The organism is Opitutaceae bacterium TAV5 (assembly GCA_000242935.3).
Lineage (GTDB): Bacteria > Verrucomicrobiota > Verrucomicrobiia > Opitutales > Opitutaceae > Geminisphaera.
In genome coordinates this window covers 1,719,455-1,777,125 of record CP007053.1, presented here as the reverse complement: position 1 = coordinate 1,777,125, position 57,671 = coordinate 1,719,455, and the positions used below count along the sequence as shown (strand labels likewise).

General features: G+C 65.3%; 46 protein-coding genes (2 of these 46 running past the window's edge). 25 read left to right on the top strand and 21 right to left on the bottom strand.

All coding sequences use genetic code 11. The features are described from left to right. Positions 1-741: the 5' portion of a hypothetical protein gene (locus OPIT5_08005; protein AHF90178.1), read on the bottom strand. It extends 993 nt beyond the left edge of the window; 741 of the gene's 1,734 nt are visible here — the first part of the coding sequence; it begins with the start codon at positions 739-741; its stop codon lies off the left edge, out of view. A 219-nt stretch (positions 742-960) separates the two neighbouring features. Continuing rightward, complete coding sequence (locus tag OPIT5_08000; protein ID AHF90177.1) at positions 961-2,589, bottom strand: fucose isomerase; 1,629 nt, start codon at positions 2,587-2,589, stop codon at positions 961-963. 134 nt (positions 2,590-2,723) lie between these two features. Here OPIT5_08000 and OPIT5_07995 point away from each other — a divergent pair, with 134 nt between their 5' ends. After that, positions 2,724-3,677 (top strand): AraC family transcriptional regulator, encoded by a 954-nt coding sequence (locus OPIT5_07995; protein AHF90176.1) that lies wholly within the window; start codon positions 2,724-2,726, stop codon positions 3,675-3,677. Between the two features lie 342 nt (positions 3,678-4,019). Continuing rightward, the gene (locus OPIT5_07990; GenBank protein ID AHF90175.1) at positions 4,020-5,597 is read left to right on the top strand and encodes a ribonuclease Y; all 1,578 of its coding nucleotides are present in this window, start codon (positions 4,020-4,022) and stop codon (positions 5,595-5,597) included. Positions 5,598-5,769: 172 nt separating this feature from the next. Here OPIT5_07990 and OPIT5_07985 read toward each other — a convergent pair whose 3' ends face one another. Further along, positions 5,770-6,903: a DNA polymerase III subunit delta gene (locus tag OPIT5_07985; GenBank protein ID AHF90174.1), complete on the bottom strand. Its 1,134-nt coding sequence runs from the start codon at positions 6,901-6,903 to the stop codon at positions 5,770-5,772. Between the two features lie 471 nt (positions 6,904-7,374). Then, positions 7,375-7,947 carry an NUDIX hydrolase gene (locus OPIT5_07980; protein ID AHF90173.1) on the bottom strand — a complete coding sequence of 191 codons (573 nt, stop codon included), beginning with the start codon at positions 7,945-7,947 and terminating at the stop codon, positions 7,375-7,377. A gap of 62 nt (positions 7,948-8,009) precedes the next feature. Between OPIT5_07980 and OPIT5_07975 the strand changes: the two genes are divergently transcribed. Beyond that, positions 8,010-8,483, top strand: a complete 474-nt coding sequence (locus OPIT5_07975; protein AHF90172.1) for a hypothetical protein — start codon at positions 8,010-8,012, stop codon at positions 8,481-8,483. Positions 8,484-8,519: 36 nt separating this feature from the next. Here OPIT5_07975 and OPIT5_07970 read toward each other — a convergent pair whose 3' ends face one another. Further along, positions 8,520-9,554, bottom strand: a complete 1,035-nt coding sequence (locus tag OPIT5_07970; protein ID AHF90171.1) for a LacI family transcriptional regulator — start codon at positions 9,552-9,554, stop codon at positions 8,520-8,522. Between the two features lie 103 nt (positions 9,555-9,657). On the opposite strand from OPIT5_07970, the gene OPIT5_07965 reads away from it, so the two are divergent. The 3 genes from OPIT5_07965 (at position 9,658) to OPIT5_07955 (ending at position 15,812) form a co-directional block, all read left to right on the top strand. Continuing rightward, a complete protein-coding gene (locus OPIT5_07965) occupies positions 9,658-10,545 on the top strand; it encodes a hypothetical protein (protein AHF90170.1) in 888 nt (295 codons plus the stop codon). 86 nt (positions 10,546-10,631) lie between these two features. Next, complete coding sequence (locus OPIT5_07960) at positions 10,632-11,432, top strand: hypothetical protein (GenBank protein AHF90169.1); 801 nt, start codon at positions 10,632-10,634, stop codon at positions 11,430-11,432. Between the two features lie 51 nt (positions 11,433-11,483). After that, the gene (locus OPIT5_07955) at positions 11,484-15,812 is read left to right on the top strand and encodes a hypothetical protein (GenBank protein AHF94182.1); all 4,329 of its coding nucleotides are present in this window, start codon (positions 11,484-11,486) and stop codon (positions 15,810-15,812) included. Positions 15,813-15,836: 24 nt separating this feature from the next. Here the strand turns inward: OPIT5_07955 and OPIT5_07950 are convergent, their stop codons facing one another. The 9 genes from OPIT5_07950 to OPIT5_07910 form a co-directional block, all read right to left on the bottom strand. After that, on the bottom strand, positions 15,837-17,627 hold the full coding sequence (locus tag OPIT5_07950; protein ID AHF90168.1) for a hypothetical protein: 1,791 nt from the start codon (positions 17,625-17,627) through the stop codon (positions 15,837-15,839). Between the two features lie 89 nt (positions 17,628-17,716). Then, a complete protein-coding gene (locus OPIT5_07945; GenBank protein ID AHF90167.1) occupies positions 17,717-20,320 on the bottom strand; it encodes a 3'-5' exoribonuclease in 2,604 nt (867 codons plus the stop codon). A 12-nt stretch (positions 20,321-20,332) separates the two neighbouring features. Beyond that, entirely contained in the window at positions 20,333-20,452 is a 120-nt protein-coding gene (locus tag OPIT5_07940) for a hypothetical protein (protein AHF94181.1), read from the bottom strand. A 93-nt stretch (positions 20,453-20,545) separates the two neighbouring features. Further along, entirely contained in the window at positions 20,546-22,024 is a 1,479-nt protein-coding gene (locus tag OPIT5_07935; protein AHF90166.1) for a hypothetical protein, read from the bottom strand. Between the two features lie 73 nt (positions 22,025-22,097). Further along, positions 22,098-22,541: a biopolymer transporter ExbD gene (locus tag OPIT5_07930; protein AHF90165.1), complete on the bottom strand. Its 444-nt coding sequence runs from the start codon at positions 22,539-22,541 to the stop codon at positions 22,098-22,100. A gap of 204 nt (positions 22,542-22,745) precedes the next feature. After that, positions 22,746-23,171, bottom strand: a complete 426-nt coding sequence (locus OPIT5_07925; protein ID AHF90164.1) for a biopolymer transporter ExbD — start codon at positions 23,169-23,171, stop codon at positions 22,746-22,748. Between the two features lie 79 nt (positions 23,172-23,250). Then, a complete protein-coding gene (locus tag OPIT5_07920; GenBank protein AHF90163.1) occupies positions 23,251-24,105 on the bottom strand; it encodes a biopolymer transporter in 855 nt (284 codons plus the stop codon). A 124-nt stretch (positions 24,106-24,229) separates the two neighbouring features. Continuing rightward, positions 24,230-25,144 carry a hypothetical protein gene (locus OPIT5_07915; GenBank protein AHF90162.1) on the bottom strand — a complete coding sequence of 305 codons (915 nt, stop codon included), beginning with the start codon at positions 25,142-25,144 and terminating at the stop codon, positions 24,230-24,232. Next, positions 25,141-28,071: a hypothetical protein gene (locus OPIT5_07910; protein ID AHF90161.1), complete on the bottom strand. Its 2,931-nt coding sequence runs from the start codon at positions 28,069-28,071 to the stop codon at positions 25,141-25,143. Before OPIT5_07910 ends, OPIT5_07915 begins: the two co-directional genes overlap by 4 nt. Positions 28,072-28,291: 220 nt before the next feature. Here OPIT5_07910 and OPIT5_07905 point away from each other — a divergent pair, with 220 nt between their 5' ends. The 3 genes from OPIT5_07905 to OPIT5_07895 all read left to right on the top strand — a co-directional run bounded on the left by OPIT5_07905 (position 28,292) and on the right by OPIT5_07895 (position 30,719). Further along, positions 28,292-29,296: a hypothetical protein gene (locus OPIT5_07905; GenBank protein AHF94180.1), complete on the top strand. Its 1,005-nt coding sequence runs from the start codon at positions 28,292-28,294 to the stop codon at positions 29,294-29,296. After that, entirely contained in the window at positions 29,277-30,272 is a 996-nt protein-coding gene (locus OPIT5_07900) for a hypothetical protein (GenBank protein ID AHF94179.1), read from the top strand. Before OPIT5_07905 ends, OPIT5_07900 begins: the two co-directional genes overlap by 20 nt. A gap of 165 nt (positions 30,273-30,437) precedes the next feature. Continuing rightward, positions 30,438-30,719, top strand: a complete 282-nt coding sequence (locus OPIT5_07895; GenBank protein AHF90160.1) for a hypothetical protein — start codon at positions 30,438-30,440, stop codon at positions 30,717-30,719. A gap of 34 nt (positions 30,720-30,753) precedes the next feature. Here OPIT5_07895 and OPIT5_07890 read toward each other — a convergent pair whose 3' ends face one another. Beyond that, positions 30,754-31,128: an NTP pyrophosphohydrolase gene (locus OPIT5_07890; GenBank protein AHF90159.1), complete on the bottom strand. Its 375-nt coding sequence runs from the start codon at positions 31,126-31,128 to the stop codon at positions 30,754-30,756. Positions 31,129-31,622: 494 nt separating this feature from the next. Between OPIT5_07890 and OPIT5_07885 the strand changes: the two genes are divergently transcribed. Continuing rightward, on the top strand, positions 31,623-32,027 hold the full coding sequence (locus OPIT5_07885) for a heat shock protein Hsp20 (protein ID AHF90158.1): 405 nt from the start codon (positions 31,623-31,625) through the stop codon (positions 32,025-32,027). Between the two features lie 120 nt (positions 32,028-32,147). Here OPIT5_07885 and OPIT5_07880 read toward each other — a convergent pair whose 3' ends face one another. Beyond that, complete coding sequence (locus OPIT5_07880) at positions 32,148-33,335, bottom strand: MFS transporter (protein AHF90157.1); 1,188 nt, start codon at positions 33,333-33,335, stop codon at positions 32,148-32,150. A gap of 122 nt (positions 33,336-33,457) precedes the next feature. Between OPIT5_07880 and OPIT5_07875 the strand changes: the two genes are divergently transcribed. From OPIT5_07875 to OPIT5_07850, 4 genes are all read left to right on the top strand, one after another. Beyond that, entirely contained in the window at positions 33,458-35,656 is a 2,199-nt protein-coding gene (locus OPIT5_07875) for a hypothetical protein (GenBank protein ID AHF90156.1), read from the top strand. 1,699 nt (positions 35,657-37,355) lie between these two features. Further along, positions 37,356-38,114 (top strand): hemolysin, encoded by a 759-nt coding sequence (locus tag OPIT5_07860; GenBank protein ID AHF90155.1) that lies wholly within the window; start codon positions 37,356-37,358, stop codon positions 38,112-38,114. 82 nt (positions 38,115-38,196) lie between these two features. Next, positions 38,197-39,189: a hypothetical protein gene (locus OPIT5_07855; GenBank protein AHF90154.1), complete on the top strand. Its 993-nt coding sequence runs from the start codon at positions 38,197-38,199 to the stop codon at positions 39,187-39,189. 363 nt (positions 39,190-39,552) lie between these two features. After that, a complete protein-coding gene (locus tag OPIT5_07850) occupies positions 39,553-40,458 on the top strand; it encodes a malonyl CoA-ACP transacylase (protein AHF90153.1) in 906 nt (301 codons plus the stop codon). Positions 40,459-40,756: 298 nt separating this feature from the next. Here OPIT5_07850 and OPIT5_07845 read toward each other — a convergent pair whose 3' ends face one another. The 3 genes from OPIT5_07845 to OPIT5_07835 form a co-directional block, all read right to left on the bottom strand. Continuing rightward, a complete protein-coding gene (locus tag OPIT5_07845) occupies positions 40,757-41,905 on the bottom strand; it encodes an RpoD family RNA polymerase sigma factor (protein AHF90152.1) in 1,149 nt (382 codons plus the stop codon). Positions 41,906-42,191: 286 nt separating this feature from the next. Next, positions 42,192-43,088: a membrane protein gene (locus tag OPIT5_07840; protein AHF90151.1), complete on the bottom strand. Its 897-nt coding sequence runs from the start codon at positions 43,086-43,088 to the stop codon at positions 42,192-42,194. Positions 43,089-43,199: 111 nt separating this feature from the next. Next, complete coding sequence (locus tag OPIT5_07835; protein ID AHF90150.1) at positions 43,200-44,306, bottom strand: phosphoribosylformylglycinamidine cyclo-ligase; 1,107 nt, start codon at positions 44,304-44,306, stop codon at positions 43,200-43,202. A 217-nt stretch (positions 44,307-44,523) separates the two neighbouring features. Here OPIT5_07835 and OPIT5_07830 point away from each other — a divergent pair, with 217 nt between their 5' ends. The 4 genes from OPIT5_07830 (at position 44,524) to OPIT5_07815 (ending at position 49,040) form a co-directional block, all read left to right on the top strand. Beyond that, positions 44,524-45,249: a hypothetical protein gene (locus tag OPIT5_07830; protein AHF94178.1), complete on the top strand. Its 726-nt coding sequence runs from the start codon at positions 44,524-44,526 to the stop codon at positions 45,247-45,249. Between the two features lie 8 nt (positions 45,250-45,257). After that, positions 45,258-46,685 carry a polysaccharide deacetylase gene (locus OPIT5_07825; protein ID AHF90149.1) on the top strand — a complete coding sequence of 476 codons (1,428 nt, stop codon included), beginning with the start codon at positions 45,258-45,260 and terminating at the stop codon, positions 46,683-46,685. Positions 46,686-46,729: 44 nt separating this feature from the next. Next, entirely contained in the window at positions 46,730-47,776 is a 1,047-nt protein-coding gene (locus OPIT5_07820) for an autotransporter (GenBank protein AHF90148.1), read from the top strand. A gap of 124 nt (positions 47,777-47,900) precedes the next feature. Then, complete coding sequence (locus OPIT5_07815) at positions 47,901-49,040, top strand: LacI family transcriptional regulator (protein AHF90147.1); 1,140 nt, start codon at positions 47,901-47,903, stop codon at positions 49,038-49,040. A 20-nt stretch (positions 49,041-49,060) separates the two neighbouring features. Here the strand turns inward: OPIT5_07815 and OPIT5_07810 are convergent, their stop codons facing one another. Beyond that, positions 49,061-49,768 (bottom strand): type II secretory pathway, pseudopilin PulG, encoded by a 708-nt coding sequence (locus OPIT5_07810; protein AHF90146.1) that lies wholly within the window; start codon positions 49,766-49,768, stop codon positions 49,061-49,063. A 106-nt stretch (positions 49,769-49,874) separates the two neighbouring features. Here OPIT5_07810 and OPIT5_07805 point away from each other — a divergent pair, with 106 nt between their 5' ends. The 5 genes from OPIT5_07805 to OPIT5_07785 all read left to right on the top strand — a co-directional run bounded on the left by OPIT5_07805 (position 49,875) and on the right by OPIT5_07785 (position 54,187). After that, positions 49,875-51,302 carry a polysaccharide deacetylase gene (locus OPIT5_07805; GenBank protein AHF90145.1) on the top strand — a complete coding sequence of 476 codons (1,428 nt, stop codon included), beginning with the start codon at positions 49,875-49,877 and terminating at the stop codon, positions 51,300-51,302. A gap of 88 nt (positions 51,303-51,390) precedes the next feature. Next, positions 51,391-52,461 (top strand): autotransporter, encoded by a 1,071-nt coding sequence (locus OPIT5_07800; protein AHF90144.1) that lies wholly within the window; start codon positions 51,391-51,393, stop codon positions 52,459-52,461. Positions 52,462-52,574: 113 nt separating this feature from the next. Beyond that, positions 52,575-53,597 (top strand): LacI family transcriptional regulator, encoded by a 1,023-nt coding sequence (locus OPIT5_07795; protein ID AHF90143.1) that lies wholly within the window; start codon positions 52,575-52,577, stop codon positions 53,595-53,597. A gap of 57 nt (positions 53,598-53,654) precedes the next feature. Then, complete coding sequence (locus OPIT5_07790; protein AHF90142.1) at positions 53,655-53,873, top strand: addiction module antitoxin RelB; 219 nt, start codon at positions 53,655-53,657, stop codon at positions 53,871-53,873. After that, positions 53,870-54,187: a hypothetical protein gene (locus OPIT5_07785; protein AHF90141.1), complete on the top strand. Its 318-nt coding sequence runs from the start codon at positions 53,870-53,872 to the stop codon at positions 54,185-54,187. The genes OPIT5_07790 and OPIT5_07785 overlap by 4 nt, the downstream gene beginning before the upstream one ends. 32 nt (positions 54,188-54,219) lie before the next feature. Here the strand turns inward: OPIT5_07785 and OPIT5_07780 are convergent, their stop codons facing one another. Further along, on the bottom strand, positions 54,220-55,872 hold the full coding sequence (locus OPIT5_07780; GenBank protein ID AHF90140.1) for a hypothetical protein: 1,653 nt from the start codon (positions 55,870-55,872) through the stop codon (positions 54,220-54,222). A gap of 351 nt (positions 55,873-56,223) precedes the next feature. On the opposite strand from OPIT5_07780, the gene OPIT5_07775 reads away from it, so the two are divergent. Together OPIT5_07775 and OPIT5_07770 are read left to right on the top strand one after the other, a co-directional pair. Further along, the gene (locus tag OPIT5_07775; protein ID AHF90139.1) at positions 56,224-57,459 is read left to right on the top strand and encodes a tetraacyldisaccharide 4'-kinase; all 1,236 of its coding nucleotides are present in this window, start codon (positions 56,224-56,226) and stop codon (positions 57,457-57,459) included. Between the two features lie 91 nt (positions 57,460-57,550). Next, on the top strand, positions 57,551-57,671 hold the start of the coding sequence (locus OPIT5_07770; GenBank protein ID AHF90138.1) for an O-succinylbenzoic acid synthetase. It continues 1,070 nt past the right edge of the window; the window shows 121 of its 1,191 coding nt (coding positions 1-121); it begins with the start codon at positions 57,551-57,553; its stop codon lies beyond the right edge, outside the window.

Below are 57,671 nucleotides of genomic sequence, written 5' to 3'. Positions count from 1 at the left end.
CCCGGTGCCGTTGTGGCCAAGGCGGCCGGTGTTGCCGTTATTGAGCCAGAGGCCTCCGCCGGCGCGGAAGCGACCGCGCCGGTGATAGTCGATGCCGGAGATTTCGAGGTTGTCGATGAACACATCGCGGCAGCCTTCAATGCGCAGGTGGAAGGACTGGACGGAGCCGGCGAGCTGGACATTGCGGACAATGACGCGGTCGGCTCCTTCGACGAGGATCGTGTGGTAGCCGCGATAGTCGGGATCGGCCTGGATGATGGTGAGGTTTTCGATGACGACTTCCCCGGCATCGGCGATATGGAAGAGGGTGGTGTGGTCCTTGTGGCTTGGCGTGGGATCCCAGGTGACGGCGAGGCGGAGATCGGAGAGGCGGACTTTTTCCTGATGAAGCCACTGGCGGCGGATGGCCTCGCCTTTGACGATCCGGAGAGCGGAGTCGGGGACGGCGTTGCCGGTGTCGCCGGTCGTGTCCACGGACGCGGGAAGAGCAGGGAGAGGGGGACGGGGAAGTTTGTCGGCAGTGGGAAGGGTGGACCAGTCGCCCATGTAGGCGGCGCTGTATTTGCCGTGTTCGGGGATAATACCGGAAGTGGATGGGGAAGGGGCGCCGGTTGCGCCGAGGGCACGGGGGCCAATGGCCGGGAATGCGACCGGCAAAAGGAATATCGCCAGCAATGGGCCGATGGCGCGGGGAGCCAGAGGGGTGAACCGGAAGAGGGGAATCGGGATAGCGCGTATCATGGGGTTTACGCATCAATCAAAACTCTATTTTGATTACTAAATCAAGAACAAATCATGGTTATTTGATTGTTTATCGTATAATATATTGTTTATAAGTATTTTATAAATCAGAAAAACAAAGGGGCAATATGCGGGCACAGAAAAAAGCGCGCAACCCGGGAGGATTGCGCGCCGTGAGGCCAGGGATGCGGCACTACCGGGAATCCCGGCTGTGCCGGCTCAGAACGGTTTTCCGTCGGCTTTGGTGCCGCAGAGGCTGACCTCGAGGCCCAGTTCGGCGGCGAGCTGGGCCTTGGTGTACATGGCCAGGTCGGCTTCCTTCGCGCTGTTGGCGTAGACGACCTGGATGTGGTTGGCCTGGTGGCGGGCCATCATCTGGTCGCGCGTCACACCGTAGGTCACGGCGTGCATGATCGGCCACTGCGGGCTGGTGGCGTCCCAGCGGCGCTGCGTTTCTTCGGCAGGGAGTTCGACGACCTTGGCGCGGCCGAGGTCCATCTTGAGTTTGCCGTCCGCGATGAAGACGCGGCTCCACACGATCTCGCCGGGTTTGGCGATGCCGCGCAGCGTCGAGCCGCCGAGGCGGAAATACATCGACGACTGGCGGAAGCCTTCGCTGCCGGCCCAGCCGCCGATGTGATGTTCGGCAGGAGCAGCGCCGGAAATGAGGAACACCCAGACGTACTCGTCGGTCGAGCCGCTCTGGTCGTAGTCGCCCCAGCGGAGGTCGTGCAGGGTGTTTTCGCGGGGCTGGCCGAGGGCCTTGTGCACGCGGTCGGTGAGCAGGCCGTCGAGGCCGGCGCACTCGTCCACCTCGTTGAAGTGCGGGATGGGCTCGCCTTCGCGGATGACCTTGCCGTCGGCGCCCTTGACCGGCGGGCGGTCGGAGCTGTTGAGCGTGCCCTCGACGAGATCGGAGGCGGGGATGAGGTCCTTCAGGCCTTGCTGGTACTGGATGCCGATGGCCTCGCAGCCGAATTCCTGTGCGATGCGCACGGCGGCGATGTACAGCTTGCACTGCCAGATCACCTGGGACTCGGTCAGCTCGGTGGCCTCGTCCTTGCCGAAGTGGAATTTGAAGCCTTTCTTCCTGTACCACTGGAACACGGCTTTGGCCTCGGCATCGCTGACCTGGGTGGCGCCGTAATAAAGAGCGGACTGCGAGAGGCGCTCCTTGTAAACGCCGGTCTGGAAGAGCAGCTCGTCGGGGATGATGGCGTTGTACATGCCCATGCAGCCTTCGTCGAAAATGCCCATGATGGATTTTTTCGTGCGCAGTTCGTCGGCGAGTTTTTTGGCGAGCGCCTTTGCTTTGGGAGGAACGGCCGCGCGGGCGAGGCTCTTGACGTGGGTGGTCTTGTGCGAGGTGACGCCGGTCTTGAGCCACTCTTCGAGTTTTTTGAGGAAGTAGCTGTCGTCGAAGTTTTCGCTCCACAGGGTGGAGTACTTCACGCCGGCCTTGGTGAGGCCGCCGTTGAGGTTGAGCATGCCGACGAGGCCGGGCCAGGTGCCGGACCAGTTGGCCACCGTGAGGATCGGTCCCTTGCGGCCGACGAGCCCGTGGAGGACGTGGTGCGAGTACTGCCAGACGGACTCGGCCACGATGACGGGCGCAGTCGGGTCCATCCGGGCGAACACCTCCATGCCTTCCTTCTGCGAGGCGATAAACCCGTGTTTGAGCGCGGGCTTGTAGGGATGGGCGCGGACGAGCTTGTAGCCGAACGAGGCCACGACCTTCGTGAGCTGTTTTTCCATCTCGGCCTGGGCGGCCCAGCAGGTTTCGTTGGCGGATTGGCGCAGGTCGCCGCTGGCGACGAGATAGATCGACTTTTTCGGGAGTTTTTTCATGGGTATCAGGAACGGAATGAGTACAGTCTGGAATCAGGCGGACGACCGGCATCACGACACGATACCTGAAGAAAATCGACCGCTTTGATTTTGTTCATTCTGGCACTTATCCCTCTCGACACGATGCGAGAGGCATGGATAAAGGTGGGGACTTGATGGATAAAATAAACCCGGATATCCAGGTCAACCAGGCCCGCCACGCCGATCTGCTTTCACCGCAGGTGACGGAGTCGCGGTATTTTTTCCCCAACCTCGCCCCCTCGCCGGGTGGACGCGGCGTGGCGGTGACGCTCGGCGGGCGCGAGCGGTGCCGCTCCGACTATGACATCTCGCGGCGCTCCTATGCGTACCATGGCATCGAATACGTGGCCGAGGGAGCCGGCTGGGTCGAACTGGCCGGGCTGCGGCAGGCGTTGCGGCCCGGCAGTGTTTACGCCTATGCGCCCGACACGCGCTGCGCGATCCGCACGGACCCGAAACAGCCGATGCTGAAGTACTTTGTCTGCGCCTCCGGCTCGGGGCTGCGTCCGCGCATCGCCCGGGCCGGGCTCGGCAACGGCCGCGCCCGCGTGCTCGCCGCCCACGCCGAGATCCGGAGCGTCATGGAGGATCTGATACGCGAGGGCCAGCGTTCGGGGCCGCTCGCGCCGGCGATCTGCGCGCAGTTGTTCGAATTGCTGCTGCTGAAAATCGAGGACGGCGCGCGCTGGGAGCCGGCGGGCGACCACGCGTGGGCGACATTCCAGAAATGCAAGGCGCTGATCGACGCCGAGGCCGAGCACTGGCACACGCTGACCGAAGTGGCGCGCGCGGCGGGCATCGAGGAATCAAGCGTGTGCCGGCTGTTTCGCCGGTTCCAGGGGACGAGCCCGTACCAGTACCTGCTGCGGCGCAAGATGAACATCGCCGCCGAGTTCCTGGTCGAGACAGGCGGCCTGGTGAAGGAGGCGGCGCAGCGCGTGGGTTTCGACGATCCGTATCACTTCAGCCGCTGCTTCAAGGCGGTGCACGGGATCGCTCCGCGGGAATTGTTGCGGCAGGGCAGGGCGGAACCGGCGGAGGCAAGCGCCTCACCCGCCCGGGTGTAATTGAAAGGGGGGGTCGGCTTGGCCCAAAAAGTGGCACGGGCATCTTGCCCGTGAGCGTTGCCTCTCCGCGTGGCACGGGCTTTTTTGCCAGGCACCTGTGGACGACGCGCAGCATCGCCGGTTTGCAGAAGGGGAGAGGCGGGGGGGAAGGGGACGTTTGCGGCGCGGAGCGCCGTCCACGGGCAAGATGCCCGTGCCACCTCGATCCGGCGGCTTCGCCGTCAGCAGGCGAGACCCCCGCGCCATTTCAAGGCCGCCTGCGTAACATCCGTTACACCCGACCAGAACCGGCGTGGCGAAGAAAGTTGAAATCCTGTCCAAACATCCGCATTCCGGAAGCTAATGCTCAACAGTGCATCCGCTTCCCTGATCCTGTTCGCCCAGGCCACTCCCCCTTACTGGACCTGGGCGATCGTGCTTCTGATGGGTGCGGCGGCGGGTTTTATCGTGGTGTGGGCATTTCTCCGGCAGACGCGCCGGATGGCCGAGGAACAGGCGCAGGAACTCCTCGACGTCGCCCGCCGGGAGGGTTCCGTCGCCGCCAACGAACTCCGCCAGAAAGCCGAGGAGGAGATCGCCGCCAGGCGTGCCGAGCTCAATCGCGAGTTCGATCGGCGCGACATCGAGGCCGACCTCAAGCTCCGCGAAATCCGTTCGCACGAGGAATCGCTCGCCCTCCTCGACCACCAGCTCGAACAGCGCGCCGAACGCCTTTCCCGCGAAAATGCCGCCATGCAGCAGGCGCGCGACGCCATCCGCGGCCTCTCCAAATCCGTCCGCAAGCGTCTCGAGGGGATGGCGCAGATGGACGCCGAGGAGATCCGCCAGGCCCTGCGCGACGAGGTGATGCTGGAGTGTCAGGATGAACTGCGCGCCATGCGCCGCGAGTTCATGGAACGCTCCGAGCGCGACCTCGAAAACGAGGCCCGCCGCATCCTCGTCACCGCGATGCAGCGGCTCACCTCCCACCCCAACACCGATCTCACCGCCACCATCGTCCAGCTCCCCTCCGAAGACATGAAGGGGCGCATCATCGGCCGCGAGGGGCGCAACATCAAGGCCTTCGAGGCCGCCACCGGCGTCACGCTCCTCATCGACGAGACGCCGCAGATGGTGCTCATCTCGTCCTTCGATCCCGTACGGCGCGAGATCGCCCGCCTCGCGCTCGACGGCCTGATCAAGGACGGCCGTATCCACCCGGCCAGTATCGAGGAGTTTTGCCAGCGCGCCCGCGAGGAGGTGGATATCAACGTGCAACAGGCCGGCGAGGACGCCGTGCAGCGCCTCGGCGTCAACGGCCTGCGCCCCGAAATCATCACGCTGCTCGGCAAGCTCAAATACCGGTTTTCCTACACGCAGAACGTCCTCGATCACTCCGTCGAGGTCGGCTTCCTCTGCTCGATGCTGGCGAGCGAGATCGGGCTCGATCCCAACGTCGCCAAGCGCGCCGGTCTCCTGCATGACGTCGGGAAAGCCATCGACGGCGATTACGAAGGCAGCCACGCGACGATCGGCGCCGATTTTATCAAGCGCCACGGCGAGACCGCCATCGTCGTCAATGCTGTGGCCGCCCATCACGAGGAAGTCCGGCCCGAGACGGTTTACGCCGGCCTCGTGATCCTGGCCGACACCGTTTCCGCCGCCCGTCCCGGCGCGCGCGCCGAGGCGATGGCCAGTTACCTGCAACGCCTCGAACGCCTCGAAAAACTCGCCATGTCGATCGAGGGCGTCCAGCAGGCCTACGCCATCCAGGCCGGCCGCGAGGTCCGCGTGGTGGTCAACCCCGCGCACGTGACCGACGAGCAGGCGCATGATATCGCCAAGCAGCTCCGCCGCCGCGTCGAGGACGAGCTGCAATACCCGAGCACCATCCGGATCACCGTCATCCGCGAAAGCCGCTACACCGAGACGGCGACCTGAAAAAAACCCGGATTTTTTACACAAAGGTCGCAAAGGACGCGAAGAAGGCGGAATGCGGGGAAGTCGATTCTTTGCCTTGGTCGATTCTTCGCGGTCTTCGCGACCTTTGTGTAAAATCAAAAACACCGGAGACGCCGGAGGCGTGTTGCCCGCTACTGCGGCCTTCGTCCGTTCACGCCCCCGACAGGCAGCGCACCGCCATCTCGCGCAGCACGTCTTCCTGTTCGTTGGGGCGCTGCACCACTTCCTCGAAGGCGCGGATGAATTCCTGCTGGTTGTCGATCAGCCGTCGCAGCGGCGGCAGCGCTTTCCCGCCGCCGGCGAGCTTGCCCACGTACCACGGGTTTTGCGTGAAGACGTTGTAGGAACTTTTCTCCGTGGCGCCGGCGAAGTGATGTTCGTAAACGCCCTTCGCACGCGGCAGGCCGTCGAGGCCACGCCCGCCGATGCGCGCGTCGCCCGCGTCGATGAGCGCGCGCACCTGGATGAGGATGCGGTTGCGGTTGAGCAGCGCCGAGAGGATCGGCCGCGAATGCTCGCCCGCGTAGAAATGCCGGTGCAGCGCGTCGAGCGTCCACTTGAGGTTGCCCGAAAAAAACGCCTCCGCCGCCTCGAAAAAATCTCCCTCCGCCACGTTGGGGGTGATCTCTTCCACATGCGCCTCCTCGATCACCGCGGGCCGGCCTGCGCCGTCGCCGGCGTCGCCCGCGTAGGCGGCGAGCTTGCGCACCTCCTCGATCAGCAGCCGGGTGTTGGCGCCGGTGCGGGCGAGCAGCATCTGCATCGCGCCTTCGCCAAACGTCACCCCCTGTTCGCGGGCTTCGGCCAGGACCACGCCGGCCAGCGCCTCCCCGGCGTTGTCGGCGTCGCCGCCCACGAGGGTGAAGTCGGCGGTTTTTTCGCACCATTTGGGAAAAGCCCGCCGCCGGTCGACGGGCGCGGCCGTGACCACGACCGACACCTCCGCCGGGTTGACCGAGCCGAGGATTTGCTGGAGGTCCTCGACCAGCCGCAGCGTGCTTTCGGCGCGGCCGGTGACGGTGTCGGCAAGGAAGTTCACGTCTTTCAGCCAGACCACGCGCCGCCCGCCGAACATCGAAATCGTCTGCACGCTCTCGCGAAACCGGTTCACCGCTTCGGCCACCTCGCCGACATTGTTGGCGAAGCCGCTGACGACCTCGCGCGAGAACTCGTCCGTCACGTCTTGCGCCAGCTCCTCGTAACGCGCCTTGCCGAGCCGGTTGACGAGAAAGTCATCGGCTCCGCAGACAAAAACAAACGGTTTTTCGGCTTGGGCGGCGGACATGGCACCGAGGGAAAGACCGAAGGCCGGAAGCTGAAAGCTGAAAATCAGGGAGCCGGGTTTTAACCGCGAATGAGCCTGGGGCGGCTCAGCCGCAACCGAAGAATCCAGACCGTAACCGCGTACCGAGCGCAGCGACAGTCTGACATGGACGCGAATGAAGAGTGGGAAAGAATGGCCACGAAAAACACGAGAAAACACACCGCGGATGAAATCCTCCATTGCGCTTATAAGCGCGCGGGAGATTCCCGTCGGGCAGACGGGAATTTTGTGTTTTTTGTGGCCATCCCGGATTGAATCCGGAACGCATCCGCACCGAGCGAAATCATGCGCTTCCGTGCACGATTTTTCAGGGCAGCTTTACGAATGTAAAAATATTTATTTCCAATTGTTAATCAATTGATTGCATTTTATTAGCGGCCATTCGCGATAATTCGCGGTTGGTCTTGATGAACGGTCGGGTTTCAGCGGCCTTCAGCGTTCTTTAGCGGTTTCCCCTTCCTTCTCCCGCTCCCCCAGCAACCCCCACAGGTACAGGAACGAGCGGGCAAACGCCTTCGGGTTTTCGGCGACTTCGCGGGCGAGGTCTGCCGGCGTGATCCAGCGGCCGTCGTCGATTTCGGCCGGGTGCAGCGCGAACGGACCCTCGTGCTCCAGCCGGTAGACCCACACGAATTCCCAGCCCGTTTCCCGGCACGGGCCGGCGCGCAGCCAGCGCGGCGGCGCCTCCGCGACCCGCACACCGATCTCCTCGGCCAGTTCGCGCACGGCGGCGGTGTCGTAATCCTCGCCTGCATCGACGTGGCCCGAGCACGACGACGCCCAGCGCCCCGGCTCCGAATCCTTGGCCATCGAGCGCTTTTGCAGAAAAATCCGCCCCGCCCGGTCAAACACCAGCACGTGAATCGCGCGGTGCAGCAGGCGTTGCCGGTGAACCTCGCCGCGCGTTTCCTGGCGCACGACACAGTCCTGATCGTCAACGACATCGAACAGTTCATCGGCCCGCTGGGCCACGCCGGGGAAGGTGGTAGATGGGGAATCGCTCATGTTTTGATTGCCGCCTGACAGCGACCTGTCTGCCTTGGTGCCCTTAAATCCGTCCGAACGCCATGCCGAAAATCGAAGTCAACAAGGTTGCCGAAGTCCTCCAGAAGAACCAGGTCGATCCCGCCCTCCTGCGTCAGATACTCGAGGACATCAACCAGATTGCGCAGCCGGAGGTCGACGAGGACAAGCCGCCTCCGGTCAAGAAGCAGTGGTGCATCCTGATCAGCGATCCCGAGGGCACGCTCCCGGAAAACGACCTCACCGGCTGGGTGCTCCAGATCCCGGAAAACGAGAGCGTGCTCACGACGCAGGAGCGCATTCACAAGGCTGCCTACGAATTCAACACCACGAAGAAAGGCCGGATGCTCCCGGCCGAGACGATGGGCGATGCCATCGAGAATATCCCGGCCAAGCATTTCAAGGAGCAGCAGGTCTGGGTGAAATCGAAGACGCCCGTCCTCATGCTGCGCACGGATAACGAAATCCCGATGGAGAAATCCGACAAGGACACCCGCCGCCGCAAGGGCGACGTGTGACCGCGGTCCGGCTCCCGGACGTGTTGCCGTCATCGTCTATTCCGCCGGCCGCAGCGTCGCCCCCTCGACCCACGTTCCCCGGATGAGGATGCTCCGCGGATGCGCGGGCAGGCCGTGCTCGTTGTGGATGATCTGGTTGGCCACCAGTTCCGCCGCCATGCCGCCGATCACCTCGAAATTTTCCTCCACGCCGGAAAACCGGCTCGCCAGCGGACGGTTCACGCACACCAGGCCGACATCCTCCGGCACACGCACGCCCATCGCGTCGAGCCACTCCGTCTCCACGCCCGTCTGGCAAACCAGCGCATCCGGACGCACCCGCCGGAACCATCGCCGGAACTCTTCCGGCGGCGTCTCTCCCGGCCGCCCCAGAAACACCGGCACCGGCTGTCTCTCCCGGCCCTCCTCCAGCCCCTCCCTCAATTTGTATTGCCAATAAAATACCGGGCTGCGCCCGTACAGCGACAATCGCGGCAGCACCACCCCGATCCGCCGATAGCCGCGTTGCAGCAGTTGTCTGAACACGACATCGATCTGGTCCCGGTAATCGGTCGATACCCGGTGCGTTTCCACACAATGCCTCCAGGTGTAGGCCACCGTGGCCAGCGCATACCGCTCCCAGGACAGCCGCACCGGCGCCGTTCCGACCCTGGGCGCCGCCAGCACGATCCCCGCAAGACCGCGCGCGTCGAAAATGCGGTCCAGCTTGCGATCGCTCATCCCGGGAGCGCGCAGGTAAAAACACTCGGTGGCAAATCCCAGCTCCGCCGCCCGCGCCAGCATGCCGGCGTGCTGCCTCCGGTAGATCTCGCTCGTCGCCGCCAGCGACTCCGCCGCCGAGCGCGCGTCCATGAGGATGGCGATGCACCCCTTGGCCGCCGTCGGCCGCCCGGCGCGGATACGCGCCATCAGCGACGACACATAGGCGTTGGGCCGGTAACCGAGCCGCCGCGCCACCGCCTCCACCCGCCGCCGCGTCCGCTCCGGGATCGACGGATGCCCGCGCAACGCCAGCGACACGGTGGCCTGGTTGAGCCCGAGTTCGGCGGCGATGGCGCGCTGGTTCGACATGCTGGCTCATCGTGATGAGTTACGCCCGCGTTGCAAGCCGCCGGCCGGCCGCGCCCCAATCTCCCTCGCCCGGTTTTCCCGAACCTCGACAACCCGCATCATCATGAAAAACCTGTTCTCCGCTCTCCGTCTCCCCGCGCTCGTCACCCTGCTGGCCTGCCTGCTCGCTCCGCTCGCCTCCGCCGCGACCATCGTCGCCGATTTCACCGGCGGCCTCGGCACCACCGACGCCTCGCACCAGTTCACCGGCGCCGTCGGCGAGGGCTGGAAAACCGCCTGGAGCACCTCGCAGACCAACGCCACCGTCACCCCGGTCATCGGCGCCAACGACTGGCTCACCATCTCCGTCACCGCCGGCCCCGCTTCCGCCCGCCGCAGTTCGCTCAATCGCGCCTACTACAGCGGCGCCTCCGCCGTCATCGACGTCACCCGGGCCTACACGGTCAGCTTTTCCCTGACCTTCGACGACCTCACCGGCTTCACCTCCTCCGCCGACTATATCGGCATCTTCGACTCGCCCTCGCAGCAAACCGGCGTGGCGGTTGGCGGGACCACCAATTCATGGGCCTTCCAGATCACCGGCAACAGCAAGACCATCCAGTGGAACAACGGCAACCGGGACGGCGGCTCCGCCGCCTTTGTCTCCTCGGGCATCACGGTCGAGACCGGCAAGGTCTACACCTTCACCGTGGACGTCGATCCCGCCACGCTCAGCTACACCGCCTCCATCACGACCGATGGCAACCCGGTCTCCACGGTCACGTCCACGAGCCTCGGCTTTCGCTCCGCCGCCACCTCTCTTGGCGATACCGGGCGCTATTTTCACCTCAACACGCTCATGGACGGCCCGACCGATTCCTGGTCGTATTCCCTCGGCGGCGTGACCCTCTCGCAGATTCCCGAGCCGCGCGCGGCTGCGTTCCTCGGCGGACTTGGCACGCTCCTCGTTGCCGGTATCGTTCTCCGTCGCCGTCGCGTCATCCGTACCTGAATACATCCGTCTCCCGCCTCCCCGCCGTCCGCATGTCGCCCGGTCGGGGAAGCAAAACCGCCCGTCCCCGCCCCCGCCATCACGCCATGCCCCCGCTCCCCGCCAACCTGCCTCACAACCGTATCGCCGCCGCCGGTCGCTTCCATGGCCGGTGCGCCTTCACGCTCGTCGAATTGCTCACCGTCATCGCCATCATCGGTATCCTCGCCGCCATCACCATTCCCGTGACCGGCCGTGTCCGCGAATCCGTCCGCACCGCCAGCTGCGCCAGCAATCTCCGCCAGATCGCCGCCGCCGGCATTCTGTACGGACACGACAACCGCGACCTCCTCCCCGGCTATTACTGGTTCCGTCCCGACCCCGGCAAACCCGGCGGCCAGTCCGGCGGCATTGCCAGCTACCTGGGACTCGACGCCTACGACCCGACCAAAGACCAGCACGACACCATCATGACCTGCCCCACGGCCCAGAAAGTATGGCCTACCCATGACAAACTCTGGACCTATAACCGCACCTATTCGATCAACGGCTGGCTCCGCAGCGGCAACGACAACCAGGCCACACCCGAACCCTATCCGCCTCCGCACCGTTTTTCCGAACTCTCCCATCCCTCGCGCACCGCCTTCTTCATGGACTCCGTGCAGCACAACGCCTTCATCGCCGGACGCGGCCATTTCCACTACGTGGCCGCCCCTTCCTCCAAAACCGACGCCTCCCGGACCACCGCCGTCAACAAACTCCGCCTCGCCCCGTCCGCGCCCGATTTTCCCTACCTCCACGGCGGCAGCCGCATCAACATCGCCTTCGCCGACGGCCACGTCGAGGCCTTCACCCAAGCCCGACTCGACCCTCTTCTCGACGAAACCCTTTTCTGGCGCGGCCACTGACGCGCCACCACGGCAACCACGTCCGCGCATCCGGACGCTCCTCTCACTTTCATGACCAGAACCGACCGCCTCCCTCGCCACTGCATTGCCGCGTCCCTCGCGCTCGGCGCTCTCCTCCTTGCGACCGCGCTCCCCGGCGCGCCCGCACCGACAACCCGCGGCCAGGGCGTCACCGTCACTGCCACACCCGATGCCGGCGGCCAGATCCTCGCCTTCACCCCCGAAGCCTCCTCGCACGAGAAAGGTCTGCGGGGCGCCGCCGCCTTCCCGCTCCGGCCACTCGTGCCCACCACCGGCCCCACGGGTCCCTGGACGCTGACCTTCACCCTGCGCCTCGACGAGGATGCCGGTTTCGCCGCCGACGCCGGCAAGGACGTGCTCCACGTCTTCGACGCGCCCGCCTTCAACTACACGACCCACGCCCGCCAGACCTGGGGTTTTTCCATCCGCGAAAAACACCAGCTCGTCCTCTGGAACGGCGACGGCAAGGGCGGCGTGGCCGCCACCCGCACGCGCGTCGTTCTCCGTCCCGGCGCAACCACGACCTTTATCGTATCCGTCGATCCGGCACAGCGCCGGTGGGCGCTCTCGGTGCAAGCGCAGGGCGATGCGCAACCGGCGACTTTTTCCGGCCTCGGTTTCCGCTCCGGCGAATCCGCTCCCGGCGGCCTTCTCATGATCACCACGCTCCACGATCCCGAACCCTCCACCGGCGCGCCGCGTCCGCTGCGCCTCCACCTCGGCACGCCCGCCGTCACTCCCGGTGCCTCCGTGCCGGTCGCCGCCTCCGCCGCGAGCGGCAACTTCATCCGCAACGCCGGCTTTGCCAACGCCGGCCTGCTCGCCGACGCGCTCCTCTGGCACCGCATGCGCGACATCGGCTATCTCGCGCCCGCCGGCGACGCCTCCGTTCCGGTCCTCGATCCCGCGCCCGGCGAATCCCCCGCCATCCGCATTCCCGGCGGCTCCACCCTGAGCATTCCCGCCGAAGTCTGGGAAACCCTGCCCAAACCGCCGTGGACTTTCTCCGTGCGGATCAGGGCCGACCGTGACAACGCGCCGGCCCGCCTCGCCGTCGAGACCTACCGCCTCCACGACCGCGAGACCCACACCCGCGACATCCGCGCCGGGCGCGACTGGCAGCGTGTCGAAATCACCGTAAAGGACTCCCACCGCCACGTGCGCCGCCAGGGCCGCATCCAGGGGCCGCTCAATTTCCGGATCACCTCCCTCGATCCCACCACCACGCTCCGGATCGACAACCCTCAATGGGAACCGGGCGAGCGCGCCACCGCCTTCCGTCCTTCCGTGCGCGACGCACGCCGCCCCGCCGGCAGCTTCGTGCTGCTCACCGCGCCGCCCGGTTCCGGTTTCGCGCCGGTGCCGGTGCGCATGACCCGAAGCGGAGCCGGCCACGCTCCGCTTTTTGCTATCCTGCCCGGAGAAAACCCGCGTCGCCATGTGCCGCTTTCCCTCGGCGTGCCCTTCCCCGCCGGCGAATGGGACGGCACAGGGCCGGTCACGCTCGTCCGCGAAGGCGCGCCTGCCGACGCGCCCGCCATCCCGGTGCAGACCGAAATCCTCGCCCGCTGGCCCGGCGACGGCAGCGTGCAGTCGCTCGGCGTGATTTTCGAGGCCGACATGACCCCCGGCGAAAACCGCTGGCTGCTCGGTTACGGGCGCGGTCCGGAGAACCGGTCCGCCCCGGCTACTCCGTCCGGGCCGACCGCCGGTTCTTTCCAGGGCCGCATCACCTTCGCCGGCCTCGAAGCGCACATCGGCTCGCAGAGCGGAGCGCTCTGGGAGAGCATCCGCGACACCGCCACCGGCGTCACCGTTTTCGGGCAGGCGGTCATCGAAGCCACCGGAGCCGACGGCGCGTATTACAGTTCCCGTTACAGCCCGGAAATCGTCACCGGAATCGAGCAGGACGGCCCCGTGCGCATCACCGTCGCCAAACGCGGCCTCCTCGCCACGCAGGACGGAGAACATGCGCTTCTCCAGTTCATCTGCCGCCTGCATTTCTGGAAACACCAGCCCGGCCCCGACATCGAACTGACGCTCGTGAACAGCACCACGGCCAACGACACCGTCGCCCTGCGCGATGTCGCCTTCGTCACCCACGCATCCGGAATCAGCGCACGCACCCCCGTCACGCTTCCCTGGAGCGACGCTCCTCTCGGAGACACCGGCCTCGCCGCTCTCCAGTCCTTCAACCATGCTGCCGGCGAATGGTCCCGCGGCATCGTCCGCGACCGCCGCCTTGCCGACATCCGCGCCGGCGAACGTGGTCCGCTCTGGCTCAGCCTTCCGACCGCCGCCTCCTCCACGCTTTTCCTCGACGTCCGCAACGCCTGGCAACAGCACCCCGCCATGCTCGCCGCCGCCCCCGACGGCCGCCTCGCGGGCTACGTCTGGCCCGCAGCTCCCGTCATCGGCCTCGAATGGTCGCCCGGCCTCTCCGTCACCCGCGAATTCCGGCTCCGCGCGGTCTCCGGCCAATCCGGAATTTCTACCGAGGCGGCAGGCCGACAGCTTGACAATCTGAAATCTGAAACCGGCGGCGAAACCGTCCTCGCCCGTGTCGATCCCGGCTGGCTGGCGAAAACCGATATCCTCACGCCTCTCGCCCCCGCCGACGAAACCCGCCTCCCCTTCATCGAAAAGCGCCTTTCCTCGCCGGACGGCCTCGCCGGGCAATCTCCCGCCGTCATCGAAGAGAAACACTACTACGGACTCTTCGATTATGGCGACGCCGGCGGAGACGGAGGCTGGGCCAACCTGGAATCCTACCGCGACTACGCCGCCCTCCTCCGCGGCAGCCGCATGCGCACCGACGCGATCTTCCGTCAGGGCCTTGCCAGCGCCACGCACTACCGCGACGTGGATATCCAGCAGGTCACCGGCCGCACCATCACGCACAGCGTCAACCACACCATCGGCGGCCACGATTTCGGTCATGCCTGGCCCGAGGGCATCATGGCCCACTACCTGCTCACCGGCTCGCGCCGCACCCGCGAGGTCATCCACCAAAACCTCGCCACCCTGCTCGCGCTCCCGCCGGATGACAACGACATCTCGTATGGCCGCAACCTCGGCTTCTTCCTCATGACCCTTTCCCGTGCGTATCAGCTCACGGGTGACGTCCGTTATCGCGACCGGTTTGTCCGCCAGCTCGACCACGCCGAATCCGTCCTCGCCGACGCCGCCCGCAAGCGCCCCGAACTCATGCAGCTTACCCCGCAACCGCGCGACGGGTCGCTCTTTTACTGGCCCGCCAGCGGCATCGTCCCCTTCGCGCTCTGGTACGGGCTCGAAGGGCTCCTTCACATGCACGACCTCGCGGACGACGCTCCCGCGCTCAAGGCCCGCCTGCGCGCGCACATCGACCGTGAATTCCACATCGCTCTCGACCTCGACCGCACGTATCGATTCCACCTCGAACAACTCTGGCCCGGCCTGCCCGCCGAAGAGTCGTTCCCGCTCATGGTCACCGAATACGCCCACGGCCGCGGCGCGTTCCTGTTTCCCGTCGCCGCCGCTTACGCCCGGCTTTCCGGAGAGCGCCGCTGGGCCGGTTTCGCCCTCCGCGCCCTTTACGCCAACGCCATGATCAATGCCGAGCGGCCGGAAAACGTCCTCGGCGCGGCCATCCTTCCGCGCGGCCCGGCGGCGGCGGAGTTCGACGAGGCCCGGTTCGTCGATGAAACCCGCGATCTCCTCTGGCGCGCCGCCGCCGACACGCTGCCCAACGGCGATTTTGCGCACTACGAACCCTACGACGCGCTCCTCGCCCGCACCACCCGCACCGGTTACAAGCCGCGCTTCGCCACCCCGTGGCTCTACCCCTGCCACTGGCGGCTCGTGCAGGGCAAGGAATTGACCGCCACCGAGCTGATGAAACGCCGCCAGAAGATGGCGACGCTCGACACCGAAACCTTCCATGCCGCCGCGCCCGCCTTCCGCTTCGATCTCGATCGCGGCGATCCCTTCACGCAGCGCACCAGCCTGACCTCGGCCTTTTTCAGGCTGCCCGCCGGCCGCCATGTTTTTTCATGGTGGTTCCGGGAAGGCGACGGCGCCGCCCTCGCGCAGTGCTCGTTGTTCCTCTCCGACCTCGACGGCAATCGTCCGGTCCTGGATATCCGGATTCCGGATACGAGCGCCGGTCTGGAAATCCGGAACGGCACTCCGCTCCGGATCACCGGCAGCGCGCTCTCCGCGCCCGATGCCGCCGGCTGGCGCGAGGCGCGAGTAGAGTTCGACGCGCCCGCGCGCTTCATCGCCAGCGCCACCTTCATCGCCGAACTGCGAAAATCCCGCGGCAAGGCCAGACTCTGGCTCGACGACGTCACCGTGCATCCGGACGCAGAGTTGTGAACGACGGAAGGCGGACAGCGACCATCATGCTCCCGGAGGCCGGAGTAGCAGGGCCCGCATGCGGGCATCTTCATTGAGGGTGGCCGTGCCGGCGGCAAGCGCGGTGATCAGGATGTTGCGAGCGGCTTCGGTTTCACCGAGTTCGTAGCAACGCAAGGCGCAAGCGGCGGCCGTGTCGGGGGCATCGCTTTCGCCCAGCCAGTCGAAACCTCCCGCGAGGATGTCTGCCGGGTTGCGTTTGCCGGACAGCAGGTCGCGGGCGATGGACCATGTCTTTGACTTCGGGAGTTGGAGGTCGAGGAGAGCCCGGCGAGTACGTGCGACGGCCTCGGTCTCGCCCCGGTGGAGGGCGATCTCGTACAGCGCAATGCGCGCGACGGGTGTAGTGGTGCGATAGCGGTCAAAACGGTCGGCAATGTCGTGGGCGCGCTGCAAGTCGCGCAGGGCAAGGCTGACATGGCATTGCTCGGCGAGGGTTACGAAGGTGGGGATTTCGCGGAAGGAAAGCGCGAGGTTCACCGCACCATCACAGACGGCATAGTTGTCGGCGTCGCCATGACTCAGGTAATACCGGGTCAACCAGCGATTGGCGCCACCGGCGCCGCCGAGGCTCTCGTAACGTTCGAGCGCCTCGCCCGAGCGTCCCTGCAGTTCCAGTTGGTCGATGGCATCGAGTTCGGCGCGCAGGCCGGACTTGCGCAACATTTCCCCATAAAAGGCTCGCCCGCCAATTTCGGGAAAACGGAAGGGCGGACCTATTTCGCCCAGCAATTGGCGGACGCGCGGCCAGTCTTCCATGCGCCCGGCGACCTGACAGAATCGTGACAGGTTTTCGATCCGGTCTCCGGAGGCGCCGGCCAGGAGCGCCTCGAAGCCGCGGACGATGCGCTTGTAGTCCGGCGAATGATACGGAACAAAATTCTCGTCATCCGTGTTGGACGCCGTGGCGAGCAGGCAGGCGTAAAGGATGTCGCCGGAGCGGCCGTCAGCGAAGGCCTTGTCCACCCTGGCTGCGGCGGTCTCGGCGTAACGAGTGAGATCCCCGCGACGGCCATGCCAGCGGGGCAGCAGATAGTGCGCGACAAGGCTGCAGGCTGGATAAAAACCGGGCTCTTCGGCAGCGAGTGTGTCCAGGATGCGCCGGGCCTCCGGGAACGTCGAACCGTCCGGTCCCAGAATACGCGCGGCGAGATAGCGTCCGTAGAAGGAGGTTTTCACCGCGCCGCTGTTTTCGCCTGCGTCGTTATCCGTGCCGCGGAGGATGGCGAGCGCCTTGTCGCGTCGTTCGTGGAACAGCTTCCATTGCCCGGCGCTGACCTCGGAGGCGTAATCGGTGCCGCGCGCCTTCCAGGCGTAGTTGTTGTAATACTCGGCGAGGGCGAGCCGTGCGGCGACGGATTGAGGACGCGCCGCACACCAGGCCTCGATGGCCTGCCTGTGCCGGGTCCACTCTGCCTCCGGGTTGTTGCGCCGGACTTCCACGCCTTCGAAATACACCATGATGCCGGGCCATCGGTCCTCGATGCGAAACGGCCCTGCTGCCAGGCGTGTGTAAAGCTCCTCAAGCGCGTCGTAATCGCCCGCGTTCAAGTAGTGCCGCAAGAGCAGGCCGGGGGATCGGGTGATTGCGGCGGGCGTTGCCGCTTCGACGGGCGTCGTTGCGGTTGCGGTCGCCGTTGGTGTTGCCGATGGCGGCGATGACGTACCATCGGTTTTTTTGGCCTCCCGGTATTGGTTGAAGAGCACGAAACCGAGGATGCACAGGAGGAGAAGGAGCAGGATGACGCGAGACCCGGAACCGCGATGTTTTTGCATGAGGGAAATGGGATTACGTGATCCCATACATTCCCGTTGATGCAGGAAGACAAGGTGATTTCCGCCGGTGGTCTGCCGGGCGGTGGACCTCAGGCCGGCGCCGGCTTGAAATCGATCAGGCGCTTGAAGCGGTCGACCTTGGCGACGTGGACGTCGATTTTGTCGCCGAGCGCGAAGCGGCGTTTGCTCCGCTTGCCGGCCAGCGCGCTGCCGTCGGGGGTGGGCTGGTAATAATCGTCGCCGCCGGCGGACAACTCCGACGCCGGGATGAAACCGAAGGTCATCGACTCGGCCAGTTCGATGAAGAGGCCGTGCGGGCGTACTTCGGTGATGATCGCCGCGAAGCGCGTGGGCGTGCGCTTGTGCAGCTCGCGCTCGAAAAACTCGACGAGCTTCACCTTCACGCTCTCGCGCTCCGCCTCCTGCGAGTTGGTTTCGGTGAGGCTGAGGTGTTCGCCGATTTCGGCCATCTGCGAGGCGGAGTAGCGGAATTTTTTCCCGGTGCTCGCGGCGGCGGTTTTGCCAGCGGGGTTGCCGGGCTGGTCGAGAAAGTTTTCCAGCACGCGATGGACGACGAGATCGGAGTAGCGGCGGATGGGCGACGTGAAGTGCGTGTAGTCCTTTTTCGCCAGGCCGAAATGGCCGTCGGGCGTGGAGCGGTAGCACGCTTTTTTCAGGCTGCGCAGGAGCTGCGTGCGCAGGAGGTGGCCCTGCGGATGCTGGTCGAGCGCGGTGATGACTTTTGACAGTTCGGAGCGTTTGGTGAGGTCACCCGCCTTGATGCCGGCGGTGGCGATGGTGTCGCGGAACTCGCCGAGCTTTTCCGCGTCGGGATCGTCGTGGACGCGGTAGAGCGAGGCCAGGCGCTTGCCGCGCGTGAGGCGGGCCACGGCCTCGTTGGCGGCGAGCATGAACTCCTCGATGAGCTGGTGGCTTTCGTCGTTCTCGATCTTTTCGAGGCGGTCGGCGTAGCCCTGCTCGTCCACGAAGACCTTGGTCTCGGGCATGTCGAGATCGAGCGAGCCGTTGCGCATGCGCGAACGGCGCAGGTGCGAGGCGATATCCCAGAGCTGGCGTATCCACGTTTGCAGGTCGCGCAGTTCGGCGTCCTTGAGCGAGGAGAGGGCGCGGCCGGTGGAGCCGGTCTGGTGTTTGGGCGGCAACGGCAGGGCGCGGACGGCGGCGAGGTCTTTTTCGAAGAGGAGCGCGTAGGCCTGGCGATAGGTGAGGCGCTTGCGGCTGCGGATCACGGCGCTGGCGAAAGCGGTGTCCACGAGGCGGCGCTTCGCGTCGAAGGTCAGTTGTACGGTCTTGACGAGGCGGTCCTGCGCCTCGACGAGCGAGCAGAGGCCGTTGGAGAGTTTTTCCGGCAGCATCGGGATGACCGCGCCGACGAGGTAGGTGGAGTTGCCGCGCTTGCGGGCCTCGTTGTCGAGCGCAGTGCCGGGTTTGACGTAGTGGGAGACGTCGGCGATGTGGATGCCGATGCGGGTGCGGCCGCCGTCGAGGTGTTCGATGGAGAGCGCGTCGTCGAAATCCTTGGCGTCGTCGGGGTCGATGGTGAAGGTCGGGATGTCGCGGTAATCGAGGCGACCGGTGATGTCGGCGGAGCGGACCTTGTCGGGCAGGCCGGCGACCTCGCGCTGGACGGCGTCGGGGAAGGCGGGTTCGAGGTTGTACTTGCGAAGGATGGCGGTGAACTCCGCGCCGGGTTCGAAGGTCTTGCCGAGGCGCTCGATGATCTCGCCTTCGAGGATGGCGTGGCGGTTGGTCCACTCGCGGAGCCTGACGACCACCTTGTCGCCGACTTCGGGGACGATGGCGGCGGCGTTCGCCGCCGGTTTGGAATTCAGGGTCTGGAGTTCAGGGTTTGTGGGGTTTGCGGGATTGGCAGAAAATGGTGCCGCACCGGGTGCGGCGCCGCGCGGAACGGGTTTGAAAATGGGGCGGGCGTTTTTGGCGGGCGTGGCGGCGGCTTTGGCCTTGGCGTTTTTTTTGCCGGCGGCCTGCGAGCTTGCGCCCGCAGCTACGGGTGCCACTGCGGCGAAGGCGGGGGTTTTTATAGGGTCGGGAACAGCGACCTCGTGCTGGAAACGCGGATCGTCGGGCTGCACGTAATAGCTGGAACGGACGCGGCGGAGCGTGCCGATCATGGTGGCGCTGCCGCGCTCGACGATGTTGACGACGCGGCCGCGCAGTTCGTTCTCGCGGGCGGCGTCTTTGGCGGACTGCTGTCCGCGTTGCTGGCGCGGGCGGGCGGCGCGGGCCGGGCGGGGGCGGTTGAGGCGGACTTCGACGGTGTCGCCGGGAAGCGCGGTGCCGGTGTCGTCGTAACCGATCTGGACCGGTTCGATTGTGGAACGGGCGGGCGGCTGGCCATCGGGGCCGGGGACGGCGCGCGGAAAGAAAATGGCGGAGCCGCCGGCGCGGAACTGGATGCGGCCGACGAGCACATCGGCATCGCCACCGCCGGTGCGGCCACTGCGGCCGGAAGAGCCGGCGCGGGCGGGCGGGGCGATGCGGTCGCCGGCGATGATCTGTGCGTCGCCGCGCGAAAGGAGGCTGCGAAGGGCGTGGCGGAAGTTTCCGCGTTGTTTGCGGTCCACGCCGATCTCGCGGGCGAGCCGGGCTTCGTTAACAGGTTGGTAATCGGGCCTGGCAAGGCGGGCGAGGATGAGGTCGTGGAAATTCATGAAGACTCGGGTTCAGGCCCGGATGCGAAAAAAGAGGCGGGCGCGGAAAATGAAAGTGGCCGGAAACAAGGCAGAGGCAAAGACGTGTTTTGGCAAATTGCCATCCGGAAGCGCGCGGGACGTCCGCGCCACACGGAGCGGCGGTCTCCAGACCGCTGGACGACGCGTAGCGTCGCACGGTTCGTACGGTCCGGAGGCGAGGCGCGTTGCGCCTCGTCGCATCGGTCAGCGTTTCGCGGCCTCCTCGGCGGCGCGGCGCTTGATTTCCTCGAGGCGCTTGGTCGTGAGCAGTTCGAAACGACCGCTGTTGCGACTGGCCACCTTGCCGAGGTTTTCCATCTGGTCCTTCGGCTCCTGGCCGGGGCCGACGAAAAGGAAGATGTTGATCGCCGCCTTCTTTGGCACGAGCGCATTTTGCAGGCGGGAAACGTGGTTGTAGACTTCGGTGAAGGGCACGCGGTCCCACGGATCGTTGTTGATCCAAGGGACGGGTTTGCCGTCCTTGGTTTCCCAGCCCGTGGTGTCGAGCTTGATGCTGTAGCCGAGTTTTTTGAGTTCGGCCTGGAAGTCTTTCTCGAAAATGCGCTCGTTGTAGCGGACGACGAGCGGCGGTTTGCCCTGGGCAACGAGCTTTTTGTTGATTTCGTCGAGCTCCTGTCTGGCCTTGGCGAAAGCGCGGCTGCGCGCAGCCATCGCCGCCTTGTAGTCGGTGACGCCCTCTTTTTTGAGCGCCTCCACGCGCTCGTCGTAGGCCTTCTTGCGGCGGGCGATCTCGGCGTCGGAGGCGCGGCGGCGAAGGCTGCCCTGGCTGCCGGTGATAATATAGACGGTGTCGGGCTGCATCTCGAGGGCGAGGTGCAGGGCGCGCGTCCAGTCGGGTATCTGGAGCTTGTCGTCGAGGCCGGCATTGGGGAGCGGCTTGGGCGTCCAGCGTCGCGGGTTGGAGATGGAGCTGACTCCCGTACGGTTGGCGCTGGTGTTGATGGGTGCGAGCCAGGCGAAGAACTCCTCCTTGCCGGCGACATTGGCCGGCATGAGTTCGGTGCGGAAAGGCGCAACGCGCCCGGGATTGCCCCAGTTGCCGTTTTCGAACAGGACGACGCCGAACTCGGCCGACGGCGGCATGGTGCCGACGAGCTGCATGATCTGCTCGCGGATGATGTTGAAGGCCAGAAAACCGCCCTTGCGGATATCCATCAGGTCGGTGCCGATATCGATCACGAAGGCGATTTTCTGCACGTTCTGGCTGGTCATGCCGAGGAACGACATCGACATGAAACCGCGCCCGCCGAGGTTGGTGGAGCCGACTCCGCCCATGCCGCCGCCCGTGCCGACGCCGATGCCGGCCGCGCCGCCGAAACCGCCGAAGCCGCCCGCGCCCATCGAGGGCAGCGCCGGCATCTCGGGCAACTGGAGCGCGCCCTCGGCGGTGGAATAAATGCGGTTGGCCGAGACCGGGTTGGAACTGCTGGAGGAGGCGCTGCTCTTGCGCGCGACCTGCAGGCGATGCTCGATCTGTTTCTGCGCGGTGGACTCGGTGGCGGCGGCCGCCTCGAATTTTTTCTTCGGTTTCAGTATCTGTTCCTGCACGACAAACGCGCCGGCCACGATGATCAGGATGACGTGCACAATCACCGTGACCAGCAGCGGCACGCTGCTCGTGAGGCGTTCGTAGAGGGTCTTTTTGGCGCGAGGGGACGACATCGGGGATTTCGGATTTTCGATTGGACGGAGAGGAGGGGAGGGCAGGCTGGCGTTGTTTTGCGCTCCGCAGTGGTCAGAATTCGTCGGCGGCGGTGAAGGTGACGTTGGTGATGCCGGCGACGGCGAGGGCGTTGAGCACGTCGATGGTGCGGTAATAGGGCGAGTCGGGGTGGCTGATGAGCGTGACCACGACCTTGCTCTTCGCGGCGTCGCTCGACTCCTTGAGACGGATGAGCGTGGCGGTGAGCTGCGGCATCTCGTGGCTGGCGGCGTTGTCGTAGGTCTCGTCGTTGAGGGAGACTTCGCCGCCGTCGTCGATTTGCAGGATTTGCTCGTCCACGAATTCGGCCGACTCGCTCGCCACCGACACGCCGGGAAGTTTGGTCTGCAGGATCTGCTCGATGCGGATCTGCGCGGCCAGCGCCATGAAGAAGACGAGGATCACGAACACCACGTCGATCATCGGTGCGATCTGGAAGCCGACATCGGGATTGGCGCTTTTTATCGGAGGACGCATGGGGAAAGGGCTGAAGGCCGAAGAGAAGTTCTAAAAATACATTTTTTCACCACTAATGCCCACTAATGGACACTAATGAAGGAACCTGATTAAAATATAACCGGATGATATTGAGCCGGTTTTCATCCGAATCATTATGAGTGCCCATGAGTGTGCATGAGTGGTTAACTTGATTGAAAAGAGTCAATTTCCGGAGGTTCCCTTTCATCGGTTCAGGGTGGCGAAGGTGACGTCGACGATGCCGGCCTTGGCGACGGTTTCGATGACCTGGTTGATGTAGGACACGGGGGTCTCGGCGTCGGCGCGGATGAGGACGCGGACTTTCGGGTCGGCCTTGAGGTGGCGGGCGAGACGCGGGACAATCGTCTCGAAATTGACCGGCTCCTCCTCGTACGTGATCCGCGCCATGTGCTCGCCGGGCTTCCACGCGATGTTGAAGACGAGTTCGCCTTCGGAATCCTCCTTCTTGTTGGCGTCGGGCGCGACGGGAACGTTGATCGAGGGATCGTAACGACTGACAGCCGTCGTCGCGATGCTCATGAAGAAGATGAGCAACACGAGAAGGACGTCGATCATGGGGGCGATCTGGAATTCGGGCTCGCCGTCGCCGCCGCCTGCATTGCCGGCCATGGTGGTCTGGAGTTTAGGGTTTGGAGTTCAGAGTTCGGAGTTGGGTGTCCCCGGGGGGACCCCGTCGGTCCGGTGGCCTTCAGGCCGTGGGTTCGGGAGCCGGAGCGGCCTGCCCGTCGCCGGGGTGAGCCTCCGCGGTGTGTTCTTCGTGATGCTCCGCCTGGGGGCGGAGCCAGTTGGGGACGCCCGCATAGGTCTCGCCGCCGGTAAACTCGACGTGTTCGAGGTGTTCGTAGGGGAATTTGCGGAAGAGGTCGGTCGCCGCGATGGAGAGGTCGTGGATGATGTGCGAGACGCGGTTGCGAAGCAGGTAATAGAAAATGAACGCGGGGATGGCGACGGCCAGACCGGAGGCGGTGGCGTGGAGCACGTGACCGATGGCGCCGGAGAGTTTTGAGGGATCGGCCGCGCCCGCCTGGCCCATGGAGGCGAAGGCCTGGATCATGCCGATGACCGTGCCGGTGAGGCCGATCATGGGCGCGATGACGCCAATCACGGAGAGGTAGGCGATGCGGTTCTGGTAGTTGGTGTTTTCGCCGACGATGGCGATGGCCATGGCGTCTTCGGCGGCCTGCTTGCCGCTGGGCGAATGCTTCAGGCCCGCGTTGACAACGTTGGCGAGCGGCGACGGGTTTTCCGCGCTCCAGGCGAAGGCTTCGTGGTAAGCGCCGTCACGAAATTGCTGTTGCAGGGTGGAGACCGCGACCGGCCGGATGCACTGCTTGCGGGCCGTCTTCAGGTACAGGTCGATGACCAGGTAAACGATGACCGCGGAACAGATCCACAAGGGAAGGATGAAGGGAGCGCTGAGTTCCTCGAGGAGGGACTTGGTCTTGACGGTCTCGGTCGCTGCCGTGGCGGCGGCCGACTGCGCGAAGGCGGCAAGCGGAGCCAGGGCGGAGAGCGCGGTGGCGATGATGCGGGGGAGGGTCATAGGAATTAAGAATTAATAATTAAGAATTAGAGATCAGGGGAGCGGGTGGTTGCGTTGTGTGCGTACGGAGACGGGGAGGCGGGAGATGATGTGAGCAGGTTTTCATTTTTCATTCTTCATTATCTCACAGTCCGGATTCGGCTTTGGCGGCGGTGGCTTGCGGGCTGTTGGGGTAGGTGTCGATGAGGTCGAGGTACGCGCGTTCGGCGCGGTCGGGGTCGCCGTAGCCTTTGTAGGCGCGGGCGCTGCCGAGGAGGGCGGCGGGCATGAGCTCATCCCAGGTGCCGAAGAGGGCGGGGATGCGCAGGTAACATTCGAGCGCGTCCTCGAACGCCTGGCGTTTGAGCGCGAGGTCGCCGCGGAGCAGCCAGGCGCGGACCTTCACGCCGGCAGGGGCGTCGCGGACGATTTCGTTGAGCATGGCCGTGGCGAGTTCGGGCTGGCCGGCGCGGATGTCGAGTTCGGCCAGGGCGAGTTGCGCCTCGCCGATGGCGTCGGGATCGGCCGCGGTGGTCATGAGTTCGCGGGCGGCGGTGCGGATGCGCGCCGGAGCTTCGGCGGCGGCCTTTGGATCGACCTTGAGGTCGGGGGGAAGGAGGAGGGCGCGGAGACGAAGCACGGCGGCTTCGGTCCACCAGGAGCCGGGGGTTTTCGGGAACAGCGCAAACCGGCGATAGACCGGTTCGATCTTGTGGAGCGCCTGGGCGGACTTGCCGGCTGCGACCAGCGCGGCGGTCTCGGCGATTTCGGGCGGCTCGGGGAAATCGAGCCGGGCGATGTTGGCGAAGTCGTAACGGCGTTCGGCGGCGCCTCCGGCGATCTTCTGCACGAGCCCGCCGACATCGACGGTCACGCTGGCGGCGTTTACCGCCGTGCCGTCTTTCATGATGTAGCGCTGGGCCTGCGCGGCGGGGAGGGCGACGAAGGCGGCGAGGAACGCGAGGGCGGGCGCGAGCGTGGAGAGGAGGGAGCCTGTGGGGCGCACGGGGCTTGTGGAGCCCATGAAACGCGAAGGGAGTGAAACGGGGCGGGTCTTCATGACTGCGGGGCGCTGGCGGCGGCGGACGTGGCCGGGAGCCGGAGTTCGAGAGAGGCGAGGCGTTCGCGGGCGGTCGCGGCCTCGGGGAGATCGGCGATGCGTTTGTCGCGGAGCATCTCGTAAAGCGTATTCACCGCTTCCTGTGTCTGGCCGAGTTTTTCAAACGCCTCGGAGCCGGCGAGGTAGGACCGGGCGACCCAGGGAACGAATTTTTTGTAGGAAATGTACACGCGCTGGAACCGGGCCTGCGCCTGGGCGAGATCTTCGGGCGTGCCGCGTTTCAGGAAAATCTGGCCGAGGGAATAAACGCTTTCGGCCGTGGCCTCGCCGCGCCAGGAACGGTTGCCGGCGATTTGTTCGAAGAGGTCCCGGGCCTCTTCGAGGCGGTTGAGGAGAAGCAGGGCGCGGGCGCGGCCGAGGGTGGCGTCGAGAAGCTTGAAACGGGCGCCGGCGAGATCGATGGCGTTGTTGAATTGTTGCAGGGCGTCCTCGCCGTTGCCGGCGCGAAGGGCGAGCTGGCCGAGGCCGGCGTAGCCGAAGTCGGCAAAGATGGATTTCGGGTAGGCGGCGACGATCCGGGTATAGCAGGCGCGGGCGAGATCGAGGTCGCCTTTGGCGAGGAGGTGGTCGCCGAGCTTGCCGAGGATGCCGGGAGGAAGGGTGTCGACGGGGTAGAGGGCGGCGATGCGGTCGAGCAGCTCGCCCTGGCGGCGGGGGTTTTTGCGGAAGCTGGCGATTTCGGCTTCGACGAAGAGCGCGCGGGCCTGGGCGGTGGGCGACTGGCGGGCGTCGCCGGCGAGGAGCAGGGTGTCCACGCGTTTGAAGAGCTCGTCGAGCGTGGGCGCGGGCGGGCGGGGCTGGCCGGCGACGGCGCGGGGCGGGCGGGCGAGCATGGCGGCGAACTCGACGAGGAGGCGTTCCACGGAGTCGCGCGCAGGGTCCTTGATATAGCGTCGCGCGATTTCGGATACGCGGGCGAGGGCCTGGTCGGTGCGGCCGAGGCGGGAATTGAGCCGGGCGATCCAGTAGGCGGCGTTGATGACGAACGGGTGGTCGGGGTGCTCGCGGGCGAAGTTTTCCCAGACGGCGATGGCGGATTCGTAGTCGCGCGTGGTCTGGTAGAGCCGGGTCAGCTCGTCGAGGACGTAGCCGATCTGGTCGTCGGAGAGAGGCAGATCGAGCGCGCTGCGATAGGCGGTGATGGCGTCGTCGGTGCGGCCGAGCGCGGCCAGGATGTCGCCCTGGAGGGAGGCGACTTCGCCGCGCTGCGGGTTGCCGGGAGGGAAGTCGGCGAGCCAGGCTTCGGTGCGCCGGAGCGCGGATTCGTAGTTTTGCTGGCCGTAATCGGTGGCGGCGAGGCGGTAGCGGGCGTCGGGGACGAACCGGCCGTCGGGGTATTTCGCGAGATAGGTTTCGATCTGCCTGGCGGAGTCGACGATCTTGCCGTCGGCGAGCGCGGCCATCGCGCCGAGGTAGGTGGCGTCCTCGATGAATTTGCCGGACGGATACTGCGCGAGATAATCGCGGCAGGTGTCGCCGGCTTCGCCGAAGCGGCCGGCGGTGAAGAGGGCGTTGGCCTTCATCAGCGCCATCGGTTCGGCGAGTTCGGACCCGGCGAAGCGGCGGGTGGCGGTGTTGAGAAAGTCGAGTTGCGTGGAGAGGAGCTTGCGCTCGCCGGCGGCGAGGGCGGCCAGGTAGAGCGCCTGCGCGCCGTATTGGCTGTTGGGATACGCGTTGAGGAAGCGTTCGGCGGCCTGGTTGGTTTTTTCGAACCGGCCGGCGTCGGAACAGGCGCGGACGAGGCCGAACCAGGCGTTTTCGGCTTCGGGAGCGGTCGGGTAGCGCTTGATGAGGTCCTCGAAAACGAGGGCGGCCTCCCAGGCGCCGCCGCGTTGCTGGAAGGCGGTGCCGAGTCGGAAGAGGAGGGTGGCGTCGTAGTTGGAGAGTTTCTCGATCTCGGCGGTGGCGGCCTTGATCTGGTCGAGCCGGGCCTGGGCGCGGCGGACGGAGTCGATCTGCGAGGCGTCGGCGCGGGTGAGGGATTTGGCGCGCTCGATTTCGGTCTCGAGGCGGCGGGTACGCAGGGCCTGCTGGCGGAGCAACTCGGCCTTGTCGAGAACGGTGCGGTAGGCGGTGAGGGCGCCGGCGGCATCGCTGGCGTTGAGCAGGGCGTCGCCGAGCTGGAGGCTGAGGATGTTGAGGCCGGAGAGGTTGTCGACCTGGGCGAGATCGGTGCGCAGGAGGGTGAGGCCGCTGCGGGCGTCGGCGAGCCGGTTTTGCTGGATGCGCAGCGAGATGAGCGAGAGGGCGGCGTCGGCCCAGTCGCGGTCGCGCGGGGCGGTCGAGAGGAGGCGCGTGTAGGCATCGGCGGCGGTATCGAGCTGGCCGGCCTGCTGCGCGGACATGGCGCCGTAGAGCAGGGCCTTGTCGCGGTGCGACATGGATTGCTCGGCGGCGCGGAAAACGGGGATGGCCTCGGCGTACTTTTTCTGGAGAGCCAGCGAGAGGCCGAGGACCATGCGGGCCTCGCCCTGCATGGCGAGGCTGACATCGCGGGTCTTGAGAAGCTCTTCGGCGACGGTGACGGCGCGGGGGAAATTCTGCGTCTGGAAGTGGACCGTGGCGGCGGTGAGCCGGAGGCGGTTGAGATCCACGCCGGCTGGCATCTTTTCCCCGTCGGCGGCGCGCTGGAGCACGCGGTCGAGGAGCATGGCGGCGGTGGCGACGTCGCGATTGTTGATGGAGGTTTCCACCTCGGCCAGAATCTGGGGGACCGGAATCTGCGGGATATTGACCTTGGCGGCGGGAGCTTGCTGGGCGGGCGAAGAGACGGGCGTCACGGTCAGCAGGACAGCCGCAAGGAGCGCGGCCGGGGTGGCGACGCTCCGCAGCAGACTGGCTCGGGGACGTGGGGGACGGGCAGGCATGTGAGGGGGAAAACGAGCAAAAGGCATGTTTTGCCCGGGCGCGTCAATCCCGGAGACGGCAATCGTTCCCCCGGAGCAAGCCGGCGAGCAACAAACAGCAAACAATGCGCAAAAACCCGTCCGGACAGGCCCTGGCTCCGATAGCGGTTTGCGTTCCCGCCTGCCGTCCTCGCGGCGTCGATGCTGGACAAAGGCAACCGCGTGGTCTGTTGTCCGGTTCATGCCGGCCCGAGCGCTCCCTCGCTTTTCCCGACTCGTCCTGCTTGCCACCGCCGTCCTCGCATTGGCGCGGGGGGTGTCCGGCCTCCACGCCGTGATGCTCCCTTTCCCGCTCGAGCGCGAGATCACCGACATTTTCGGTCGCACGGTGCAGGCGCGGATCATCGCGGTCACGGACAAGACGCTCACGATCGAGCGCGTCAGCGTCTTCGGCTCCGGTCCGGGCGGCGCGCAAAACCGCCATGACCTGATCATCGACAACCTCTCCGACGCGGACCGGCAGTTTGCCGCCGGCCTGTTGCGCGACACCCTCGCCCGCATCGCCGCCGCCGAGGCCGAAGCCGCGCGCAACCCGCCCGACACTCCCTGGCTCGCCGAGGTGCGGCGGGATTTTCAGGTTTACGACCGCGACGCCGGACGCCTCGTCCCGCTGCCCGCCGACTGGGGGAAGGGGAGGCACTGGTTTGTGGTGATGGTGTTCAGCAGCACACCGACAGAGGTGGTGACGAACCTGAAACGCTATCTTGAAAGATACACCCCGGCCGACGCTCCCCTGCTTTTGTGCTTCAGCAAGAGCAGCACCCGGGAGCTGGAGGAGGCCGCGGCCAGCCTGCCCGAGGGAGTGATCACGCTTTCGGCTGCCGCCACCGCCGAGGCATGCAAGGCAGTCGAGAAAACCGGAAGCGATTTCCAGCGCGACTGGTTTGATGATGCCCTGAAAAAGAAGCGTTCGGGAAACGAAGGCCTGGGCTACGACCCTTCGACAAAAGACCTCGAAATCCTCTACCGGCGCATGCTGGCCCGCCTTCCTGCCTACTGGCCGCGGCCGCCTGCGGTCACCGGACTGTCGAGCGCGAATAAATATTACAACGACATCCATCTCAACGCCTTCATTATTCATCGCTCCGGCCGGCCGGCCCGGTTTCGGGAGCTTCCTGCCCACAGCCAGCTCGAACACCTCGTCCGTATCCTCGCCGAACACAGCGATGAGCTGGAAACCGGCTGACCCTTTCTCTCCTCCCGCCTCCACCTCCCTGTTCTCCGCCCGTGCCATGCTCCGCCCGTTTTGCCTCGCCCGCCTCCCGTTTTTGATTTTCGGCCTTCTGGCGTTCAGCCTTCCTGCCGCGACTCTCCCTCTCGCCGACCCCGTCGAGCACACGCTCACCGACGCCGCCGGACGCAGTCTCGACGTGCGCATCACCGGAGTATCGGAAACCGCGCTGGCCGTCGTCCGCCTCAGCGACAACGCCTCCTTCGACATCCCGCTCGACAAGCTCTCTCCGGCCGCTCGCGAACTCGCCGCGCGACTCCTGCAAACCGCCCGCGCCAACCCCGTGTTGCCCGACACGCCCTGGCTCGCCGAAGTGCGGCGCGATTTCCGGATCTTCGATCCTGCCCGCAAACGCCTCGCCCCGCCGCCGGCCTCATTTGGCGCCACGCAACGCTGGTTTATTCTCTCGGTCGGCTACAACGCATCCTCGTTTCCGGTCAAAAAAGACTCATCCCGGCGTTCGCTCAAAAAACACGATCCCGCCCGGGCCTGTCTTCTCTGGCTGCCGGGTTCGGAGACCGCGATCGGCATCGAACTCGCCGGCGAAGACCTTCTGCCCGGGGCCGCCATCCTTTCGTACGAAGCCATGACGCAGGCGGTCGACACGGTCGAGCCCATGGGCAGCCGGTATGTCAACGAATGGTTCAGGAAAACCGCCAGCTCCACCCCGGACCAAAGTCGTTCCTACAGCCCGTCCGCGCCGGAGATCGAGGAACTTTACCGGCGCATGCTGGCCCGCCTTCCCGGCTACTGGCCGCGGCCGCCCCCGGTGAGCGGCACTTCCGGGGCGGGCCGCACGACCACCACCTGGCCGCATGCCTGGCTCTGTCATCGCGACGGCCGCCCCGCGCGCTTCCGCGGTCAGCCCGTGCAGGCCAGGATCGAGGAAGTCATCCAGCTCGTGAACGAAAAAAGTGACGAACTGGAATAACGCACAGATCCGCGCACTCCGCCTCACAGTTTCGCACGTAACAGCCTCGCGGACCCCCCCCGATGCCGCGCGCGGAAATTTTACACTCACAACGGCGACAACTGCGCCCGCTGTGTCTTGCCTGGCCGTCAATCAACGTTCACTGTCGTACACTCACCCTCCGTCATGGCCACCTACATCTACGAAACCATTCCGCAAAAATCCGGACAGAAACCCGTGTGCTTCGAAGCGAACCAGTCGATGAAGGACAAGCCGCTCACCCGCCATCCGCGGACCGGCGAGCCCGTGCGGCGCGTCATCACCGGCGGCTTCGGTTTTTACGGGGTCTCGACCGGCAACTCCCCGTCCGGCGGCGCCGGTGATGCCGGCTGCCTCGGTGACAACTGCGAGAACGCCGTCGTCAACGGCGGCCACTGCTGCGGCCCCGGTTGCGGCTGCGGTTCGTAAGCCGGGCGCAGGGGCGCACTTCCGGCCCATGCGCTCACAGTTCCGTGTATTTCGCCGACCGCCCGCGGGCCTTCTCCACCGGATATTTCCGGGCGTTGTGCTCCATTTTCGTCTCGATCGCGGCGGCCACGTCGATGCCCGTCACGTTGGCGAACTCCAGCGCGTAGATCACCACGTCCGCCAGTTCCTCCTCGATCTTTGCGCGCCTCGCCGGATCGGCGGCCACCGCCCGCGAGGCGTCCGAAGACTCCCATAAAAAATGCTCCATCAGCTCGCCCGCCTCCGCCGCCAGCGCCATGCTCAGGTTTTTCGGCGCGTGAAACTGCTCCCACTCGCGTTCGCGGGCGAAAGCGAGCACGCGGGTCTTGATCTCGGCAAGGGTCGTTGAGGAATCGGCAAGGCGGGACATGGCTCGCAGCCTGCCCGATCGCCGCCTGCACGACAAAACTTTTCCGACATCGAACTTGGCACGGAGCCTGCATTGTGCATGTTCAATCACCGTTCCAGAAATGTTCACGACCACCCAGTCTCACCGCATCGCCCGCGCCGGCACTTCGTTTACGAAGGCTGTCGCCCGTGGCTGCGCCGTGATGTGTCGTGTTCAACAATCTTCCAAATCCTGGAACAAACACGGCCGCCACCCGGGTCTGACACAGTTCTGAGTTCATTCCGCAACGTCGGATAACGCTCGCAAAGACTGTCAACCCGGGGGCCGAAAACAAAGGCCCGCGAGGAGCGTTTCCGCATTCCAGACCGCATCACCTCCATTCCTTTTCTCCAACACCACTCCAACACCACCACACCGCCAGATCCGGTCTCCCTCCTGTCATTTCACCCGTTCGTCATCCGCCCGTCATCTTTCCGACACCTTCGTCCTTCATATTCACCGAAACCGTTTTTCCCATGCACACGATCATCCATCCGCTGAAGCCCGCCGCCCGTCGTCCCCGTAGCAGCCCGGTTGTCGCCCCCGCTGACCGCCGCAAGCCGCACTACGACTGCACGGAGCAGGCGGACGCCGTCGCCCTCTCGGTCTTCCTGCCCAACGTGGAACCGCTCGGCGTCGAGTTCAAGGTGCGCGGCCCCGACCTCATCCTCACCGCGCGCAAGCGCCATCTCGTCCGCGTCAACTGGCGCGCCGCCCACCTCGAAGGCGCGGAGCACGATTACGAGCTCCACCTGCGTCTCGGCTATGGGCTCGATTACGACGCCCTGCGCGCCGAGATCGAGGGCGACCTCCTCAAGGTCGTCATCCCGAAGCGCATGACCACCGCCGAGGAACTGCGCGCCGCCGCCGCGGCCGCGTAACGCCGAGGTCTTCTGGAAATCCGGTTTACACAAAGCCCGCAAAAGTCGCAAAGACGTGGTTCTTCCGAAACTTCGCGGTCTTCGCGATCTTTGTGTAAAATCCGGAAATCTTCTCCTCTCTCACCGGTCCGCCGGCGCATGCCGCATGCCTTTCAGCAGCGGCAACATCAGCACCGGCGCGATCACCGACACCGCGATGCCCCAGTGCAGGTTGCTCCGGTCGGCCACCCAGCCGACGACCCAGGGCATGAAAATGCCGCCCGCATTCCCCAGCGCCGCCAGCGCGCCAAACATGCTCGCCCCGCCGTCCGGATAACGGTCCGCCGTCACCGCCAGCGTGGTCGGCCACAGACAACTCCCGGTGAATCCCGCGAGCACGCAACACGCCAGCGCCACCCATCCGACCGGGAAAAAACAGCCCAGCACAAACAGCACCGCCGTTGACGCGCAGCCCCAGGCCATGATGACGAACGGATTCCACCTTGAGCCGACCGCACCCGCCGCCATGCGGCCCAGCGCCATCGCCAGGGAAAACAATAACAGCGCCATGCTCCCCGTCGTCGCCGAAAACCCGAGCGCCGTCTCCGCGTAGGCCGGCAGCCATTGCGCGAGGCCCAGCTCCGTGGCGCCGCCCAGGAAAATCGCCGCCATCGCCGCCACGAACCAGCGCCGCCGCACCAGCACCGTCATCGGCGTCCGCGCCGCCCCGTTGGTGGTCATCGACGGGAAGCGCAGCAGCGCAAACGCCACCATCAGCACCACCGGCAACGGCAGCAGCACCAGGCACGCCCCGCGCCAGCCGATGTCCGCGCGCAGCGCCACCGTGCCCACCAGAATCGTCACCGCCGCGCCCACGCAGTAAAACGAGTGCAGCCAGTTCATCGCGACGGCGCGCTTGTGCGGGTTGATCGCCGCCACCACCGGGCTGAGCACCATGTCGAGCAATCCCGAGCCGAGCCCGAGAAAGAAAAACGCCGTCCCCAGCGACGTGTAACCGGGCGCGAACGCCATCCCGAAAAGACTCGCCGCAATGAGCGCGTTGCCCAGTTGCGCGAAAAGCTTCGCGCCCCACCGGTCCGCCAGCGGCCCGGTGATGACGATGCCGAAAACCAGCCCGCCGAACGCGCATGCGCCGAGCCGGCCCAGTTGCTCCTGCGTGAGCCCCGCCTCGCCGCCGTAAAGCCGGCTGAGTGTCGTGAGAAAGACCGGCAGCAGATTGATGCCGATGGAGAGGCTCATCATCGCTCCATAACAAACTCCCGTGAGCAGACGGGCATGAGGGAAGGTATCGGGTGCGGGTGCGGACATGGACCGTCCAGCAAACCTCCGCCCCGCGAAAACAGGAAGAGCAAAAGAGCCGTCGCCGAATTCATCCTTTTTTCACGTCCGCTTCACACAGGTTTCACGGGCCTGCGCGAGAATCCGCGTCCATGAAACGCCTCCCGCCACCTCTGCCGTTCCTGCATTTCCTGCTTCTTCTGCAACTCTTCTCGTTGCTGGTCCTCCTCCCGCTCCCGCGCTCCGCCGTCGGGGCGCCCGACGACGATCCCGGCTCCGGGACCGGGAGTGATAATAAAACCCTCTCGCCCTACTTCCGCGTTCGCGGCGCGCGGCCCGGCGTCGAGGCGCTGCCCCTGCGCTCCACCCGCGTCGACGCGACCGTGGCCGGCGTCATCGCCGACGTGCGTGTGACCCAGGTCTACACCAACACCGGCACGACGCCCCTCGAGGCCATCTACGTGTTCCCCGGCTCCACGCGCGCCGCCGTCCACGGCCTCACCATGACGCTCGGCGACCGCCGCCTCGAGGCCGAAATCAGGGAGCGCAAGCAGGCGCGCCAGATCTACGAAACCGCGCGCTCCGAAGGCAAAACCGCCTCCCTCCTCGAGCAGCAACGCCCCAATGTTTTCCAGATGAACGTCGCCAACATCCTTCCCGGCGACGAGATCACCGTCGAGCTCCGCTACACCGAACTGCTCTCGCCCGAGGACGGCGTCTATTCGTTCGTCTATCCCGGTGTCGTCGGTCCTCGCTACACCGGCGCATCCGGCGCCGGCCCCGAAGACCAGTGGGTCGCCAACCCGTACATCCCGAAAACCGCGGACGACCGCCGCGCCGGCCTCACCGATCCCGATGCCGGCACCGATGCCGACGGAAACCCGGTGAGCACCTTCGACATTGCCGTCACGCTTGCCGCCGGCGTGCCCGTCCAGGAGGCCGTCTGCCGCAGCCATCGCACAAAAATCACTTACGACGACCCTTCTACCGCCCGCATCGCGCTCGATCCCGCCGCGCGCGCCGACGCCGGCAACCGCGACTTCATCCTCCGCTACCGCCTCGCCGGCGAGGCCCTCAAGACCGGCCTCCTCATTGCCGAAGGCACGCCCGGGGCCGGGGGAGCCGACGGTGAAAACTGGTTCGTCGCCATGATCCAGCCGCCGGCCCGCCCTGTCGCGGCCAGCCTGCCGCCGCGCGACTACCTCTTCATCATCGATGTTTCCGGCTCCATGCGCGGCTTCCCGCTCCAGACGACAAAAACCCTCCTGCGCGGCCTCTTTCCCACGATGCGTCCGCAAGACACCTTCAACATCGTGCTGTTCTCCGGCCACAGCACCTCACTCGCCGAAGCTCCCGTGCCTGCCACGCCCGCCAATATCCGCGCCGCCAACGAGCTCCTCGACCGACAGTACGGCTACGACGGCACCGAACTCCTCCCCGCGCTGCGGCACGCCTTTTCGCTCCCGCGTCCCGAAGCCACCTCGCGCACCATCGCCATCGTCACCGACGGTTATGTGACCGTCGAACACGAGGCGTTCGAACTGGTGAGGCAACACCTCGGCGGCGAGAATGGCGCCAACGTTTTTGCCTTCGGCATCGGCAGCAGCGTCAACCGCCACCTCATCGAAGGCCTCGCCCGCGCCGGCCAGGGCGAGCCGTTCATCGTCACCGATCCCGCCGAGGCTGAAGCGGTCGCCGCCCGTCTCGGCAAGACCATCGCCTCGCCCGTGCTCACGAACATCAACGTGTCGTTCGACGGTTTCGACGTGTACGACGTGGAGCCCGCCACATTGCCCGACGTGTTTGCCGAGCGCCCGGTCATCCTCTTCGGCAAATGGCGCGGCCCGCGTGTCGGCAAGATCACGCTCACCGGCCTTGCCGGCGGAGGCGCGGGCGAGGAAGGGGAGGGCGGGAATGCGCACGACTCCCGCCGCTTCACCGCCGCGCTGTTTCCCGGCGCGACCGTTCCGCTCCCGCGTGCCGACGGGCTGTCGCGCCTGTGGGCGCGCCACCGCATCGCGCAACTCGGCGACGACGTGGAGGCCGGCGCCGCCGACCGCGAGGAGCGCATCGCCGAAATCACCACCCTCGGCCTCACCTGGAGGCTGCTCACCAAATACACGTCGTTTGTCGCCGTGGACCATGTTGTCCGTCGTGATCCGGGCACTACGCCCGGGCAGGTCAGACAACCGCTCCCGCTCCCTCGCGGCGTGGAAAACTCCGCCGTCGGCGGCGACATCCCCACCTCGCCCGAACCCGGCACCTGGGCGTTGATGGGCGTGGCCGCACTGGTGCTCGGCGCGGCCGCGTGGCAACGCAAACAGAGCCGCCGCCGGAGCGCCCGGTCATGAAGCACGGACTGTCCGGAAGTGGCACGGGCTTCCAGCCCGTGGACGGCGCGAAGCGCCGCCTCCGTGCCACTCCGGAACACGGGCAAGATGCCCGTGCCACTCCGGAACACGGGCAAGATGCCCGTGCCACTTCCCGGTTCGCCGCGCTCCTCCTCCTGCTCGCCGCCGGCTGGCCCGTGCTGCGCTGGTACGTGCTCCGGCTCGGCGACGGCTCCGACGAACCGTGGGGACTCGCCGCGCTGGCCGCCGCCCTGCTGTTTGCCCCGTGGCGCGCGCTGCGGCAACCGCTCGCGCCGCGCCGCGCCCTCGGGCTCGGCGGCGGCCTCCTCGTTTACGCCTTCGCCTGGTCCTGGATGCCGCCGCTCGCGCGAGCCCTGCTGTTTGTGTCACTGGTCGCTCTCGTTCTCGCCCCCGGCTCGTCCTCTTCCCCCGTTCACTCTCCTCCGCCTCCGCGCTCCGCGATCCCGCTCTGGTCGCTGCTCGTGTTGTCCCTGCCCGTGGTGGCGACCCTGCAATTTTACCTCGGTTATCCGTTGCGCGTGGTGACGACCTGGCTGTGCGTGCCGCTCATCCGGCTCCTCGGCGCCACGGCCACCGCCAGCGGCACGACGCTTTCGTGGGCGGGCGAACGCGTGATCGTCGATGCGCCGTGCAGCGGCATCCACATGTTGTGGACGGGCCTGTTCTGCGCCGCCGGGCTCGCCTGCTGGCACGAACTCGACGCCCGCCGCACCTTCGCCCTCGCCCGGGTGGCGGCGACGGCCGTTTTTGCCGCCAACGTCCTGCGCGCTACGATTCTGTTTTTCACCGAAAGCGGCCAGTGGCCGGCACCCGCGTGGGCGCACGAAGGCGCGGGCCTCGTGCTGTTCGCGGTGGCTGCGGTTGTCATCCTCGCCACCGCCGGACGCCTCGCCCGAAAGATGCCTCCCGCGCGTGCCGCCGCTCCATCGCAAACCCCGTGCCGGCAGTCCCGACGCCTGCCTTGCTGCCTCGTCGCCAGCGCCGCGCTCGTTGCCGGCACCGCTCCCGCCTGGTCTGTCCGCATGGCCGAAAACACCCGCGCCGCCCGGGCGCAGTCCGCCACCGCCGCCTTCCCCGGCTGGGAAGCCGGCCCCGTATCGGCTGACTGGGTACAACAGGAGATCGGCGAGCGCGAGGCCCGCTTCGCCAGGGACTTTCCCGGCAAGACCGCGGTTTTCACCGACGATGCCGGCCATACCCGGATCGTGCGCTGGCTGAGCCAGCCCACCCGCCGCCTGCACCCGGCGGCGTATTGCCTGCGCGCGCTCGGCTACGAAACCTCGCCGCAGCCGATCCGACAAAAACCCGACGGCTCCACCTGGAGCGCCACCGAGGCCCGCCAGCCCGGCTCCGGCCAGCGCATGTTCGTTTACGAACGCATCACCAATGCCGATGGTCAGGCATGGACGGATGTGTCCGCCTGGTACTGGGCCGCCGTCTTCGGCCGGGCCCGCGGCCCCTGGTGGACCGTCACCGAACTGGCGCCGGAGACGCCGGAAAATTGTCGGAGCGGCGGCATTCTTGCCGCTGCAGACGACGCAACGCGTCGCCGGTTCGGGCGGTGAGGCACCGGGCGAGGCGCTGACGCGCCTCGTCGCAGCGGCAGGAATGCCGCCGCTCCCCTCTTTATTTCCGCTTTCCGCTGTCCGGCGTTTCCGCTTTTCATGGCGTCCACGCCATGCCGCCTGCCAGCAAAAAAATCCGCCTCGACGAACTCCTCGTCGCCCGCGGCCTCGCCGAATCCCGTTCGCAGGCCAAGGCCCTCGTCATGAGCGGACGCGTCCGCCACGGCACCGAACGGCTCGACAAGCCCGGCAAGGTTTACGCCGACGATATCGCTCTCGTCCTCGACCGGCCTCCGCGCTTCGTCTCGCGGGGCGGCGAGAAGCTGCAAGGGTTCATCGACCGGTTCGGCCTCGACCTGCGCGGGGCGCACCTGCTCGATGTCGGAGCCTCGACCGGCGGTTTCACCGATTGTGCCCTCCAGGCCGGCGCCGCCTCCGCCGTGTGCGTGGACGTGGGCCGCGCGCAACTCCATGCCCGGCTGCGCGGCGATCCGCGTGTCACCAATCTCGAACAGGTCAACGCCCGCCACCTCAAGCCCGGCGACCTGCCGCGTCCCGCGTTCGATGTCGTGGTCATGGACCTGTCGTTCATCTCGCTCAAGAGCGTGTTGCCGGCCATCTGGCCTTTCGTCGCTCCCGGCAGCGGCACGCTCGTGGCGCTCGTGAAACCGCAATTCGAGGCCGGCAAGGCCGAGGTGGACAAGGGCCGGGGCGTCATCCGCGACCCGGCGATCCAGGAAGCCGTCCTCGCCGACATCACCGCCTTCGCCCTCGGCACCCTGCCGCGCGCGACGCTTGCCGGTTCGATGGATTCCCCCATCACCGGCGCCGACGGCAACCGCGAGTTTTTGCTTGGTCTGCGAAAGTCGTGAGGATGCCGGTGCCTGTTCGCACAGACGTACGGGCCCAAGATTGCGCTTCCATCGACCATCTATTGCATTATTGAAAAAGCGCATGAACTCCTCCCCCGCTCCACAACGCCGGTTCCTGTCCATCCTCATCGAAGCGATTGATCCCAAGGCGACCGCCACCGCCTTTTTTGCGGGCTGGGTCGCCTGGATCGCGCTCATCCTGCTGCTGGGACTGGCCGGCAACACCGCCGGCAACGCGACCACCGGCTATTCCGTCCTGGAGATTTTCGAGAACTACTGGCAAAGCGCCTTCTTCGGAAGCGCCGGTGTCGTTCTCCTGGTCGGCATTTACCAGAACGCCAAACGGCGGCTCCCCTGGCATGCGGCCTTTACCAACATCATCCTCTATGTCGGCCCGATGACCCTCGTGCTGATCGGGTTCGCGATTCTGGATGCGCTCTACAAAAACCACCCGCTCGCACGCGACATGCACCAGACGATGGGGATTGTCCTCGTCCTTTTTTACCTGCTCGGCATCGGCTATCTCCGGCTGAAGTCGCGCCGCGAAACGGGCGAATCCCTTGCTGCCTTCCTCCTGCCCACCTACGTGGTGGCGGTGCTCTTCGTCGGACTCTCCGTCTTCCAGGTGCTCAACTCCGTCGAGTACGTTTACCGCAACGCCTTCTACCTCACCGTGCAGTCCGTCGAGACCCGAGGCGGCCAGGTGCACATCACCGGCACGCTTCATGTCAACAAGGCGGCTCCCTACATCTGCTCGGCCTACCGCAACGACATGATCGACATACCCGAGTCCGACTCCGGCGAGACGGTCATCGTCTGGAAAGACGCCTCGCCTACCGCCGAAGGCGACTATGCCTTCCGGATCACCTGCAAGGAACGCAAAAACGACGTCGCCGCCACGCGCGGCATGCCCGAGGGTTATTACGATTACGAGCCGCTGGTCTATCTCCAGGTCAGTCTCAAGCCCGACGGCGAGAACAGTTACCCGAAGTCGGTCAAGTCTCTCCCGATCAGCACGTGGGAAATCGTGGATTACGCGCCCTCCCCGGCGGGTGACGGAAAACGGATTCCGTGAGGCGAACGGGAAATCAGGGTAACGTCTGAAAGAACCTGAAAGCTAACCACTAATGGACACTGATGGACACTAATCCCGAACCATGAATAAACCGCTAAAGGACGCTAAAACCATACAATCGGGAATGCCTGGTTTAGCGTCCGTCAGCGTCCTTTAGCGGTCTCCCTTCTGTTCCGGCCATTAGCAAAACCGGTTCGGATTAGTGTCCATCAGTGTCCATTAGTGGTTTAAAATGAATAGTGGTTCTTGAGCCTTGGACAGGCGCGCTGGCCGTCCGGTGTTGCCGATTTTCGGGCTTGTTTCAGCAAACCGGCCCGTTTCGCTTCACCGTTTCCTTCCATTCCGTCATTCCCTTCAATCCATATGGCTACAGCACTCCTCTTTGCCGGTCAGGGCGCCCAGAAAGTGGGCATGGGCAAATCCCTCTATGACAACTCCGCCGTCGCGCGTTCGATCTACGCCGAGGCCAACGCCGTCCTCGGCTGGGACATCGCCGGACTTTCTTTCGAAGGCCCCGACGCCGAGCTCACCCAGACCAAGGCCTGCCAGCCGGCGCTCTTCGTCCACGGCATGGCGCTCCATGCCATCCTCAAGGAACAGGGCAAGCTCGGTGACGTGAAGATCGCCCTTGGCCTCAGCCTCGGCGAAATCACGGCCCTGACGGCGGCCGGCGTGTTCGATTTCGCCACCGGCCTGCGTGTCGTGGCCGAGCGCGGCCGGCTCATGCAGATGGCCTGCGAGGCGACCGTCGGCGGCATGGCTGCCGTCGTCGGCGAGGAACGCTCCACCGTCGCCGACCTGTGCCGCGACTTCGACATCGAGGCCGCCAATTTCAACGCCCCCGGCCAGATCATCGTTTCCGGCGAGAAAACCAAAGTGGACGCCGCCGTCGCCGCCGCGAAGGAACGCGGCCTCAAGCGGGTGATCCCGCTCAACGTCGCCGGCGCCTACCACAGCCGCCTGATGGAGCCGGCCCGGGCGCAGTTCGCCGAATTTCTGCAAGGCGTCACCTTCAACGCCCCGCAACTCGTCGTCCTCACCAACACCACCGGCCAGGCGGTCTCCGACCCCGCGGCCATCCGCGAGGCGCTGGTGAAGCAGGTGGTCTCATCCGTGCTCTGGGAAGACTGCATGCGCTCGGCCGTCGCCGCCGGCGCCACGGAGTTCATCGAACTCGGCATGGCCGGCGTCCTTGCCGGCCTCGCCAAACGCACCGACAAGGCGTGGAGCGTCAAAAGCCTCGCCGAGTGGGACGACGTCGCGGGCTGAGAGCGACGTGAACGGTCCAGCCGTGGCACGGGCTTCCCGCCCGTGGGTTTTGCGTGGCATGGCCATCCTGGCCATGGGCTCCCGATCCCACGGGCGCTTGGCAGAAAAAAAGCCCGTGGCCACGCGGAGAGGCAACGCTCATGGGCTGGAAGCCCATGCCACTTGCGGCTGGCCTGTGCTGTGACCGGAGTGAACAGCGCCCGAAAAAAAGACCGCCGTCACCGGCGGTCTTTTTGTCGTTTTTGTGAAGTGGTAGAGTGGCCTTCGCAAACCTCGCCGGCTGCGAAAACCGGAAGGCTCAGCGTCGGGCGGGGCGGCGGGAAGAACCGGTGGCGACGGTGGCGACCGGGCGAGTGCCTCGCGTCGCGGCCCGCGTGCTGCCGCTCTCCTCGAACGGATTCACGGAACGCGACTCGATGAATTCCCGGATGACCTCGTGGCGCTTGCGGAGGCGTTCCTCCTCTTCCAGTTCCTCCACGCTGCGCTGGGCCTCGTGGCGGCTGATCGCCTTGCGCATCTTGGAGAGCGCGAGGTTCTGCAACTGGCGGACGCGCTCGCGCGTGACCTTGAATTTCTGGCCGACCTCCTCGAGCGTGAGCTCGTCGCGGCCATCGAGGCCGAACCGGTAACGGATGATCTCCGCCTCGCGCGGATCGAGCGAATCGACCATGGCCTTCAGGTCGGCGTTGCGGCTGCGCTCCTTGAGGCTGTCGAACGGGCTGACGGCGTTTTCGTCGCCCACCAGTTCGCCGAACGTCGAGGAGTCGCCATCTTCGCCGACGGGCGCGTCGAGCGAGGCCGGACGCACGCTGACGGATTTCAGATGCGCGACCTTGCTGGTCGGGATCTGGAGCTCCATCGCGATCTCTTCGTCCGTCGGCTCGCGGCCGAGCTGTTCCGTCAGGGCCATCGCCGTGCGGCGCATCCGGGCGATCTTGTCGACCAGATGGACAGGCAGGCGGATGGTCTTGGACTGGTTGGCGAGGGCGCGCTTGATCGACTGCTTGATCCACCATGCGGCGTAGGTGGAGAGCTTGCCGCCCTTGCGGGGATCGAAACGCTCCACGGCCTTCACCAGGCCGATGTTGCCCTCGCTGATCAGGTCGAGGAGCGGGAGGCCGAAGTCCTTGTAATCCATCGCGATCTTCACCACGAGACGCAGGTTGGCCGAGATCATGTGATCGCGGGCGGCCTTGTCTCCGCGGCGGATGCGACGGGCGAGCGTGACTTCCTCGTCGGGCGTCAGGAGCGGCGTCTTGCCGATCTCCTGCAAATAAAGCTGAAGGTTGCTGCGCTCCAGAGGAGCGGCTTCGGAGGGCGCGTCGGCCGCCTTTTCGAGAAAGGAGGGCGGTGCGATCTCGGGACGACCGGCAGCGGTGCCGCCGGCTACGGATTCGTCGGTATCGGAGGGGGAAGACGTACGGGCTGAGAGTGTGGAGAGTGACATAGTATCAGGTGGAGGGAGAATCGTGGTAGTGGTGAAGAAGCCGGCCGTCGTCTTCCGGCATGAATCGGGAAGTGGATGACAGGCTGTAGCGGGAAGCGTTCCATGTCGGTCAACATTTGCGGAACGAGGGAGGATGAACGGCGATTGTCATGAACGGTTGGTTTCGTCTACGCGTTATTTGTTCCATTTGACGGCAAGAAATGCACAGTTTTTGCGCCCTTTCGTCAAATATTTTTAATATGTCCAGTCTGAAACCCGCTCATTACGAGGATGATAACCCGTAAATTCAGCCGGCGACCGTTAGAATGATTCCAATGAGCACGCCGAGGACAGCGGGAAATTTCTGCCAGCCGTTTTTTTCGCCGAAGAGGAACAGGCCGCCCGCGAACGCCACGAGGACGCTGCCCCGGCGCAGGCTCGAAACGACGGAGACCAGCGCTTCCTCTTCGCGCAACGCGCCGAAATAGAGAAAATCCGCCACCAGCAGAAACAGCGAGACGGCCACGATGCTCCAGCGCCAGTGAAACGCGTTGCGCGGCCAGAGCCGGAATTTCCAGCCCGCGGCCAGCGGCAGGAACAGGATCGCGAGATAAATCGAAAACCAGCACTGCACCGTCGCTGTCGTGAAGCCGGCGCGGCCGAGCAAAAATTTGTCATAGAGCCCGCTCACCGCGCCGAGCAGCGTGCCGCCGACGAGAAACCAGATCCATTTGTTGCGGCGGAAATCCACGCCCTCCTTTGCCCCCGCCAGCGAAAGCCCGAGAAACGAGGCCAGCGTGATGACCACGCCCAGCCCCTCCAGCCATGACGGCCGCTCGCCGAGCACGAGCAGCGCGCCGAACAGGGTCCACATCGGCCCGGTGGCGCGGATCGGCGCGGCCAGCGACACCGGCAGGTGCTTTACGGCGAAATAGCTGCACACCCACGAGCAGGCGACGATGAACGATTTCAGCAGGAGTTGCAGATGCTGAACCGGCGAAAGCGTATCCACGTGCAGGATACCCGGCAGCGTTTGCGGCAGCGCGGCGTCGGCCGCCATGAGCGCCGCCCACACGCCGGCGCTGCACACGTTGGCCAGAAACAGCACCGCGAGCACGGCGTTGTCGCGCACGGAATGTTTGATGCTCAGATCGTAACACCCGAGGAAAAAGGCGGAGAGCAGACTGGCGACGATCCAGGGCACGAGGGAAAAGGCTGAAGGGAGCGGCGGCATTCCTGCCGCTGCCTGATACAGGTAACCGGGGCGACGCGGAGCGTCGTCCACAGCGGCAGGAATGCCGCCGCTCCCTTCTGTTCAGCGCAGTTGCAGCGTGCCCCCGTCGTATTCCAGCCCGAGCGAGGGGATGACCACGGCCTTGCGGTCGCCGTCCTTGCGCACGTGGCCTGCCTGCCAGGCCGTGTAACCGCCCGCCTTCGCGGCGGCGAGGGTGGCGTCGACGTTTTCCGGGGCGACCCAGGCGGCAAAACCCACGCCCTGGTTGAAAGTCGCATACGCCTCGCGCAAATCGATCGGACCCGCCTCGCGCAGGAAGCGGAACAGCGGCGGCTCTTCGCCCGGCCGGGTGATTTCGTAAACGAAGGGTTCGTCGAGGCGCATCAGCTTGCGCCAGCCGTGGCCGGTGACGTGGGCCACATAATTGAGCGGGATGCCGCGCTGCTGGCACTCGCGCACGAAGGCCACGTAAATGACCGAGGGCGCGAGCAACGCCTCGCCATAGGTGCGCGGGTCGCCGTGGCCGATCGGCGTCCGGTAGCCCTGCGGGAGTTTTTCGGCGATTTTCCGGCAAAGCGTCAGGCCGTTGGTCTGCACGCCGGAGGAGGCGAGAAAGATGATCGCGTCGCCATCGCGCACGCCGCCGGTGATGCGGAGCGTCTTCGGGAAAATCCTGCCGATGGCGGAGCCGGCGAGGACGATCGTATCCGGGTTGACGATACCGCGCAGCGTGGGTGTTTCCCCGCCGCCCCAGACGCCGCCGGCCTGGCGGCACCCCTCGGCCCAGCCTTCGACAAGCGCCTCCATGCGCGTCGCGTCGGCAAACCACTCCGACGCGCCCACGGCCGCGTGCATGGCGATGGAGATCGGCAGCGCGCCGCAAGTGACGAGGTCGTTGACGATGGTGGCCACCGTGTCGATGGCCACCTCGCGGTAAAAGCACTGGCCCGTCTGCGCGTACACGGCGTCGGCTACGAGGTTTTTGGTGCCGAGCCCTTCCTCGACGTGGGCGAGGTAATGGTCGGCGGCCTCGATCAGGTAGGCGCTCTCGCCTCGGGTTTTTTCGGGCTCGGCGTAGCCGTGCGCGGCGAGAAGGGGCGCGGTGGCGCGGGCGGCCTTCTGGCAGGCGCGCTTGAACGCGTCGAGCTGGTCATAGTTGACGCCGGAGGATTCGTAGCTGAGCGACATGGTTTTCGGAAAAAGCGGAAAAGGTGACGGGAAGGGAAATGGACGGAAACAGTAAAAGATTCACTCTCTCCGGCCGGCGCCCGCCGGGGCGAGCTTCTTCTTTTCCCTGTCATTGGCCGGTTCTCCTTCCGGTCTTCACACCGGCATCTCTACAAGTAGAGATTCAGCATCGTTGCCCTTTCACCACCGATCGCGCTTTTTCGCGCCCATGCACCCCATGCCCGGACAGATATCTTCCACCTTTGCCCCCGGTTCCCGGTGGCGCAAACCGCGCCCGCACAGCCGGGGAGGGTTTACGCTCGTCGAACTGCTGGCGGTGATCGTCATCATCGGCATTCTCGCCGCCCTTCTTCTCCCCGCCGCCAACCGCGTCCGCGCCACGGCGCGGCAGGCGCGTTGCGCCGCCAACCTCCGCAACATCAGCACCGCCTTTCCCCTCTACGCCGCCGAAAACCGCGACTTTTACCCGGCGGCGGGCTACAACACGGACGCCGCCGGCGATCCCCGCGTCAACCCCCTCGGCGGACGCTGGACAAAGGAAATCAAGCCCTACACCGCCATCGACGTGGTAGATGCTACTGGCGGCAGGACCGGCACCAGCAACCCCAACCCCACCTTCGTCATCTGCGCCATCGGCGAATTCACCGGCATGAACGGAGACCTCTCCAACCGCGACGATTCCGGCTCCGGCGCCATCAAGAACGGCTCCTGGCGCGTCAAAACCGGCGAAATCAAAAACCCCTCCCACACCATCCTCCTCGCCGACTCCGACGAATACCACCACGGCATCTGGGCCAACATGACCCCGAATGCCGAAACCGGCCGCTACACCTCCGGCGACCCCGTGCGCCACAGCGGCAAAGCCAATTACCTGTTCGTTGACGGCCACGTCCGCCTCCTCTCCCTCGACGACGCACTCAGGATCGTCAAGGCCGGCAAATAATCCGGACAATGAAAACCCTCCCCTCTCTGCTGCTTCTCCCCGCATTCGCCCTGGCCGTTGCCGCGTCCTTCGCGGCAGCGGCCGAAGAGGCCCCCATCCCCGCCAATCCCGGTTTCGAGGAGGGACTTCACGCCTGGCGCCCCAACGAAACCATGTCGCAGGTGGTTCCCGAAGCCGCCTTTTCCGGAAAACTCGGTCTGCGTGTCACTGACAACGACACCATCAACGGCTCTTCGCTGTTCAGCAGCCGTTATCCCGTGCAACCGGGCCAGCAGCTCACGCTCACTTTCCAGGCCCGCGCCGACGCCGATTTTCTGGCCGTCTATTTCTGGCCGACCAACGACGCCGGACGGCCCGTGCGCGATCCCGCGATCCGGGGTGACGGCCTCCCCAAGGTTTTTGTGAAAAAAGGCGACGGGGGCTGGAAGCCCTACACGCTCACCGCCACCCTGCCGGAGGGCGCCGCCGCCGTTTCCATCTGGGTCCATTCCTGGAGCGGCAGCACCGGCGTCGCCGACTTCGACGATTTCAACATCGAAGGCATCCCTCCCGGCACCGCTCCGCTCGACACGCCCGAAGCCATGAAGGCCGCCTCCGGGGCGGCCATTGCCAGGGCCGCCGCCCGCGCCGCCGCCGATGCCCCGCCCGCCGAAATCCCCCCGCGCAAGACCCCGCCCGTCATCCTCCTCAAGCTCGACGATCTCCGCCAGACCGGCGGCAAGGTGCACGCCTCCTGGACACGCGTGGCCGACTACCTCAAGGCCCGCGACATCAAATCCTCCATCGGCATCATCGCCGAAACCCTCGCCGAGGCCACGCCCGAATACGCCGGCTGGATCAAGGCACGCCGCGACTCCGGCCTCATCGAATTCTGGTTTCACGGCTGGGACCACAAGGTGTGGACCGACGACGCCGGCAAGAAACGCAGCGAGTTTTCCGGCCGCCCCTTTGACGAACAACTCCGTCGCTTCGCCCGCAGCCAGGAGCTCGCCAGGGAAAAGCTCGGTTTTGCCTTCACCACATTCGGTCCCGGCGGCGGAGGCAGCGGCGGACATCAGGATGCCGCCACCGCCCGCGCCATGACGGAAGACCCCGACATGAAAGTCTGGCTCTATCCCTCGCCCATCGATGCCATGGGCCGCGAAATCGCCGCCGCCGGCAAGATCACCGTCCTCGACCGTGTCTGGGCCGTGAACCTCGAAGGCGCTGTCGGTCAGCCCCACTACAACCGCTTCCTCGCCGGCTACGCCAAAAATCCCGACCGCGAGTATTTCGTATTGCAGGGCCATCCCACCCACTGGGGCGGCGACCGGTTCAAGGAGTTCGAAAAGATCATCGATTTCCTCGTCGAACAAAAGGCCGTCTTCATGACCCCGCTCGAATACGCCCAAAGCCTCGGCGGCAAACCCGCCCGGCAAGTCAGCGGAGGAAAGTAATCCCGTTATGGATACACACACCATCCGGAAATAACATCCACATCATGAAACACCAACCGTCCATCCTCCTCCATGCCATCGCATTTGCTGCCGTCGTGTTTGCGTCTGCGGCGAACTTGCCTGCCGCCGACCTCATCAAGGCCAACAACACGACTGCACTCGGTACGGCCGGCAGTTACACCGTTGCCGGCGCCACACCGACCAACGCCGATACCATCATCTTCAACGACACCCTCAGCTCTGTCTCCTCATTCAATTCGGGCGGTACCACCGCGCGAGGGCTGCGCCTTCTGGACCCGGCCAATGACATCACCCTCTCGGTCGGCAACTCCACCCTTTCACTCGGAGTCAACGGCTCTGCCACCGATGGCGGTTTCATCGACCTTTCCTCGGCTGTCCGCAATCTGACGATCAATGTCGCTTCATCGGGCCGGCTCCGCTTCTACGGAGCCCAATCGACCCTCACCGTTGCAGCCGGTCGCACCCTCACCGTCAACGCACCGGTCGAGGTGTATCATACAAATGGTGGAAGTCTCCGGGTAACCGGTGCCGGAGCCGTCATCCTGGCTACTGTCCGGGACAGCGATTCTATCCGGACAACCCGGCTCATCCACGACGACACCGGCTCCCTCACCCTGACCGGAGCCAATACCTACACCGGTGGCACCACGCTCTCCGGTGGCAACTTCACGCTCGCCGGTACGGGCTCTCTCTTCTTCGACCTTGCGAAAGGCAACCGGATCACCGGCGACTCCACCGGAGAAGTGCGCTTCGATGGCACCTTCAACGTCTCCGTCAGCGATATCGCGTTGACCGAAGACACCGCCTGGACGCTCGTTGCCGGCACCTTCAGTAACCTCGATTACGGGAGCACCTTCTCCCTTTTCCTCGGCGGTAGCATTGTTGGCAGTGGCATCACGCTGGACAGCACCAACAACTATACTGCCGGCAACTGGAGTTACGACATCTCCTCCGGCGCGCTCTCGTATGCGGCCGTCCCTGAACCGGGAATCACCGCCGCGCTGGCCGCCGCGGGCATGCTGCTTGCCGTCGCGCTTCTGCGCCATCGGCCTGGCCGCTATTCCCGGTAGTCCCCGTCTTCCCGGGCAGACCCGGATCGTCAGCATGCCGGGAAAACCATCATGCCGGAGCCGACTCGGGCATTGCCGAAGCATCCGCGTTCGGGCGGACTCGTCTCCGACCTTCCGACCCATCATGGCCTCCACGCGCATCACCATCCGCGACATCGCCGCCCGCGCCGGACTCCACTTCACTACCGTGTCCCTTGCCCTGCGCGACAGCCCCCAGCTCAATATCGACACCCGCGCCCGCATCAAGAAACTCGCCCGCGACATGGGTTACCGCCCCGACCCCATGCTCTCCGCCCTCCAGGCCCACAAACGCACCCGGCGCAACCCCCATTACCAGGCCACCATCGCCTGGATCAACAACTGGCCCCAACGCGACGACCTGCTCAAAATCCCCGAATTCCATGAATACCGGCGCGGCGCCGAGGAACGTGCCGCCGAACTCGGTTACCTCGTCGAGGAATTCTGGACGCACGATCCGGCGACTTCCCCCGCCAAACTCCGCGCCATTCTCCGCGCCCGCGGCATCCAGGCCCTTCTGGTCGCCCCCCAGCCGCGACCCCGCACGTGGCTGGAATTCGACTACACCGACTTTTCCGCCATCGCCTTCGGATACACCCTTCAGCCCCCGCTCCTTCACGTTGTGACCAATCACCAGGCGCATTCCGTCAACCTCCTCCTCGAAAAACTCTGGTCACTCGGCTACCGCCGCCCCGGCATGTACATAAGTCGCAACTGGGACGAAAAAGTCGGTTACAACTGGATCAGCGGCATGATGCTTTCGCGCTGGCTGCACCCCACGCTGGCGCGCCTCCCGCTCGTCATCGACAACGCCGGGAGAAACACCTCCGCGATGGCCGCCTGGATAAAAAAGCACCGTCCCGACGTCGTCATCACCTTCAGCAACAACTTCGTTTACCTTCAGGGCACCGGGCTGCGCATCCCCGAAGACATCGGCTTTGCCAGCCTCAACGTCGGGGAAACCGATACCCATATCTCCGGCATCCGGCAGAACGACCGGTTCATCGGACGCAAGGCCATCGACCTGCTCGTGGACATGGTGCACCGCAACGAACGCGGCATCCCCGAAATCCCCGTGCGCACCCTCGTCGAAGGCGTCTGGTGTCCGGGCAAAACGCTGCGCAAGCCGGGAGCGTCGCCCGCGGGCCGACAAACGGCAACTCACGCAAACCGGAATCCCTCACGGGGCGGATCACCCTCTGCCCGCCTCTCCCCGAATGCTCCGAAACCCCGGCGCGCGGATTGACGATCCGGTTTTGGCCGGGCCTACCGGTTTTTCACGGCATCCCGGACAGCCTTCGCCTCGACCCACGTCAAGGCCGTGACGTGCCCGTCGACAAACCCGCAATTGAGCCGGTTGTTGTGACGGGCGTTGACCTCGGCCGGGCTGAACAGGAGCTTGTCGCTGTCGCCCACGAGAATCGTCCTCGACGGATCGGTGATGCCCAGAGCCTTTGTCCGGCAATGGTAGGCGGGATTCGACATCTTGTTGTCCACCGCATTCACCTGCCCCTGCGCGGTGAGAATGTCGTTCATGCCGTGGCCGCGCGTGACGACATTTTCGTCCGTCACCACAAAATCCGGGCAGAAGGCGTACCGCTCCTGATCATTTCTTTCGGCCTGGATGTTGCCCGAAAGTTTCCGGCTCCAGTAAGGGCTGATTTCAACCTGCCACGCGCCTTCCCTGTTCATGAGCTGCGAACCGAAATTGAAGGTGGAGCTGCCGGACGGTTTCGCCACCGCCGGGAAGTAGCCGTTGTTGTCCGCCGCGTAGAGATTGAACGCGGCAAGCGTGTAGCGGAGATTCGATACACACTCGACCGCGCGGGCCGAACGCCGGACCTTGCCCGCGACCGGGATGATGATCGCGGCCAGCACGCCGATGATGACGATCACGGTCAGCAACTCGACCAGCGTGAAGCCGCGCGCACGGCGGACGGGAATCGGGACAGAAAGACGGGGTGCGGGTTTCATGCTGCCACTCTCGCGTATCGCCGCATCACCTACAAGCAGTCCGTTTTTCTACATGTAGTATTTCGACGGACTCGCCGCTCGCCTCCCTTCATCGCAGGTTGTTGCCATGCACCCCGCACTCCGCGCGTTTTCCCATAAAACCCTGTTCGCGCTCGCCGCCGTCGCGGCAGCCTTGCCTGCTTTCGCGGCCGGCCCGATCCCCGCCAACCCCGGTTTCGAAGACGGCCTCGACGGCTGGTTGCCCCGGGACACCATGGCGTCGGCCCTTCCCGAAGCCGCCCGCACCGGCAAACTCGGCCTCCGTATCGCCGACAACGATACCGTCAACGGCTCCGATTTCCACAGCAGCCGCTACCCTGTCACCCCCGGCCAGGAACTCACTCTCACCTTCCAGGCCAGGGCCGACGGCAACTTTCTCGTCGTCTGCTTCTGGCCCACCAACGAAGCCGGCAAACCCGTTCGCATCCCCGGGAAAAAAGGCGACGGCCTCGCCAGCGTTCTTGTCAAAAAGCAGGACGACGGCTGGCACCCCTACACCCTCACCACCACCGTGCCGCCCGGCGCCACGGCCGTCTCCGTCTGGATCCACTCGTGGAGCTCGGCCACCGGTGTGGTCGACTTTGACGACTTTGTGCTCGAAGGGATTCCTCCCGGCACCGCTCCGCTCGAAACCGTCGAGGCCATGAAAGCCGCCTCGTCTTCGGCCATCGCCCGCTACAATGCCCGCCGGGCCGCCGAGGCGCCGCCCGCCGAAATCCCCCCGCGCAAGGCCCCGCCCGTCATCATCCTCAAGCTCGACGATCTCCGTCAGACCAACGGCAAGGTCCATCACTCCTGGACTCGCGTCGCCGATTACCTGAAAAACCGCTCCATCAAATCCTCCATCGGCATCATCTGCGAAACCCTCGCCGAGGCCACGCCCGAATACACCGGCTGGATCAGGGAGCGCCGCGACTCCGGCCTCATCGAGTTCTGGTTCCATGGCTGGGACCACCAGGTATGGACCGACGACGCCGGAAAGAAATGGAACGAATTCAAGGGACGGCCCTTTGACGAACAGTGGTCCCGCTTCGAACGCTCGCAAACGCTGGCGAAGGAAAAACTCGGCTTCCCCTTCGCCGCTTTCGGTCCCGGCGGCGGCGTCGGTACCGGTTCCCAGGACGGGGTTACCGCGCAGGTCATGGCCAAGGATCCCGACATGAAAGTCTGGCTCTATCCCTCGCCCGTCGACGCTTCCGGACGTGACCTCGCCGCCGCCGGCAAGGTCACCATCCTTGACCGCGTCTGGGCCGTGAACCTTGAAGCTGCCGTCGGCCAGCCCGCTTTCAACCGGCTCGTCGTCGGCTACGCCAAGAACCCCGACCGCGAGTATTTTGTCCTGCAAGGCCATCCCACCCACTGGGCCGGCGAACGCTTCAGGGAGTTCGAAAAGATCATCGATTTCCTCGTCGAACAAAACGCCGTCTTCATGACCCCGCTCGAATACGCCCAAAGCCTCGGCGGCAAACCCGCCCGGCAGGTCGGCGGCAAGTGATTCCCCCGATATCTGCAACCGTTTTCCCGATACACAACCAGAGTCGAAACGCAAAAAACAAAATCCAGACCTCAAGCATCCAACAATCATGAAAACCAAAACCTCCAGCCACCCCGCCATCCGTGCGTTCTCGCCGATCCTGCTCGGTGCGGCGCTCCTGTTCGTCCCTGCGGTAACTTCGTCCGCCGCAGAACTTGTCAAGGCCGACAACACCACCGATCTCGGTGCCGCCGGAGCCTGGACGGATGGCACTGCTGTCATTACTGGTACCAGCAGTGACGTGCTCGTTTTCGACGATACGCTTCAGACGAACTCGACGTTCACCTGGACCTCCGGTAATAGAACCGCACGCGGCCTCCGTCTGGAAAACCCTGCCAACGACATCCGCATTACGATCAGCAACAACTCAACGCATACCATCGGTGCCGATGGCATCGACATGGCAAACGCCACCAAAAGCCTCACCTTGATCGGCACAAACCAGGCATTCGGATTCATACGTTTTTCACAAGCTACCAACAACATCATCGTGGGTAGTGGCGCATCGCTGAATATCCAGACCCAGATCACCACGAGCAGCACAGGCACCCTGAACTTCACCGGAGCAGGCGATATCAACATCAACGGAACGAACGGCACCATCAGAAACAACGGCGCCAATTTCACCGCCGTCACCCATGCCGGCACCGGCACGCTCACGCTGGCCAATGCCAACACCTACACCGGCGGCACCACGCTCACCAGCGGCAACTTCACGCTCGCCGGCACCGGCTCCCTCCTCTTCGACCTCGCCAAGGGCAACCAGGTCACCGGTAACACCACCGGCGACGTGCGGTTTGACGGCGTCTTCAACGTCGCCGTCGGCGACGTTCCGTTCACCGGCGACACCGCCTGGACTCTCGTCGCCGGCACCTTCGGCGACCTCGTTTACGGAAGCGGCTTCTCCCTGTCCCTCACCGGCTCGGTGGTCGGCAGCGGCATCACGCTCGACAGTTCCAACCACTACACGGCCGGCAACTGGAGCTACGATACCGCCACCGGCGCACTCTCGTTTGCCGCCGTCCCCGAACCCGGCGCCACCGCCGCGTTCGCCGGAGCGGCCATGCTGCTCGCCGGCGCGCTTCTCCGCCGCCGCGTCTGCCGCCGCCGTTCCGCATGAGTTTCCGCCATCCTGAATCCGCCCCGGCAACAGACCGGGGCGACATCGTGCCGGAACCGCTTCCGGCATTGCCACCGCGCAGGCGTCCGGCTGGAGTCGTTGCCACCAGCCCCATGTCCACGACCCGCGTCACCATCCGGGACATTGCCGCCCGGGCCGGCGTGCATTTCACGACGGTCGCCCTCGCCCTGCGCGACAGCCCGCGGCTCAACCTTCGCACCCGCCAGCGGCTGCAGGCTCTCGCCGCCGACATGGGTTACCGTCCCGACCCCATGCTCGCCGCCCTGCATGCCTACCGTCACACCAGCCGCCGTCCGCACTACCAGGCCACCATCGCGTGGCTCAACAACTGGCCCGAACGCGACAGGATGCTGGATATCCCCGAATTCCGCAAATACCGCAGCGGCGCCCACGAACGCGCTGCCGAACTCGGTTACCTCATCGAGGAATTCTGGCTGCACGAACGCGACATGACTCCGGAAAAGACCCGCCGCATCCTGCGCGCACGCGGCATCCAGGCCCTCCTTCTCGCCCCCCAGCCGCGCTCCCGCATGTGGCTCGATTTCGACTACACCGGGTTTTCCGCCCTCTCGCTCGGTTACAGCCTGCATCCTCCCCGCATGCACGTCGTGGCCAACCACCACGCGCACTCCATCAACCTCCTCCTCGAAGAACTCTGGCAGCTCGGCTACCGCCGCCCCGGCATGTACGTCGACCGCAACTGGGATGAGAAAGTCGGCCACAACTGGGTCAGCGGCATGCTCCTCTCCCGCTGGCTGCATCCCTCGCTCGCCTGCCTCCCGCTCGTGGTCAACAGCGAGGAGGAGCTCGGTATCCGGGAATGGGTCCGCAGCTACCGGCCCGACGTTGTCATTTCCTATACCGGCAACCTCAGGCATCTCCGGGCTACCGGACTGCGCGTGCCCGAAGATGTCGGTTTCGCCAGCCTCAACGTCGGCGAAGCCGATGACACCACTTCGGGCATCCACCAGAACGATCATCTTATCGGCCGCAAGGCTGTCGACCTCCTCGTCGACATGGTGCACCGCAACGAACGCGGCATCCCCGAAACCCCCATCCGCACACTCGTGGAAGGCGTGTGGCATCCGGGCAAGACGCTCAAAAATAAAGGCTGAAGGACGGAAAGCCACGCCTACCTTGACGCGCTCCCTGCCTCCACCATTGTTGAACCCATGAAACTCACACTGCCATTGGCGGAAATGACCCTTCCCGAGAAGATCAATGCCATGGAGGAGATTTGGGCGGATATTTCCAAAACAGAGCGGGAATATTCTCCGCCGGACTGGCACGGTCAAATCCTTGAAGAACGCAGGCGACTGGCCCAGTCGGGCGAGGTTGGCTTCACGGATTGGGAGACGGCCAAACGACAAATCAAGGCCCGTGTTGCGTGAAAATCCGCATCTTCGACAACGCCCGATTCGATCTTCTGGACGGGTTTGCCTTTTACGAAAAACAGGAATGCGGAGTGGGGCAGTATTTTCTGGATTCGCTCTACGCGGACGTTGATACACTCGAACACCACGCGGGAATTCATCCGAAGAAGTTTGGCGGGTTCCACTGGATGCTTTCACGACGTTTCCCCTACGCCATTTATTACACGATCGAGGACAATACCGTTCTCGTCCATGCGATTCTGGACTGCCGCCAGAATCCCGCGAAAATCAGGGAGCGCCTGCTTCGTGAACAAACGCGACACTGGACATAACGCCCTCGCTTCAGGCTTGTCATCTACTGTCGTTATCGCCCGGCTCGGTCCTTCAGCCGCCTGCCCAGCTGGTCGAGGTAAAGCGAGCGGGGCGTGAGCCCGTCGCCCTTTCCCTCGCCCTCCACAAAATCGCTCGAATCCACCCGCGCCGCCGGGCCGCGCGTGCCGATCACGTAACCTTCGCCCACCTGGTGCGACTGCACCAGCATCGGCCGCTTCGGCGGATAACGCAGCCCGTTGCTCCGCCAGAAAACCGACTGCGTCGTCGTCACCCCGTGCACCGGATTCCCGCCCCACGGCCGGAACGCCCGCGCCTCCAGCGAATCGCCGTCGCACGTCACGTTGTCGAGCAGGTTGGCGAGCGAGAGAAACATGTGGAAATCCGACGCCAGTTCCCCGTCCTTCGCCACGCAGTCCAGGATCACGTTGCCGCTGGCGATCATCGTCCCGAAATCGTAATTGTGCCGCGCTCCCTCTGCCCGGCAGTCGCGGATCAGGTTGTCCTGCCCGTTGTGCGTGTAGAGGTAGCCGTTGCCGCCGCCGCCCCGGTATTGCGGGAAACGCCAGTCGCACTCCGCCACCGTTACCAGTCGCGAACGCCACAGCCTGATCCCGTTGGAAAGCACGTGCACCGACGGATCGTTGCCCGGCGGCGACCACGAATTTACGCGGCGTATCCACCCGTTCCCGACAAACGAAACCTGCAACGCCACCGATCCGTGCGCGTCGTAACCGACCGTGCCCTCCCTCTGCCAGTCGTTCTCCGCAAGCCCTTCGCCCGGATGCTGCCGCATGCCGATGGAAAGATCCTCCACCCCGACCTCCGTCAGCATCGCGTCGGACACTCGCACAACGCGGGCATTGTCCGCCGTGAACAGCCATCCGCGCACCGGCACGTCCAGCACGAGCGCGCCCGCCTCCGTATTTATCTCCAGAATACGCCGGTAATACGCCAGCGTGCGGTTGGGCGATTGCGCCGGCGTCCATTTCCCGCCGTGGCGGCCGTCCATCTCCACCAGCCCGATAAAATGCTCCGTCAGGTCGTTGCGCACGACGACCGGCTCGCCGACCGCGAACCCCGACACATCCGCCACCGGCACACGCAGCGACGGCTCCGGCAGGTCGGCCGTGAGCGGCGCGCCCGCCACCACCTTCCCCTCCGCCGCCCACGACGCCGCCGTGCGCGGTGCCACTTCGATGACGCGCTTGCCGCGCATCGCCGTCGTGTCGTTGAAAACGAACGTCCGCCCCGCGCCTGCTCCGCGCAGCATCACATGCGAATCCCGGATGCGCAGCGCCGCCGTGGCCCCTTCCGGCGGGGCCACGCGGTACGTGCCCGCCGGCAGGAACACCACGCCGCCGCCGCCGTTTCGCCCCGCCGCGTCGAGCGCAGCCTGGATCGCCGCCGTGGCATCGTTCACCCCGGAGGCATCCGCCTCATACGGAGGCTGCGTCGCGTCGATGATGTTGTCCGTTCGTTCCGGCAACGGGGCCTCGCCGTGGCGATAGCCGGCGTAGGAAAAATCGTGGAGAAACCGCCCCTCCGCATCGCGCCACGCCGGCGTCCAGTCATCCGGATAAAGCGAGGAGCGCCAGGGCATGACTTCAGCCGCAGAAACCGCGTGAGGCGCGAAGCAGCCGGCAAGCGGCAGCAGGAAGAAACAGCGAAAGCACAGGGGAAACATGAGAGTGCCGCAAAAAACACCACCTCCGGCCCCCTCGCAATGCCGCCATGATTCTACATGTATAAAAATCCGGGAATGCCTGCGAAACCCTGGCGATCCCGGGTTCGGGGGCGACTCAAAGCGATGTCAGCCGCTGGCGAAGCCAGCCTTGGAGTGCGGCAGTCCTCTGCCGCTTTTTTGGAGTGGAAAGCGGCAGAGGACTGCCGCACTCCAGGGCGGCTTCGCCGCAGAAAGGCAGACTGCGGGGGGGGAGGAGGGCACTGACATCACTCCCTTTCGCGGCCATCGATCTTGCCCCGACCCTGCGGCAAATGTTGCCACATTCACACACCGGATTAGTCCTGTCGTTCGATGCCCTCCTGGATCACACGCAAAGCCACCGCCTTCGAGCAGTTCACGATCGACGTGATCTTCGGACGGCGCTCGGGCGTGGGCGCCGCCCTCTACGCTGCGTTTCTCCAGACGCTCTCGTACCTGTTCAGCGGCATCGTCCAGATGCGTTACTGGCTGTACCGCAAGCGGATCTTCCATGACCAGCCGCTCGGCTGCCTCGTCGTCGTCGTGGGCAATCTCACCGTCGGCGGCACCGGCAAGACGCCCGTCGTGGAAAAATTCGCCCGCGCCCTCCGCGACCGCGGCCGTCGCGTCGCCATCCTCTCGCGCGGCTACAAAAGCAAGGCCCCCCCGCTCTGGAAAAAAGCCTGGTACTGGATCACCCACACCTCCGAGCCCCCGCCGCGCATTGTCAGCGACGGACAACAGGTGCTCCTCGACAGCCTGCAGGCCGGCGACGAGCCCTACATGCTCGCCCGCAACCTCCCCGGCGTCGTCGTCCTCGTGGACAAAAACCGCGTCAAGGCCGGCGCCTGGGCCATCAAAAAATTCGGATGCGACACTCTCATCCTCGACGACGGTTTCCAGTACCTGCCGCTCAAGGGCCGGCTCAACCTCCTTCTCGTCGACAAGACGAACCCTTTCGGCAACGGCCACCTCCTGCCTCGCGGCATCCTGCGCGAACCGATCAAACACCTGAAACGCGCCAGTTACGTCTTCCTCACCAAGTCCAACGGCCAGCGCGATCCCGAACTCGAGGACCTCATCAACACCCACAACCCCGACGCCGAAATCATCGAATGCGCCCACCGCCCGCAGTACCTGCAACGCCTCGGCAGCGACGAACGCCACCCGCTCTCGTGGCTGCGCGACCGCCGCGTCGGGGCGTTCAGCGGCATCGCCGTACCGGAAAGTTTTGAAAAATTCCTCCGCGACCTCGGTGCGAAGATCGAGTTCACCCGACGTTTCCTCGACCACTACCGGTTCAGTCCGGAGGATTTTGTGTCTCTCTTTGTCAAGGCCCTCGAATTGAAGGTCGGCTGCATCATCACCACGGAAAAGGATGCCGTGCGCATCCCGGAGGATCTGCCCTGCGCCGTGCCGATCTACTACCTGCGGCTGGAAATCGACATCATCCGCGGCGCACAGGACTTCGACGAAGCGGTGAGCCGCATCTGTTTTCCCGAAAGCCGCGCCCTCCCGCCGATCCCGGTCATGTCGAACCGCAACGCGGATCTCCCGCCCGGATCGTGACCGGTCTTCTGTTCAAATTCTGTCGGTTGCGGCCTGGCCAACCCGCGACCATGAGCATGAACGGAGGGGTTGCATAAAGCCGTTTTTCCCGATGTCACTGAAACTCGAATACAGCCGTTACCGCCTTCCCTTTCGTGTGCCGCTGCGCACCGCGCATGGCCTGTGGAGCGAACGCGAAGGGCTGCTTGTCCGGTTGACCGACATGAGTGAGC

Bases quoted from the DNA above. Each gene is read 5' to 3' on its own strand.
- OPIT5_08000 (AHF90177.1), bottom strand. From the start codon at position 2,589: ATGAAAAAACTCCCGAAAAAGTCGATCTATCTCGTCGCCAGCGGCGAC.
- OPIT5_07995 (AHF90176.1), top strand. From the start codon at position 2,724: ATGGATAAAGGTGGGGACTTGATGGATAAAATAAACCCGGATATCCAG.
- OPIT5_07990 (AHF90175.1), top strand. From the start codon at position 4,020: ATGCTCAACAGTGCATCCGCTTCCCTGATCCTGTTCGCCCAGGCCACT.
- OPIT5_07985 (AHF90174.1), bottom strand. From the start codon at position 6,903: ATGTCCGCCGCCCAAGCCGAAAAACCGTTTGTTTTTGTCTGCGGAGCC.
- OPIT5_07980 (AHF90173.1), bottom strand. From the start codon at position 7,947: ATGAGCGATTCCCCATCTACCACCTTCCCCGGCGTGGCCCAGCGGGCC.
- OPIT5_07975 (AHF90172.1), top strand. From the start codon at position 8,010: ATGCCGAAAATCGAAGTCAACAAGGTTGCCGAAGTCCTCCAGAAGAAC.
- OPIT5_07970 (AHF90171.1), bottom strand. From the start codon at position 9,554: ATGTCGAACCAGCGCGCCATCGCCGCCGAACTCGGGCTCAACCAGGCC.
- OPIT5_07965 (AHF90170.1), top strand. From the start codon at position 9,658: ATGAAAAACCTGTTCTCCGCTCTCCGTCTCCCCGCGCTCGTCACCCTG.
- OPIT5_07960 (AHF90169.1), top strand. From the start codon at position 10,632: ATGCCCCCGCTCCCCGCCAACCTGCCTCACAACCGTATCGCCGCCGCC.
- OPIT5_07955 (AHF94182.1), top strand. From the start codon at position 11,484: ATGACCAGAACCGACCGCCTCCCTCGCCACTGCATTGCCGCGTCCCTC.
- OPIT5_07950 (AHF90168.1), bottom strand. From the start codon at position 17,627: ATGCAAAAACATCGCGGTTCCGGGTCTCGCGTCATCCTGCTCCTTCTC.
- OPIT5_07945 (AHF90167.1), bottom strand. From the start codon at position 20,320: ATGAATTTCCACGACCTCATCCTCGCCCGCCTTGCCAGGCCCGATTAC.
- OPIT5_07935 (AHF90166.1), bottom strand. From the start codon at position 22,024: ATGTCGTCCCCTCGCGCCAAAAAGACCCTCTACGAACGCCTCACGAGC.
- OPIT5_07930 (AHF90165.1), bottom strand. From the start codon at position 22,541: ATGCGTCCTCCGATAAAAAGCGCCAATCCCGATGTCGGCTTCCAGATC.
- OPIT5_07925 (AHF90164.1), bottom strand. From the start codon at position 23,171: ATGGCCGGCAATGCAGGCGGCGGCGACGGCGAGCCCGAATTCCAGATC.
- OPIT5_07920 (AHF90163.1), bottom strand. From the start codon at position 24,105: ATGACCCTCCCCCGCATCATCGCCACCGCGCTCTCCGCCCTGGCTCCG.
- OPIT5_07915 (AHF90162.1), bottom strand. From the start codon at position 25,144: ATGAAGACCCGCCCCGTTTCACTCCCTTCGCGTTTCATGGGCTCCACA.
- OPIT5_07910 (AHF90161.1), bottom strand. From the start codon at position 28,071: ATGCCTGCCCGTCCCCCACGTCCCCGAGCCAGTCTGCTGCGGAGCGTC.
- OPIT5_07905 (AHF94180.1), top strand. From the start codon at position 28,292: ATGCCGGCCCGAGCGCTCCCTCGCTTTTCCCGACTCGTCCTGCTTGCC.
- OPIT5_07900 (AHF94179.1), top strand. From the start codon at position 29,277: ATGAGCTGGAAACCGGCTGACCCTTTCTCTCCTCCCGCCTCCACCTCC.
- OPIT5_07895 (AHF90160.1), top strand. From the start codon at position 30,438: ATGGCCACCTACATCTACGAAACCATTCCGCAAAAATCCGGACAGAAA.
- OPIT5_07890 (AHF90159.1), bottom strand. From the start codon at position 31,128: ATGTCCCGCCTTGCCGATTCCTCAACGACCCTTGCCGAGATCAAGACC.
- OPIT5_07885 (AHF90158.1), top strand. From the start codon at position 31,623: ATGCACACGATCATCCATCCGCTGAAGCCCGCCGCCCGTCGTCCCCGT.
- OPIT5_07880 (AHF90157.1), bottom strand. From the start codon at position 33,335: ATGTCCGCACCCGCACCCGATACCTTCCCTCATGCCCGTCTGCTCACG.
- OPIT5_07875 (AHF90156.1), top strand. From the start codon at position 33,458: ATGAAACGCCTCCCGCCACCTCTGCCGTTCCTGCATTTCCTGCTTCTT.
- OPIT5_07860 (AHF90155.1), top strand. From the start codon at position 37,356: ATGCCGCCTGCCAGCAAAAAAATCCGCCTCGACGAACTCCTCGTCGCC.
- OPIT5_07855 (AHF90154.1), top strand. From the start codon at position 38,197: ATGAACTCCTCCCCCGCTCCACAACGCCGGTTCCTGTCCATCCTCATC.
- OPIT5_07850 (AHF90153.1), top strand. From the start codon at position 39,553: ATGGCTACAGCACTCCTCTTTGCCGGTCAGGGCGCCCAGAAAGTGGGC.
- OPIT5_07845 (AHF90152.1), bottom strand. From the start codon at position 41,905: ATGTCACTCTCCACACTCTCAGCCCGTACGTCTTCCCCCTCCGATACC.
- OPIT5_07835 (AHF90150.1), bottom strand. From the start codon at position 44,306: ATGTCGCTCAGCTACGAATCCTCCGGCGTCAACTATGACCAGCTCGAC.
- OPIT5_07830 (AHF94178.1), top strand. From the start codon at position 44,524: ATGCCCGGACAGATATCTTCCACCTTTGCCCCCGGTTCCCGGTGGCGC.
- OPIT5_07825 (AHF90149.1), top strand. From the start codon at position 45,258: ATGAAAACCCTCCCCTCTCTGCTGCTTCTCCCCGCATTCGCCCTGGCC.
- OPIT5_07820 (AHF90148.1), top strand. From the start codon at position 46,730: ATGAAACACCAACCGTCCATCCTCCTCCATGCCATCGCATTTGCTGCC.
- OPIT5_07815 (AHF90147.1), top strand. From the start codon at position 47,901: ATGGCCTCCACGCGCATCACCATCCGCGACATCGCCGCCCGCGCCGGA.
- OPIT5_07810 (AHF90146.1), bottom strand. From the start codon at position 49,768: ATGAAACCCGCACCCCGTCTTTCTGTCCCGATTCCCGTCCGCCGTGCG.
- OPIT5_07805 (AHF90145.1), top strand. From the start codon at position 49,875: ATGCACCCCGCACTCCGCGCGTTTTCCCATAAAACCCTGTTCGCGCTC.
- OPIT5_07800 (AHF90144.1), top strand. From the start codon at position 51,391: ATGAAAACCAAAACCTCCAGCCACCCCGCCATCCGTGCGTTCTCGCCG.
- OPIT5_07795 (AHF90143.1), top strand. From the start codon at position 52,575: ATGTCCACGACCCGCGTCACCATCCGGGACATTGCCGCCCGGGCCGGC.
- OPIT5_07790 (AHF90142.1), top strand. From the start codon at position 53,655: ATGAAACTCACACTGCCATTGGCGGAAATGACCCTTCCCGAGAAGATC.
- OPIT5_07780 (AHF90140.1), bottom strand. From the start codon at position 55,872: ATGTTTCCCCTGTGCTTTCGCTGTTTCTTCCTGCTGCCGCTTGCCGGC.
- OPIT5_07775 (AHF90139.1), top strand. From the start codon at position 56,224: ATGCCCTCCTGGATCACACGCAAAGCCACCGCCTTCGAGCAGTTCACG.